The sequence below is a fragment of the Nitrospirota bacterium genome, from assembly GCA_016212215.1.
GTDB lineage: Bacteria > Nitrospirota > 9FT-COMBO-42-15 > HDB-SIOI813 > HDB-SIOI813 > JACRGV01.
Window position 1 is genome coordinate 1 of sequence record JACRGV010000036.1, and the last position, 52459, is coordinate 52459.

57 protein-coding genes and 1 pseudogene are annotated in these 52459 nt (G+C 42.6%); 27 read left to right on the forward strand and 31 right to left on the reverse strand.

Going from position 1 to position 52459, the window contains the following annotated elements; all coding sequences use genetic code 11:
• Positions 1-507, forward strand: a 507-nt coding sequence (locus tag HZA08_03360) for a glycosyltransferase family 2 protein (GenBank protein MBI5192466.1), incomplete at its 5' end; no start/stop codon positions are given.
• A gap of 188 nt (positions 508-695) precedes the next feature.
• On the opposite strand, the gene HZA08_03365 is transcribed toward HZA08_03360, so the two are convergent.
• The 4 genes from HZA08_03365 to HZA08_03380 all read right to left on the reverse strand — a co-directional run bounded on the left by HZA08_03365 (position 696) and on the right by HZA08_03380 (position 5966).
• On the reverse strand, positions 696-1520 hold the full coding sequence (locus HZA08_03365; GenBank protein MBI5192467.1) for a metal ABC transporter permease: 825 nt from the start codon (positions 1518-1520) through the stop codon (positions 696-698).
• A gap of 152 nt (positions 1521-1672) precedes the next feature.
• On the reverse strand, positions 1673-2467 hold the full coding sequence (locus HZA08_03370) for a metal ABC transporter ATP-binding protein (GenBank protein MBI5192468.1): 795 nt from the start codon (positions 2465-2467) through the stop codon (positions 1673-1675).
• A gap of 253 nt (positions 2468-2720) precedes the next feature.
• Positions 2721-3635 carry a zinc ABC transporter substrate-binding protein gene (locus HZA08_03375; GenBank protein ID MBI5192469.1) on the reverse strand — a complete coding sequence of 305 codons (915 nt, stop codon included), beginning with the start codon at positions 3633-3635 and terminating at the stop codon, positions 2721-2723.
• A gap of 12 nt (positions 3636-3647) precedes the next feature.
• Positions 3648-5966 (reverse strand): diguanylate cyclase, encoded by a 2319-nt coding sequence (locus HZA08_03380; GenBank protein MBI5192470.1) that lies wholly within the window; start codon positions 5964-5966, stop codon positions 3648-3650.
• 157 nt (positions 5967-6123) lie between these two features.
• Between HZA08_03380 and thrS the strand changes: the two genes are divergently transcribed.
• From thrS to rplT, 4 genes are all read left to right on the forward strand, one after another.
• On the forward strand, positions 6124-7974 hold the full coding sequence (thrS, locus tag HZA08_03385; protein MBI5192471.1) for a threonine--tRNA ligase: 1851 nt from the start codon (positions 6124-6126) through the stop codon (positions 7972-7974).
• 92 nt (positions 7975-8066) lie between these two features.
• A complete protein-coding gene (locus tag HZA08_03390; protein ID MBI5192472.1) occupies positions 8067-8702 on the forward strand; it encodes a translation initiation factor IF-3 in 636 nt (211 codons plus the stop codon).
• Entirely contained in the window at positions 8683-8886 is a 204-nt protein-coding gene (gene rpmI / locus HZA08_03395; protein ID MBI5192473.1) for a 50S ribosomal protein L35, read from the forward strand. The genes HZA08_03390 and rpmI overlap by 20 nt, the downstream gene beginning before the upstream one ends.
• 174 nt (positions 8887-9060) lie before the next feature.
• A complete protein-coding gene (gene rplT / locus HZA08_03400) occupies positions 9061-9417 on the forward strand; it encodes a 50S ribosomal protein L20 (protein ID MBI5192474.1) in 357 nt (118 codons plus the stop codon).
• A 151-nt stretch (positions 9418-9568) separates the two neighbouring features.
• Here the strand turns inward: rplT and HZA08_03405 are convergent, their stop codons facing one another.
• From HZA08_03405 to HZA08_03420, 4 genes are all read right to left on the reverse strand, one after another.
• A complete protein-coding gene (locus HZA08_03405; protein ID MBI5192475.1) occupies positions 9569-10777 on the reverse strand; it encodes an ABC transporter permease in 1209 nt (402 codons plus the stop codon).
• Positions 10778-10949: 172 nt separating this feature from the next.
• Complete coding sequence (locus HZA08_03410) at positions 10950-11627, reverse strand: ABC transporter ATP-binding protein (GenBank protein ID MBI5192476.1); 678 nt, start codon at positions 11625-11627, stop codon at positions 10950-10952.
• 40 nt (positions 11628-11667) lie between these two features.
• The gene (locus tag HZA08_03415; GenBank protein MBI5192477.1) at positions 11668-12858 is read right to left on the reverse strand and encodes an efflux RND transporter periplasmic adaptor subunit; all 1191 of its coding nucleotides are present in this window, start codon (positions 12856-12858) and stop codon (positions 11668-11670) included.
• Complete coding sequence (locus HZA08_03420) at positions 12855-13010, reverse strand: hypothetical protein (GenBank protein ID MBI5192478.1); 156 nt, start codon at positions 13008-13010, stop codon at positions 12855-12857. Before HZA08_03420 ends, HZA08_03415 begins: the two co-directional genes overlap by 4 nt.
• A gap of 85 nt (positions 13011-13095) precedes the next feature.
• Between HZA08_03420 and HZA08_03425 the strand changes: the two genes are divergently transcribed.
• Positions 13096-13731 (forward strand): hypothetical protein, encoded by a 636-nt coding sequence (locus tag HZA08_03425; protein MBI5192479.1) that lies wholly within the window; start codon positions 13096-13098, stop codon positions 13729-13731.
• Between the two features lie 3 nt (positions 13732-13734).
• Here the strand turns inward: HZA08_03425 and amrB are convergent, their stop codons facing one another.
• The 3 genes from amrB to HZA08_03440 form a co-directional block, all read right to left on the reverse strand.
• Positions 13735-14538, reverse strand: a complete 804-nt coding sequence (gene amrB / locus HZA08_03430) for an AmmeMemoRadiSam system protein B (GenBank protein ID MBI5192480.1) — start codon at positions 14536-14538, stop codon at positions 13735-13737.
• A gap of 153 nt (positions 14539-14691) precedes the next feature.
• Positions 14692-16422, reverse strand: a complete 1731-nt coding sequence (locus HZA08_03435; GenBank protein MBI5192481.1) for an adenosylcobalamin-dependent ribonucleoside-diphosphate reductase — start codon at positions 16420-16422, stop codon at positions 14692-14694.
• Positions 16423-16584: 162 nt separating this feature from the next.
• Entirely contained in the window at positions 16585-16851 is a 267-nt protein-coding gene (locus tag HZA08_03440) for a hypothetical protein (protein ID MBI5192482.1), read from the reverse strand.
• A gap of 245 nt (positions 16852-17096) precedes the next feature.
• Here HZA08_03440 and HZA08_03445 point away from each other — a divergent pair, with 245 nt between their 5' ends.
• The 3 genes from HZA08_03445 to ribA all read left to right on the forward strand — a co-directional run bounded on the left by HZA08_03445 (position 17097) and on the right by ribA (position 19563).
• Positions 17097-17873 carry a tRNA (adenine-N1)-methyltransferase gene (locus HZA08_03445; protein ID MBI5192483.1) on the forward strand — a complete coding sequence of 259 codons (777 nt, stop codon included), beginning with the start codon at positions 17097-17099 and terminating at the stop codon, positions 17871-17873.
• Between the two features lie 21 nt (positions 17874-17894).
• A complete protein-coding gene (locus HZA08_03450) occupies positions 17895-18737 on the forward strand; it encodes an MBL fold metallo-hydrolase (protein MBI5192484.1) in 843 nt (280 codons plus the stop codon).
• A 139-nt stretch (positions 18738-18876) separates the two neighbouring features.
• Positions 18877-19563: a GTP cyclohydrolase II gene (gene ribA / locus HZA08_03455; protein ID MBI5192485.1), complete on the forward strand. Its 687-nt coding sequence runs from the start codon at positions 18877-18879 to the stop codon at positions 19561-19563.
• A gap of 65 nt (positions 19564-19628) precedes the next feature.
• Here the strand turns inward: ribA and HZA08_03460 are convergent, their stop codons facing one another.
• The 8 genes from HZA08_03460 to HZA08_03495 all read right to left on the reverse strand — a co-directional run bounded on the left by HZA08_03460 (position 19629) and on the right by HZA08_03495 (position 24427).
• Positions 19629-20636, reverse strand: a complete 1008-nt coding sequence (locus HZA08_03460; protein ID MBI5192486.1) for a ribonuclease Z — start codon at positions 20634-20636, stop codon at positions 19629-19631.
• 91 nt (positions 20637-20727) lie between these two features.
• A complete protein-coding gene (locus HZA08_03465; GenBank protein MBI5192487.1) occupies positions 20728-21084 on the reverse strand; it encodes a zinc ribbon domain-containing protein in 357 nt (118 codons plus the stop codon).
• Between the two features lie 49 nt (positions 21085-21133).
• Positions 21134-21829 (reverse strand): dethiobiotin synthase, encoded by a 696-nt coding sequence (gene bioD / locus HZA08_03470; GenBank protein ID MBI5192488.1) that lies wholly within the window; start codon positions 21827-21829, stop codon positions 21134-21136.
• Positions 21830-21947: 118 nt separating this feature from the next.
• Positions 21948-22094, reverse strand: coding sequence for a hypothetical protein (locus HZA08_03475; GenBank protein MBI5192489.1), 147 nt, complete (start codon positions 22092-22094; stop codon positions 21948-21950).
• 235 nt (positions 22095-22329) lie between these two features.
• Positions 22330-23055 (reverse strand): SDR family NAD(P)-dependent oxidoreductase, encoded by a 726-nt coding sequence (locus tag HZA08_03480; protein MBI5192490.1) that lies wholly within the window; start codon positions 23053-23055, stop codon positions 22330-22332.
• Complete coding sequence (locus HZA08_03485) at positions 23055-23204, reverse strand: hypothetical protein (protein MBI5192491.1); 150 nt, start codon at positions 23202-23204, stop codon at positions 23055-23057. The genes HZA08_03480 and HZA08_03485 overlap by 1 nt, the downstream gene beginning before the upstream one ends.
• 93 nt (positions 23205-23297) lie before the next feature.
• Positions 23298-23753 carry a hypothetical protein gene (locus HZA08_03490; GenBank protein MBI5192492.1) on the reverse strand — a complete coding sequence of 152 codons (456 nt, stop codon included), beginning with the start codon at positions 23751-23753 and terminating at the stop codon, positions 23298-23300.
• Positions 23754-24157: 404 nt separating this feature from the next.
• The gene (locus HZA08_03495) at positions 24158-24427 is read right to left on the reverse strand and encodes a DUF2442 domain-containing protein (protein MBI5192493.1); all 270 of its coding nucleotides are present in this window, start codon (positions 24425-24427) and stop codon (positions 24158-24160) included.
• Positions 24428-24549: 122 nt separating this feature from the next.
• Here HZA08_03495 and HZA08_03500 point away from each other — a divergent pair, with 122 nt between their 5' ends.
• Both HZA08_03500 and HZA08_03505 read left to right on the forward strand, forming a co-directional pair.
• Positions 24550-24810: a hypothetical protein gene (locus HZA08_03500; protein MBI5192494.1), complete on the forward strand. Its 261-nt coding sequence runs from the start codon at positions 24550-24552 to the stop codon at positions 24808-24810.
• A 194-nt stretch (positions 24811-25004) separates the two neighbouring features.
• Positions 25005-25379: an ArsR family transcriptional regulator gene (locus tag HZA08_03505; GenBank protein MBI5192495.1), complete on the forward strand. Its 375-nt coding sequence runs from the start codon at positions 25005-25007 to the stop codon at positions 25377-25379.
• A 27-nt stretch (positions 25380-25406) separates the two neighbouring features.
• Here HZA08_03505 and HZA08_03510 read toward each other — a convergent pair whose 3' ends face one another.
• Genes HZA08_03510 through bioB form a run of 3 tightly spaced genes read right to left on the reverse strand, consistent with a single transcriptional unit; the run spans position 25407 to position 28504 of the window.
• Positions 25407-26669: an 8-amino-7-oxononanoate synthase gene (locus HZA08_03510; protein MBI5192496.1), complete on the reverse strand. Its 1263-nt coding sequence runs from the start codon at positions 26667-26669 to the stop codon at positions 25407-25409.
• Entirely contained in the window at positions 26659-27414 is a 756-nt protein-coding gene (locus HZA08_03515) for a 6-carboxyhexanoate--CoA ligase (protein MBI5192497.1), read from the reverse strand. The genes HZA08_03510 and HZA08_03515 overlap by 11 nt, the downstream gene beginning before the upstream one ends.
• 7 nt (positions 27415-27421) lie before the next feature.
• Positions 27422-28504 (reverse strand): biotin synthase BioB, encoded by a 1083-nt coding sequence (gene bioB, locus HZA08_03520; GenBank protein ID MBI5192498.1) that lies wholly within the window; start codon positions 28502-28504, stop codon positions 27422-27424.
• Positions 28505-28911: 407 nt separating this feature from the next.
• Here bioB and HZA08_03525 point away from each other — a divergent pair, with 407 nt between their 5' ends.
• From HZA08_03525 to HZA08_03545, 5 genes are all read left to right on the forward strand, one after another.
• Positions 28912-31341 carry an ATP-dependent Clp protease ATP-binding subunit gene (locus HZA08_03525; GenBank protein MBI5192499.1) on the forward strand — a complete coding sequence of 810 codons (2430 nt, stop codon included), beginning with the start codon at positions 28912-28914 and terminating at the stop codon, positions 31339-31341.
• Positions 31342-31671: 330 nt separating this feature from the next.
• Positions 31672-32499 (forward strand): divergent polysaccharide deacetylase family protein, encoded by an 828-nt coding sequence (locus tag HZA08_03530; GenBank protein ID MBI5192500.1) that lies wholly within the window; start codon positions 31672-31674, stop codon positions 32497-32499.
• A gap of 182 nt (positions 32500-32681) precedes the next feature.
• Positions 32682-33746 (forward strand): tRNA (adenosine(37)-N6)-threonylcarbamoyltransferase complex transferase subunit TsaD, encoded by a 1065-nt coding sequence (gene tsaD, locus HZA08_03535; GenBank protein ID MBI5192501.1) that lies wholly within the window; start codon positions 32682-32684, stop codon positions 33744-33746.
• Positions 33747-33822: 76 nt separating this feature from the next.
• Positions 33823-35565 carry an Ig-like domain-containing protein gene (locus tag HZA08_03540; protein ID MBI5192502.1) on the forward strand — a complete coding sequence of 581 codons (1743 nt, stop codon included), beginning with the start codon at positions 33823-33825 and terminating at the stop codon, positions 35563-35565.
• A 225-nt stretch (positions 35566-35790) separates the two neighbouring features.
• On the forward strand, positions 35791-36351 hold the full coding sequence (locus HZA08_03545; protein MBI5192503.1) for a lytic transglycosylase domain-containing protein: 561 nt from the start codon (positions 35791-35793) through the stop codon (positions 36349-36351).
• Positions 36352-36397: 46 nt separating this feature from the next.
• Here HZA08_03545 and nadB read toward each other — a convergent pair whose 3' ends face one another.
• The 4 genes from nadB to HZA08_03565 all read right to left on the reverse strand — a co-directional run bounded on the left by nadB (position 36398) and on the right by HZA08_03565 (position 40697).
• Entirely contained in the window at positions 36398-38071 is a 1674-nt protein-coding gene (nadB, locus tag HZA08_03550) for an L-aspartate oxidase (GenBank protein ID MBI5192504.1), read from the reverse strand.
• 167 nt (positions 38072-38238) lie between these two features.
• A complete protein-coding gene (locus tag HZA08_03555) occupies positions 38239-38751 on the reverse strand; it encodes a hypothetical protein (GenBank protein MBI5192505.1) in 513 nt (170 codons plus the stop codon).
• 618 nt (positions 38752-39369) lie between these two features.
• Positions 39370-40269 (reverse strand): ImmA/IrrE family metallo-endopeptidase, encoded by a 900-nt coding sequence (locus HZA08_03560; protein ID MBI5192506.1) that lies wholly within the window; start codon positions 40267-40269, stop codon positions 39370-39372.
• Between the two features lie 11 nt (positions 40270-40280).
• Positions 40281-40697, reverse strand: a complete 417-nt coding sequence (locus HZA08_03565) for a helix-turn-helix transcriptional regulator (protein MBI5192507.1) — start codon at positions 40695-40697, stop codon at positions 40281-40283.
• Between the two features lie 143 nt (positions 40698-40840).
• Between HZA08_03565 and HZA08_03570 the strand changes: the two genes are divergently transcribed.
• Both HZA08_03570 and HZA08_03575 read left to right on the forward strand, forming a co-directional pair.
• Complete coding sequence (locus tag HZA08_03570) at positions 40841-41167, forward strand: hypothetical protein (protein MBI5192508.1); 327 nt, start codon at positions 40841-40843, stop codon at positions 41165-41167.
• A gap of 49 nt (positions 41168-41216) precedes the next feature.
• Positions 41217-41876: a hypothetical protein gene (locus HZA08_03575; protein MBI5192509.1), complete on the forward strand. Its 660-nt coding sequence runs from the start codon at positions 41217-41219 to the stop codon at positions 41874-41876.
• A gap of 442 nt (positions 41877-42318) precedes the next feature.
• Here the strand turns inward: HZA08_03575 and HZA08_03580 are convergent, their stop codons facing one another.
• The 4 genes from HZA08_03580 to dcm are packed head-to-tail and all read right to left on the reverse strand — an operon-like array spanning position 42319 to position 45420.
• The gene (locus tag HZA08_03580) at positions 42319-42723 is read right to left on the reverse strand and encodes a very short patch repair endonuclease (GenBank protein ID MBI5192510.1); all 405 of its coding nucleotides are present in this window, start codon (positions 42721-42723) and stop codon (positions 42319-42321) included.
• Complete coding sequence (locus HZA08_03585; GenBank protein ID MBI5192511.1) at positions 42692-43438, reverse strand: hypothetical protein; 747 nt, start codon at positions 43436-43438, stop codon at positions 42692-42694. Before HZA08_03585 ends, HZA08_03580 begins: the two co-directional genes overlap by 32 nt.
• Positions 43365-44321: a hypothetical protein gene (locus tag HZA08_03590; protein MBI5192512.1), complete on the reverse strand. Its 957-nt coding sequence runs from the start codon at positions 44319-44321 to the stop codon at positions 43365-43367. The genes HZA08_03585 and HZA08_03590 overlap by 74 nt, the downstream gene beginning before the upstream one ends.
• A gap of 19 nt (positions 44322-44340) precedes the next feature.
• Positions 44341-45420, reverse strand: coding sequence for a DNA (cytosine-5-)-methyltransferase (gene dcm / locus HZA08_03595; GenBank protein ID MBI5192513.1), 1080 nt, complete (start codon positions 45418-45420; stop codon positions 44341-44343).
• Positions 45421-45696: 276 nt separating this feature from the next.
• Between dcm and HZA08_03600 the strand changes: the two are divergent.
• From HZA08_03600 to HZA08_03630, 7 genes and pseudogenes are all read left to right on the forward strand, one after another.
• A pseudogene (locus HZA08_03600) lies at positions 45697-45852 on the forward strand (DUF1232 domain-containing protein).
• Positions 45839-46765 carry an ADP-ribosylglycohydrolase family protein gene (locus HZA08_03605; protein ID MBI5192514.1) on the forward strand — a complete coding sequence of 309 codons (927 nt, stop codon included), beginning with the start codon at positions 45839-45841 and terminating at the stop codon, positions 46763-46765. Before HZA08_03600 ends, HZA08_03605 begins: the two are co-directional and overlap by 14 nt.
• 70 nt (positions 46766-46835) lie before the next feature.
• On the forward strand, positions 46836-47048 hold the full coding sequence (locus HZA08_03610; GenBank protein MBI5192515.1) for a hypothetical protein: 213 nt from the start codon (positions 46836-46838) through the stop codon (positions 47046-47048).
• A gap of 64 nt (positions 47049-47112) precedes the next feature.
• Positions 47113-47343 (forward strand): addiction module protein, encoded by a 231-nt coding sequence (locus HZA08_03615; protein ID MBI5192516.1) that lies wholly within the window; start codon positions 47113-47115, stop codon positions 47341-47343.
• The gene (locus HZA08_03620) at positions 47340-47657 is read left to right on the forward strand and encodes a type II toxin-antitoxin system RelE/ParE family toxin (protein ID MBI5192517.1); all 318 of its coding nucleotides are present in this window, start codon (positions 47340-47342) and stop codon (positions 47655-47657) included. The genes HZA08_03615 and HZA08_03620 overlap by 4 nt, the downstream gene beginning before the upstream one ends.
• Positions 47658-47762: 105 nt before the next feature.
• Positions 47763-48125 (forward strand): cupin domain-containing protein, encoded by a 363-nt coding sequence (locus HZA08_03625; protein MBI5192518.1) that lies wholly within the window; start codon positions 47763-47765, stop codon positions 48123-48125.
• 21 nt (positions 48126-48146) lie between these two features.
• Positions 48147-48881, forward strand: a complete 735-nt coding sequence (locus HZA08_03630) for a DUF5131 family protein (protein ID MBI5192519.1) — start codon at positions 48147-48149, stop codon at positions 48879-48881.
• Positions 48882-49099: 218 nt separating this feature from the next.
• Here HZA08_03630 and HZA08_03635 read toward each other — a convergent pair whose 3' ends face one another.
• On the reverse strand, positions 49100-49246 hold the full coding sequence (locus tag HZA08_03635; protein MBI5192520.1) for a hypothetical protein: 147 nt from the start codon (positions 49244-49246) through the stop codon (positions 49100-49102).
• Between the two features lie 130 nt (positions 49247-49376).
• Here HZA08_03635 and HZA08_03640 point away from each other — a divergent pair, with 130 nt between their 5' ends.
• Entirely contained in the window at positions 49377-51857 is a 2481-nt protein-coding gene (locus tag HZA08_03640; protein ID MBI5192521.1) for a glycogen/starch/alpha-glucan phosphorylase, read from the forward strand.
• Between the two features lie 78 nt (positions 51858-51935).
• On the forward strand, positions 51936-52217 hold the full coding sequence (locus tag HZA08_03645; protein ID MBI5192522.1) for a hypothetical protein: 282 nt from the start codon (positions 51936-51938) through the stop codon (positions 52215-52217).
• Positions 52218-52459 lie beyond the last annotated feature (242 nt).

Consider the following 52459-nt stretch of genomic DNA (forward strand, 5'->3'; position numbering starts at 1 on the left):
GTATACAATAGGTTTGCGTCATATCTTACAAAAAGAGAGATACCTGATCTGACATCCGGTTTCAGGGCTATAAGGGCGGATATTGCAAAGAGGTTTGTCTATCTACTTCCAAACACATTCTCTTATCCGACAACATTAACGCTTTCATTGCTAAGGTCCGGTCACAGTGTGGAGTTTATTCCTATTGTAGCTAAGAAGAGGGTGGGTAAGAGCAAGATCAAACTATTAAAAGACGGGACAAGGTTTCTCCTGATAATGTTAAGGATAGCTACCCTGTTTTCACCATCAAGGGTTTTCCTGCCGGTTAGTGCGGCATTCTTTACTGTTGGTGTAGGTTACTATTTATATACTTTTATAACTACCCATCGTTTTACAAATATGTCTGCCCTTTTGATAAGTAATGGTGTGATTATTTTTATGCTGGCATTGATTGCTGAACAGATTGCTCAATTGCGGTTGGACAAGACGGAAGAGGCCCCGCATGTACATAAAGAGGAGAAAGAGTAGTCATTGCTCACCCGAAAATGACCCCATCTCCACCCTACCCCTCCCCTTGAAGGGGAGGGAATAAACTAAGCACCCTCTCACTAACCCCCTCCCGTCATTCCAATTTGGGGAGGGGGGATTTTGGGAAATCTTTCATATCTCCCCTCCCCTTGCGGGAGGGGATTAAGGGGAGGGGGCCTCATTGTTCATCATCCATTTTCAAGTTCTTTGATCCGTCTTTTCGGAGAAAAGACGACTGACAGGACAAATACCCCCGAAACAAACAGTACAGTAGTCGCCCCTGATGGAAGGTCAAACCAGTAGGATAGAAGCACCCCTGCCACTGAAGAAACCACCCCGATTATACCTGAATAAATAAACATCCTGACCATGCTGTAAGTTAATTGATAAGCGGCTGCTGCAGGCGTTACAATCAGTGCAAATACAAGGATTGCCCCAACTGATTTTAATGATACTACAATGGTAAGGGCAATCATATTTAATAGCAGGAAGGAGAGCCATCCGGTAGGGATACCGCTTGCCTTTGCCATCTCTTCATCAAATGTAATGAAATGGAATTCTTTAAAGAAGAGATAAACAATGCTCAGGACAATCGTCCCAAGTATCAATATGACCTTCAAATCCATTTTTGTTACTGATAATATACTGCCGAACAGGTAGCCGTATACCTCCGCATTGTAGACCTTCATAAGTCCGATAAACAACACTGCCAGAGCCATTGTCAGAGAGTAGAATATCCCTACGGATGTATCGAGCATAAGTGCGCCCTTTTTATTGAGATAACCTACTATCCATACTGTTATCAGACTGAATATTATTGCAACTGAAAGGGGGTTATACCCTGTAAGGTATCCGAGGGTAACACCCGCGAATGCCGCATGAGATGTGCCTGCGCCGATAAATGTGAGATTTTTAAGGATTACAAAGACACCTATTATTGAACAGACAAGCCCGATAATTATAGAAGCAAGGATAGCCCTCTGCATGAATTCATAAGAAAGCATCTCAAGCATGGCAACCTCTGATTAAACCTCGACATCGGACGGCTTCGTAAAATGCTTCATATGCAAGGCGCGCAAATCCTGAGGAATGAGGCGTACTTGTAGTTACGCCGCAATGACGAAGGATGCAGCGCAACGCCGCAGATGGACATTTTACGAAGCCGTCAAGCATGGTGGTGGTAGTCTCCGGCTATGACATACGTGCCACTGTCTTTTGTAGTTACAATAACCTGCTTCCCGTATATCTCAGTAAGTATCTTTTCATTTAAGACCTCAGCAGGCGTCCCATACACATAGAGCTTAGTTTTGAGAAGTGCCATACGGTCTACATAAGGGCTGATCATGTTTATGTCATGTGTAACAAGGAGTATGGTAAGTTTCAGATTCTTGTGAATGTTTGAGATAAACTTGATCATACTGTACTGTGTAGGTGTATCAATCCCTGTAGTCGGTTCGTCCATTAGTAAGACCTCCGGCTGTTGTACAAGTGCCCGTGCTATGAATACCCTTTGCTGCTGCCCTCCTGATAAGTGTCCAAGAGGTGACTCTATATAGGTATCCATTTCTACCTCTCTTAGTGCCTCTAACACAAGCTCTTTATCCTTACGGGATGTCCGCTTAATAAGGCCGATAGAGCTGTATCTGCCCATCATTACGGTTTCTCCTACTGTAACAGGGAAGTTATAATCTATCTGCCCTTTTTGAGGTATATATCCAATCTTTGATTTGTGGCTGCACCGTAGCTTGTGACATGCACAATCAAATATCTGCACAGATCCGGAAGTAGGGCGCACAAGCCCAAGTACTGATTTAAGCAGGGTAGTCTTTCCTGAACCGTTTGGACCTATAATGCCTACAAATTCTCCCTGATGAATTTGTAGACTGACATCTCTGATGGCGGTCCTGTTCTGATAGGAAATTGTGGCATTTGAGAATTTGATTATAACGTTATCGTTCATTCAAAAATCAACCCCATCCCCACCCTACCCCTCCCCTTGAAGGGGAGGGAATCAACAACATAGCCCCCTCTCCCTCAGGGAGAGGGTTAGGGTGGGGTTTTCATTGCCCTTTGTGAGCGCCCCGCTCATGTAAGTTCATCCGAAAATAACCCCTAACGGTACGTTAGGGGTCGACAGGCTCACATTGACACCATGGATGTCATGGTGAGCCTGTCGAACCATGATTCCATTTTCATCTCTTGCTTCTAACCTCTTACTTCTGCTCCCCGCTCAATCCCTTGACAAGCTGTTCCCCGTTATACTCCATCATCTCAATGTAAGTCCCTGTCCCCGGCAGTCCTCCTGGAACAGGTGTGAGGGTTATCAGTTTTGCACCTGTTTCATCAGCTATGGCCTTTGGGGTCTTTGGATTCAACTGAGGTTCAGATACTATAGCCCTTATTTTTTCCTGTCTTATCTTGTTTATAATGGCTGCGACGTGTTTTGCCGAAGGTTCTGAGCCGACCTGTATCTGGATATTGTCGGCAATTATTAATTTGAATCTCTGTGCAAAGTAAGGCCATGCAGGGTGATGAGTAATAATCTTTCTGTCCGGTATATTACTTAGTTTATTTTCAATATGTTTACGCATTATATCTATCTTTTTAAAATACTCCGACTGATTTGACAGATAAATCTTCCTTCCTTCAGGGTCTATCTTTATCAATGCATCAGTAATGTGTCTTATCATGACCTTTGCCCTTTCAGGGTCAAGCCAGATATGTGGGTTCCCTGCATGGGCGTCATGTCCGTGAGTATCCCATTCTTCATTTCTTAATAAAGGTATACCGCTTGATGTTGTAATGACCATTAGATTATTGTTTGAGGCATTTTTAATCAAAGAGTCAACCCATATCTCAAGACCGAGTCCGATCTTTACAAGCACCTTAGCATCCCTAACCGAGGCAATATCGCTGGGTTTCGGTGTATATGTATGCTCGCTCTCCAGCCCGGTCAGAAGGCTTTTTACCTCAACCCTGCTTCCTCCCACGTTTTTAACAAAGTCTTCGAGAAAGGTAAGGGTTGTCACAACCTTTATCTTCTGGCCGGCAAGTGCATTTGTTGAAGAACTGATAAAGAGTAGAACGGCTGTTGTAATAAGTAAAAAATTATATGACAGTTTCTGCAAAGTCTATCCCTCCTATAAAAAAGTTTTCTCTGAAATGTCTGCTTCCTTTATATCTTTTTTTAATATTTTAATAAAAGCAGAGACGATATTAGGGTCAAACTGTGTTCCGGAATTACGCATCAGCTCTTCAATCGCCTCATCCTGAGATAATCTCCGTTTATAAGGCGAGATTGAAGTCATTGCAAAGTAAGAGTCAACCACAGTAATTATTCTTGCAAGCAATGGTATCTCTTCTCCTTTAAGGCCGGATGGATAACCGGTACCGTCAAACCTCTCGTGATGATGGAGGATAGCAGGCAATACATTACTTATTTTCAGTATCTGGTTCAGAAGATTTACACCTATCTCAGGGTGGCTCTTAACCAATTTCCATTCATCTCCTGTCAATGACCCGGGTTTTTGTAAAACCTGAAAAGGGATGTTAAAGATACCGACATCATGTAACATTGTTGCAATCTTCAAATCCCTCGTATCTTCCTCATTCAGGTACATATACTCTGCCAACTGTGCAGTTACATTTGACATAGAGTTCAACTGACCTCTGTGAAATGGAATCTTGGCCTCAACAGCGGAGTAAATGCCTTTAAATATCCATTCTTCTGCCTGCTCCAGCAGTGTTTGTGGTTTAGACGACCTCTGTTCCATCGCCGCTTTTAATGTATCTTTGTAAAGAACAGCATTATTCTTTCCTGAGTCTTTTGCAAAGTAAAGGGTCTGGTCAGCCGCATCAATTAATCCTTTTCTGTCCGTTGCATCCTGGGGAAAGGATGCGATACCTATGCTTACGGATACATGTACAATCCTGTCTCCCATAACCTGAATTGGTATCTGGTTAATGTGCTTTCTGAGACGATCAGAAAAGATGAATGCCTCTTCAGAATCAGAAGACGGCAGGATTATTGCTATCTCCTCTCCGCCATATCTGGCAGCAAAATCCGACATCCTGACATCTTTTAGTATTGTACTGCTTAATGATTGAAGAACTAAGTCGCCTGTCTGGTGGCCGTAAGTGTCATTAAATTTTTTAAAGTTATCAATATCTATCATCAGGAGTGAAAGGTTATAACTGTATCTATATGCACGTTCTATCTCCACCTCAAGCCGTTTCTGAAATTCCCGGTGGTTATAAAGTCCGGTTAGTCCGTCTGTGGAGGATAATTTAACCAGGTCTTCATGTGATGTCTGGATGGCTATTGCCATTTCATTAAAGGCATTGGCAAGCTGGCCTATCTCATCCTTCCTATCAATAGTGACGCGGCTCGTAAGGTCGCCTTTGCTCATTGCGATGCTGGTCAAGGTAAGTTCCTGTATCGGGTGGGCAATCCTGTAACCAATGATACCTGCAGTCCCAAAAAGCAAAACACAGATTGAGAGAACGAAAAAGATGTATTTTTTTGCAGAAATTCCTGCGAAAATATTCTCTTCAGAGGTAATAACCCCAATGCTCCACCTGTTTTGGTTTTCCATGGTTACAGGAACAGTTTTGTAAGAAATATATGAAGGTTTTCCATTGTAGATTATATTCATGTTGTTGCTTCCGCCGGAAAGCATGTATTTTATGGCTGATTTGAAGGATTGGTCATCTTCAGTTACGAATGAAGGGCGGAGTGTCTCACCGGCTTCCATTTCACTATGTGCTATAAGGCGGCCCTCCTGATCTATAACAAAAACAGTATTATCAGGGTGGACTATATTCCTGATAAAACGGTTAATCCTGTCCAGATAGATCTGCATGAATAATATACCCAGAGGTTTTCCTTTACTGCTGAATACAGGTGTGGCAAATGGGACTATCCATTTGCGGGAGGACTCTGATAATTCAGGCATGCCGTTATATACTTTTCCTTGATTAAACGCTTTTACCTGACTGAAAAAGGGGCGGCCCGATATATTTGATATATTCATAGAGTCCGGAGGGGTTAAATTACCTTCATAAACATAATTTATTACCCTTCCGCTCATGTCTGCAAATCCTGCTGATTCTATCAGCCCTGGAGAAAGCAATGCAAGACGGAGGAGTGAATTTTCCTGGTCCTTTTTATAAAGGCCTGCCTCTTCCGGTTCTTCAAAATAACGGCTGAATGAGGCATTGTGAGAGGTTAACAACAGATTGTCATTGGACTCAACAAAGAGTATGACGATATTTCTCATGCCATTGTTTACGTCTAATTCCTGCTCTTTCAGGGAAACGTTTATCAATGCATCGCGGCTGTTTGAATACATATATAAACTGCCGATTACAAGCGGGATCACCCCGATTATTGAAAATAGAAAGAAAAGTTTTGTATAAATGCTTCTTATAGGGAAGAGATTTTTAAATAGTTGAATCATAACGGCCCTTTTGTGACGAACATATTATACTAACACACTTGAAATAAAAATATAAGCCGGCCTTGACACTTACACTATATAGATGTTAATATTTCCCCACTTTGGAATTGACTATGATTAAAAATATTAAGCGATATGGAATTCATGAATGCAGGGAATGAAGGGATTGCAGGATAACAGTAAAGAAATATTAGCAGCAAGGGTAAACGGCCGCCTTGTGGATTTGAAAAGCCGCCAGTGTGAAGAACCAGATGTAGAAGAAGGCATAGAATGGGTTAATGTCTCATCTCCGGAAGGTCTTGAAATTCTCAGGCACAGCACAAGTCACCTTATGGCACAGGCAGTGAAAGAACTCTATCCTGACGTTAAAATAACGATTGGGCCTGCTATTGAAGAAGGTTTCTATTATGATTTTGACAAAGAAAGGCCTTTCACCAATGAAGAACTGCTTAAAATAGAAGAGAGAATGACTGCTATTGTAAAAAGGGATACCCCTGTTGAACGCATGGAACTGTCACGTGAAGATGCAGTAAAAATGTTTGACGGTATGAAGGAAAACTATAAGGTGGAGATTATAAAAGACCTGCCGGAAGGAACAGTTTCTCTCTATCGCCAGGGGGATTTTATAGACCTTTGCAGAGGTCCGCATATTCCTTCAACCGGATATGTAAGGTCATTTAAACTGCTTAATACCGCAGGTGCATACTGGCGCGGGGATGAAAAGAACAGGATGCTTCAGAGGATATATGGGACTGCATTTCCGACACAGGAGGCACTTGATAATTATCTGAATAAGCTGGAAGAGATAAAAAAGAGGGACCATAGGAAACTCGGCAGGGAATTAGATCTGTTCAGTATACAGGATGAGATTGGTGCAGGGTTAATACTATGGCATCCAAAGGGTGCTTTAATTAGGAAGACGATTGAAGACTTCTGGAAGGATGAACATCTCAGCAATGGGTATCAATTGCTGTACACACCGCATGTTGCTAAACTTGACCTCTGGAACACAAGCGGTCACACGGATTTCTACCGTGCAAATATGTATGCACCTATTGATATAGAAGGGCAGGAGTTTCAGTTGAAACCGATGAATTGCCCTTTTCATATAACGATATATAAGACTAAGATGCGCAGTTACCGTGACCTCCCTATAAGATGGGCTGAGCTTGGGACTGTTTACAGATATGAGAGGTCAGGTGTTCTGCATGGCCTGCTGAGGGTCAGGGGCTTTACGCAGGATGATGCACACATTTTTTGCCGTCCTGATCAATTAGAGAAGGAGATTGCATCAATACTTGATTTCACGGTCTATATCCTTGGTGCTTACGGTTTTACCAATTACGATATATATCTTTCAACAAGGCCGGAGAAATATGTAGGCTCACTTGAAAACTGGGACAAGGCAACAACGGCTTTGAGCAATGCCTTAAAGGCAAAAGGGCTTGAGTTTCAGGTTGATCCGGGGGAAGGTGTTTTTTACGGGCCTAAGATAGACATTAAGATAAAGGATGTGCTGGATCGTGCATGGCAGTGTTCTACTATCCAGGTTGACTTTAATCTGCCTGAGAGGTTTGCCCTTTCCTACACAGGAGAGGATGGATTGCAGTATCAGCCTATTATGCTCCACAGGGCGCTGATGGGTTCTTTGGAGAGATTCTTCGGTATCTTAGTAGAACACTATGCAGGTGCATTTCCGGTATGGATAGCCCCGGTGCAGGTAAAGATACTACCGATAACGGATAAACAAAATGTATATGCAGAAGAGCTGATAAGCCTTCTAAAGAAGGAGAATATAAGGGCTGAGATTGATTCAAGGAATGAAAAGATCGGTTTCAAGATTCGTGAGGCACAGATGGAAAAGATACCATACATGCTTATAGCCGGAAACAGGGAGGCAGAGGCAGGGACGGTTTCCCTAAGACACAGACGGGATGGGGACAAAGGGGCACTGACCATTACAACAGCAATAGAAATGATAAAGAAAGATATAGCCGATAGGGTTTAACAAACAGTAGCCATGCGTGGCACAGCAAGAATGTCAGAAATGGTTTTAGAACATAAAAACATTTATGGCATTCGTAGAGGGGGTGATAGGTCATCGCTGAACCAAAAGTAAGAGTAAACAGAGAGATTAGGGTTAAAGAGGTTCGGGTAATAGGTCCTGAGGGTGAACAGATAGGTATACTTCCTACATATCAGGCCATAAAAAAGGCAGAGGAGTATGGACTTGACCTTGTGGAGGTCTCACCAACAGCAAAACCGCCTGTTTGCCGTGTAATGGACTTTGGAAAATATAAATATGAGCAGGCCAAGAAACAACATTCTGCGAGGGTGCATCAACGCAGTATGCAGTTAAAAGAGGTTAAACTAAGGCCTTATACAGATAAGCATGATTTAGAGATTAAAATCCGGAATGTAAGGAGATTTTTAGAAGATAAAAACAAGGCAAAGGTAACTCTTTCATTCAGGGGCAGGGAGAAGGCGCACACAGAGATTGGGAGACCAATCATGGAGGCATTCTGGGAAGGTGTGAAAGATATCGGGATGATTGATTCCCCTGTTAAGATGGAAGGGGATAACATGATTATGATAGTATCCCCCAAGGCTGAAATAGTGAAGGCTAAAAAGCCTCAGAGTGCGGCAGGGTCATCTGATGTAAAGACTGAAGCAAAGGCATCTGGAGCAGAAAATATAAATTTAGAAGGGAGAGAGAATGAGCAAGACAAAACTTAAAACTCACAGGGGCGCTGCAAAACGTTTTAAAGTTACAGGAACTGGTAAGATAGTAAGACGCAAGGCTTCAGGAAGCCATCTGCTGACACATAAAAGCTCGGCCAGGAAAAGGGTCTTAAAACAGGCAGTGATTGTTGATAAGGCGAATGAAGATAATATGAAAAAGCTGTTACCTTATGGATAAAATAGTAAGCAGGTAGCAGGTAGCAGTAAGCAGGAGAAAGAAGTAACCCCACCCTCACCTTAATCCTCTCCCTGAGGGAGAGGAAATTCCCTCCCCTTCAAGGGGAGGGTTAGGGTGGGGATGGGGTTATTTTCGGATAAACAAGATTCATTTTTAAATAAAGGAGGATTTTTCATGCCACGCGCTAAAGGTGGACCAAAAACAAGAAGACGCAGAAAGAAGGTATTAAAACTTGCAAAAGGATTCTGGGGCGGGAAACACAGACTTTACAGAACTGCCACAGAGACTGTAGACAAAGGGCTTTGTTATGCTTACCGGGACAGGAGACAGAAAAAGAGGAGTTTCAGGGCCCTCTGGATCGTCAGGATAAATGCAGCAATAAGAGAGCATGGGCTGTCCTACAGCAAGTTTATAGCAGGGCTTAAAAAGGCCGGTATTACATTGGACAGAAAGGTGCTTGCAGACCTCGCGGTAAATGACCCTGCCGGATTTGCAAAGGTCGTTCATACAGTTGTAGGGGTTGCTGCCTGAGGTTCATAGAGAAATCCTCTCCGGCGGGGTAAGAAAACCCCGCCTATCCATTTCTATGAGGATAGATGGGACATTCTTGTCCCACTCTTTTTCGAGCTATGTGAACCTTGGTTCATGTGCGTTCGTCTGTGCGGAAATGCTGTATTCAGGTTTACTCATGACGCAGTGCCTCAATAATCTCCTGGTTTGCTGCCCTGTATGCAGGGTAAACACCGAAAAATATACCAACACAGGCAGAAAATAGCGTGGCAAGTGCTATATTCCAAAACTCCATAACAGGGGTCATCTGGGGTACAAATTTTGAAAGAATGAAACCGCCTGCATAGGCTAATAAGATTCCAATAGTGCCTCCAATCAGGCTGAGCACCATAGATTCAATCAGAAATTGCAGTAAGATGTCCTTCTTCGTTGCCCCAACAGCCTTTCTTATTCCAACCTCATGGGTCCTCTCCCTTACAGAGACAAGCATAATATTCATAATGCCTATACCGCCGACCACCAAAGAAATTGCCGCTATTCCTGCAAGTACTGCCGAGAGTGTCTTTAGGATTGAGGTCAGGCTTGAAAGAAGGGAACTCTGGGTAAGGATAGTAAAATCTTCTTTATTGTTATGCCGTTTCTTTAAGATTGATGCTATCTGATTCTTTGCCTCGTCTACCATTACGGCACTTCTGGCTTTAGCCCTTAATCCGAACAGTCTGTCTGTATTAAATACCCTTTCTGCTGAAGTGACCGGTATGTAAACGATGTCATCCATATCATCGGTTCCCATGAATGCACCTTTCCTCTCCATGATACCTATAACCCTGAATCCTGACCCCCCGATTTTTACAATCTCTCCGAGAGGATTCTTACTCCCGAAAAGCTCGCTTTTTATAGTGTGTCCAATGGTACAGACCCTTCTGGATGCATCTACATCATCTTTCGTAATAAATCCGCCGGAATCCACATTTAAATTGATTACTTTTATGAATGCCTCATCTGTCCCGATGACCATTACACTTCTTTCCCTTTCAATATAACGAACATCGGCTGTACCGACAATTACTGCGGATGTTTCCTCTAAAGCATAAGCATTTTTCCTGACAGCAGCGGCATCATCCATGCTCATCTTTTGTACCCCTTCCATGCCGGGATGCCCTATACCCTTAGTCTCTGTTTTACCCGGGCTGACGATGATGAGATTAGTGCCTATTCCCATAAATTGCCCTACAAGGTATTCTCTGAAACCTGCTGTCATGGAGACAAGGAGGATAACTGACCCGACCCCGATTATAATGCCGAGCATAGTCAGAAATGAACGGAGGCTGTTTTCAAGTATTGACGCAAAGGCTACTCTAAGGAATTCTATAAATTTCATGTGAAAATCAACCCCATTCCCACCCCTCCCCTTGAAGGGGAGGGAATATACTCAGTCCCCTCTCCCTCAGGGAGAGGGTTAGGGTGAGGGTGGGGTTTTCATTGCCCCTTTGTGAGCGCTCAGCTCATGCACGTTTCTTGCTTCTGACTTCTTACCTCTTGCTTCTGCTTCCTCAAAAGGATACATCTTCTTCAATCATGCCGTCACGAATAAAAATCCTGCGTCTTGCCTCATTGGCAATCTCAGGATTGTGGGTGACCATTATAAGGGTAACACCTTCATCACTGTTAAGCCTCTTAAAGAGGTTTAGTATTTCCATCCCGTTCTTTGTGTCGAGATTACCTGTAGGTTCATCAGCTAGGACTATTGAGGGGTTATTTATTAATGCCCTTGCTATGGCTACACGCTGACATTCCCCGCCTGACAACTCGTTTGGATGGTGATGCCAGCGTCCTTCAAGGCCCATCTTCTGCAGCATGGATAATCCCCTTTCCCTTCGATCTTTTTTGTTTATGCCGGAATAAAGTAAGGGGAGTTGTACGTTTTCGAGTGCAGTCTGACTGGGGAGAAGGTTAAACATCTGGAATACAAAACCTATCTTCTTATTCCTTATGTGGGCAAGCTCTTCATCTGAAAAATTTGAGACATCAATATCATCTAACAGGTATGTGCCCTCTGTCGGACGGTCAATACATCCTATTATATTCATTAGCGTGGACTTACCTGAGCCGGATGGTCCTATAATAGCCATAAATTCTTTGCCGGATACATTAAGGTTTATTTTGCTTAATGCCTCTACCTTAACAGGGCCTGATCCATAAACCTTTTTTACATCCTTAATCTGTATCATTGAGTTTCTTTCTATCATTTACTATTCTCTATTCACTAATTCACTTCCCTTCCTCTATCATGACCTTCTTCCCATCCTCAATACCTTCCATATCTAAGGAAGTAATCACAGGCTCTCCTTCTTTCAGGCCTTCAAGTATCTGGGTTGAGTCCCAATTTGATATGCCTGCCTTAATATCAATCTTCCGTACTATGTTCTTTCCTATACTGTAAACAAACTTCTTTGTCTCTTTTTCAACAATAGTATTTGTGGGAATTAATAATACGTCTGTTTGTGTATGAAGGATTATCTCTCCATCTACTGAGGCGCCGACCGGTAGATGGGCCTTATCATCTTTGTTTACTGCTATTTCCACGTCAACAGTGCGGTTTTGTTCAAGGGTCTTTGATACTACAGGAGATATGAAGATTACCTTTCCCCTGAATATCTTATCCGGTGCTGTATCACTAACTATCCGTGTCGTCTGCCCCAGCCTTATCTTTGTTGCATCAACCTCATCAAACGGGACTTTTACTTTTATGACTGAGTCATCAATAACCTCACAGAAAGGCTTTAATCCCTGTGCTGCGGATATATTCTGCTGAGAAGAGATAAGCCCCCCCTCCGTTCCTGCGTAAGATGGCAGCTCTCCAATGGTGGCATCTAAAAAGGAAATCCGGCCGTTAAATGGGGCGCGGATATTTGTCTTCTCAAGCTCTTCTTCAGTGAGTCTGATACTGAGTTTTGCCTCAGTGATAGCGTTCTTTGCTATGGCAAACGCCTTTTCAGCCGCAGAGAATTGACTTTTGACCTCATCAAATCTGGAGTCAGGGACAGCGCCCCCTTCATAAAGCTTCCGGGTTCTTTCATGGTTCTGTCGGGAAAGGTTAAACTGATCTTCCAATTCATGTAACCTTAATTCAGCAGTAGTGAGTGCAGCCTTCTGTAGTTCAAGTTTTATAGTAAGTTCAGCATCATCTAATTTAATGATTACGTCACCCTCTTTTACGCGGTCTCCTTCCTTAAAATTTACCTTTTTGATCTTTAGAGGTAGCAGGGCCTGCAGTTTTACCCTCCTGAGGGGTTCTACAGTGCCGCTTGAAACACCTGTAATCGTCTTTTCAATTGCCCCCTTCTTTACCCTCGTTATCTTTACTTTGATAATGCCTTGCTTAGAATAATAGAAGACTACAGCCGCTATTATTACTAAAAGGATAATTACGTATATACCCCGTCTTATATAAGTCTTCATCCGAAAATCCCTTCCGGCGGGGTAAGAAAACCCCGCCTATCCCTATCTACGAGGATAGGCGGGACATTCTTGTCCCACTGATTTTCATGTCCCTTTGTGAGTGCCTCGCTCATGACCGGTTCATAAGGTTCCCTGTAAATTCCTCCGGACATATATTACCTGTATGATATTACACCGTCAATTATATATTTGCTTGATAGATTTGATTGTACTTTCTATAATGCCATTATGTATTACATGCAAAGATACCTGGTGCTTGTGATAGCCCCTATAAGTATAATGATAAGTATACTGATTGCTTTATCAACTGCACATGCAGGTCAGGCAGTCATTGTAGACCGGATTGTAGCAACTGTTGACAGTGATGTTATAACTTACAGCGATTTAAAGATAGAGAGGACATTCAATATGACAAATGCACCGGAGAGGGAGGTACTGCAGGAGCTGATTGACAGAAGGCTGTTATTAATCGAAGCAAAGAAATTTAAGATTACAGAAACAGAAGAGGAATCGCAAAAGACACAACAAAGGTTTAATGAGATTAAAGATATATTGGGGAAAGAAAAGTTTTCAGAAAATTTAAAGGAATACAATCTTACAGAACCGGATATTATCAAAATGTTGAAGGAAAAGTATTTAGCAGAAAAGTTTGTGAGCTTCAGGATAAATTTCTTTGTTATTATTCCTGATAATTCCATAAAGGCATATTACACTGAGCATAAAAACGATTTTATGGATACGAAATTAGAATCTGTTTATGAAGAAATCAAGTCAAGGTTATTTCAGAGCGAATCCCGCAAAAGACTTCAGGAATACATGGTTCAGATCAGGAAAAAGGCAAAGATAACCATCAATAACTCAGTGAAACAATAATCATCAACTTATTATGATTCCGGCATATCCGACTACAGAATCATAATCGCCGGTTACATCCCCTGAGTTCATGTATTTCACGAGGTTCGCCTTTTTTGCCCCAAGATTCAGGGAGGCATAGAGCATAGAAACAGCAGGTGCAAATCCACACATGGTTATGTAGCGTTCTGTTATAACTTCATGAAGACCAAGCGGGTCAAGGGACAGGATTTCCTTAATTGCCATGCTGTCCTTTTCTTTTGCTGATGCGGCTGATTCGTAGTGTGTCATGTCAGAGCTTGCAATAATAAGGACATCTTTTCCGGCCTCCTTTATGGCCTCACTTATTGCGTTACCTATGTCTTTGCAAACTTCAAGGGTTGTACTCATCATCGTTATGGGTACAATCTTAAACTGGTGAATAAAATGCTGGAGAAAAGGAATCTGAACCTCAAGGCTATGTTCTCCAATATGTGCGCTATAATCTTCTGAGGCATATTTTGATTTAGATATAATGTTTTCTGCGAGTTTCTCGTCTATATCCACAACACCATTGGGCATCTCCCAGCTTCCTTCCGTAAATACGGATACAGACTTCCCCATACCGGTATGGTTTGGGCCGATTAATATAAATGTTTCAGGAAGGATAAGTCTTGAATAAACTGCACCGGCGGCTGAACCTGAGTAGATTAATCCTGCGTGAGGCGACAGAATGCCGATGGCCCTGGTCTTCTCAATATTATCGTCTACATACTTGTTTACCTGTTCTTTCAGTTTTTCAGGTGTCCCCTGATAAAAATAACCGGCAACAGCAGGCTTTCTTAACATGGTTATCACACTCCTTTCATTAGAAAAAAATACCGCTTCTCACCTCCCCCTTGAGGGGGGAGGCATGGTGGGGGTGAGCAAGGGGGTGGCTGCATTTCCCATAGCCCACCCTCCCCCTAACCCCCTCCCATCAAGGGAGGGGGGATAAAAGTTCTAACAATACAACGAACTTACACAACTTAGTACCTGTTTCCTTCTGCTTCCTGTCCTGAATACTGTGACCCCCTTACAGCCAAGGCGGTAGGCAGACAAGTATGCATCCTCGATGTCATTAACTGTAGCAGTATTCGGCAGGTTAATGGTCTTTGAGACTGCATTATCTGTAAATCTCTGAAAAATCGCCTGTATCTTAATATGCCGTGCAGGAGGTATGTCGAAGGCAGTTACAAAGAGGTCTCTAATATCCTGCGGGATGGAGGAGATGTGCTGTATAGACTCTGACTTAGAGATCTCTGATAATAATTCTTTATTATAAAATCCCTTACTCTTAGCCATCTTTTTAAAAACAGGGTTAATCTCAAAAAGTTTTACCTTATCCAGTACCTCTCTTACAAAACTTACTGCATATAACGGCTCTATACCGCTTGAACAGCCTGCAATTATGCTGATGGTTCCGGTTGGGGCTATGGTTGTTGTTGTTGCGTTTCTTTGAAGAGGGCCTCCGGCTTTATAATATATACTTTTATCAAAATTGGTAAAAGTCCCTCTTTCTTCAGCCAATCTTTTTGATTTTTCTTTTGAAACAGACTGCATAAAACTCATAATGTCCCCTGCAATCTTTAGTGCATCTTCAGAGTTGTATGGGATACCCATCATAATTAGCATATCTGCAAATCCCATTATCCCAAGCCCTATTCGCCTGTTGGCCTTTGTGGCAGTTTCAATCAAAGGTATTGGATAATGGTTTATGTCTATTACGTTATCTAAAAAGTGTACGGCATTAGTTATTGTCTTTTCGAGCTTGTCAAAGTCTATCTTGTTCTGCCTTCTTTCTCTAATCAGCATCTTTGTGAGGTTAATGGATCCAAGGTTACACGCCTCGTAAGGATGAAGGGGTTGTTCACCGCATGGATTAGTGGCTTCAATATCTCCAAACTGTTTTGTAGGATTCAGGCGATTGATGCGATCAATAAACAGGACACCGGGGTCACCGGTATTCCATGCCCCCATTGCAATGTGTCTTAAAATATCTCTTGCCATGAGGCGTGTTACTGTCTTACCGGTCCTCGGATTAATCAAAGAGAATTGCTTATCCATCTCAACTGCCTTCATAAATTTATCAGTAATGGCCACAGAGATATTGAAATTTGTAAGCTCTGAAGGGGTTTCTTTTGAGTGTATAAAATCCAATATATCCGGATGGTCAATCCTGAGTACACCCATGTTAGCCCCGCGGCGGGTGCCGCCTTGCTTTATAACCTCAGTGCCGGTATTAAAAACCTTCATGAAAGAGACAGGCCCGCTTGCAACTCCACCGGTAGAAGAGACAACATCATCCTTTGGGCGGAGTCTGCTGAAAGAAAAACCTGTCCCGCCTCCTGTCTGGTGAATGATCGCAGTAATCTTCACAGCTTCAAAGATGGATTCGAGCGAATCCTCTACAGGGATTACAAAACATGCGGCAAGTTGACCTGACCTCTTACCTGCATTCATAAGGGTAGGAGAATTCGGCAGGAATTCAAGGTTTGCCATCATATTATAAAATACCTTTTCAGTTTTATGAACCGGGTATTTCGGATTGTATATTTTATCAGCCGCAGCAATATGTCCGGCCACGCGGCGGAACATTCCATCCGGGGTTTCTACTATTTTACATTGAAGATTTTTCCTTAGATAACGCCTTTTCAGGATGGTTAAAGCATTTTTGGAAAGCTTTGAGACCATAAACCTCATACTAACACATTAATATGTATGAAGGAAATATTTAGTCATGTAATAAGCAAAATAATTCTGAATATCGGAAATATTCAAGTTGAAGAGTTAAATGTTTATAGAAGGTGCTACTATATATATTAAGAAGAATTACAATAGGTGTAAAGACTATAACTATATTAGATGGTTTTTTCCGGCTCCGTTCGATTCCAATATGTGGTTAAGGCTGTGGTTCAATCTGTGGTTTCTTGATGATAGAAGATACTCAGTTCGATCACGTTCAAGGGTTATCTTATTTTCCCGTACGAGTTTATCAATGGCAAGGAAAATTAAATTATAGGAGTCATCAAGACTGCCTTCCAACTCTGTAAAACTTATAATCCCTTTCTGTTTTACAATCGTTAGAATCTTGTCTGATGTGTTAATTACCTTAGACTCCATTAGACACCTCCTTTTAGAGATCTAATTCATATAGATCGCATAAGTTAATTATTGTTTAATCGAATAGTCCCGAACCACCCCCTTAATCAGAAATTTTTATACCTAAAAGTAGCACTGCGTTAAAGTGATGTCAATTTTTTATTTTTTTTATTTTTTATAATCGCATGGATATATTTTGCCTCCATATTTTTGCATATTCTTGATTAATTTGAATTCTAAGGTTCAATAGGCTATTATAGCCTATTATGAAATTTAATGATGGTGACAGGGTTCATTTTATAGACAAGAAAGGGAGACAATATCCGCTTACATTATGTAAGGGTAAGGTCTTCCAGTTCAGCGGGGATAAGATACTGCATGATGATATTATTGGAAAGGAAGATGGCTCTGTTGTTACTTTTATACGGGGGACAAAATTTATAGCGATTAAACCGACCCTTTCTGAATATATATTAAAAATGCCGAGAGGGGCACAGGTTATCTATCCGAAGGATATTGGGATGATCCTTATGCTTGGGGATATTTTTCCGGGTGCTAAGGTTGTTGAGGCTGGTCTTGGGTCCGGTGCTCTTACAACAGCACTACTCAGGGCAGTGGGGGAGCGGGGAAATGTAATTTCTTATGACATCCGGGAGGATTTTATAAACCGGGCAACAGAGAATATCAGGATGTTTATGGGCAAAACAGACAATCATCTCGTTAAACACAAGGATATATCTGAAGGAATAGAGGAACAGGGTGTAGACAGGGTTATCTTAGACCTCCCTGAACCCTGGAGGGTTGTAAGTACTGCATGTAATGCATTGAGTTTAGGCGGGATATTTCTTTGTTATCTACCTACAACCATTCAGGTTTCACAGGTGACAGCAGAGCTTAAAAGGGCTGAGACCTTCATGCAGATAGAAACATCAGAAACCCTTGTGAGAACCTGGCATGTTGAAGAAAACAGTGTAAGGCCAGACCACCGCATGGTTGCACATACCGGATTTATTACAACAGCAAGGAAGGTAGAAATCAAGTAAAGTGCTATGTACGGGAGTAAAATGACTCAATTAGAAGACGAGTTCGGCGACATCATAAAAAAGGCAAGAAACGGATTGGGGCTATCACTCAATCAGTTATCAGCCAGTACAGGCATCTCCGCAGACTTATTAGAAGAGATTGAGGCTTACAGGTTTACACCTTCAGAGCGGGAAGTGGAATTGATGGCAGGGGAGCTTGGTCTCAATGCCGATAAATTGAACGATATTGCCAAAGGAAGATGGTATCCTGAGGAATTTTCCCGTTTAGGAGATGAGTTATCCGATGTTGCAGTAATTGAGGGGCAGGCAGGTTCATATAAGGTAAATGGTTATTTGTTAATGGATAAGGTAAATGGTCTTGCAGTAGGGTTTGACACAGGAAATAACAGTAAAAAGGTTTTAGAAACTTTAAAGAACAATAGTATGAAGTTGACGTATGTCTTCCTCACTCATGGACATTTTGACCATACCGGCGGGGTGAGCGATATTTGCAGGGTAACAGGTGCAGGCATTGGAATACCTGAAGGAGAAGATGATATAGGGATGGATGATGACATTAATAAAAATGTATTTGCTGTGAAATCAGGCTCAGGATTTAAGGCAGGATTGCTTGAGGTTAGTGCTGTGGTTACACCGGGACATACTCCCGGCAGTACATGTTATATTGCAGGGAATTACTGTTTCTCAGGGGATACAATATTTGCGGGTTCAGTAGGGAGGGCATATAATATGGCTGGATATAATAGCTTACTTGAATCCGTTAGAAGAGAGATTTTATCACTGGATAGGGCAGTACATATTTTCCCCGGCCACGGGCCTGCTTCTACAGTTGGGGAAGAGATAATGCACAATCCGTTTTCTTAACCCTAATCGCATTGACAAGAACCTTACCCCTCCCCTTAACCCCCTCCCGCAAGCGGAGGGGAGATGTCCCCGTTAATCCCCCCTCCCTTGACGGGAGGGGGTGAGGGTGAGGGGGAGGGTGAACTATGGAGATTATTGAGTGAAAGAAACTGTGAAAGGTTTATCAAAAAAAGTTATATTGGAATTGCTGGCTGAAAACCGTGACCATGAGTGTGAAGGGATTGGCCGGGATAAGATATGCGGGCGAATAACAGCGGTTGCAGACCTACCTTCACGCTATGGCCGGTTTCAGGCAATTGCATTCTTTAATAACCGTGACAATAAAGACCATGCGGCACTTGTGCATGGGAATGTCATTAACCAGGAGGACGTGGTTGTCAGGCTGCACTCCGAGTGTCTTACCGGCGATGTGTTTGGTTCGCTTCGCTGCGACTGCCATGACCAGCTTATCACTGCATTACATACCATAGAGAAGGTCAAGGCAGGTGTACTTATTTATCTGAGACAGGAAGGGAGGGGCATAGGTTTTAGTAATAAGATTAAGGCGTATGCACTTCAGGAAGAGGGGCTTGATACAAAAGAGGCCAACATAGCGCTCGGCTTTCGTGATGATGAAAGAGAGTACAGCGTTGCAGCCCATCTTATAAGGTCATTAAAGATTAAGTCTGTAAGGCTTATGACCAACAATCCCCACAAGATAGCTGACCTTGAACAATACGGAGTGAAAATAACTGAGCGCATCCCTTTAATTATCCAGCCTAATAAATACAACCGTTTTTACCTTGAGACTAAAGAGAAGAAATTCGGACACTTATTAAGCGGATAATTTATGCGGCAGGTCCCCTGAGCTTACGGATTCCACAAAGGAAAATAATAATTCCCCCCCTTTGTTTAAGGGGGGGTGAGGGGGGGTATCTTCTGATTTAATTCCTCCATTGCCTCCTTATACAATAGAGAGGGGTTATCCTTATATCTTGGAGAAAAGTGGAGTATTACGAGTCTCTTTGCCTTTGCAGCCCTGGCAAGACTGCCGGTCTGTTTTGCTGTCAGGTGAAACCGTTCTGACGCCAGGTCAACATCTTCGTGCAGATAGGCTGATTCACAATACATAACATCAGAGCCTTCAGCCAACCGGACTATCTTGTCCACATTTTCAGCAGTGTATTTGGAATCAACGATATAAGATATTTTTTGCCCTTCAGTGATTACGGCAATCCTGTTCTTCAGCTCTCCTAATGGGAAATTTACAGGATGGTTGTCTAATAAAATACTAAAATCATCCTCTTCACGTTGACCCTGCCATAGAGCCTCTTTAAATTCCTTCAGCCATGGCCCAATAGGCAGGCCAATAGCATCCAATTTGTCTTTATTGATGTTGATGTGAAACCGTTCTCTTATGCTGAATCCAAGCGATGGGACTTTGTGGTCTAAATGGCAGGCAGAGATTGTAAGCATATCTTCTTCAAGTAGAGTCCCGGAAAAAGGTAGAGAGCCTAAGTTATGCCGCTTGAAGCCTTCATTTGCACGGAACTCTGCCATATTGATTTTATCAGGATAAACCTCTGTCACATGCAATATGAAGGCATAACCATCTACCAAATTCCATGTGTATCCCTTTAACTTGCCCTCAACATTATCAATAATACCAGGGGGGCCGAACATCCTCAGCCCCTTTTCCCGTTTTAAAAGGAGTCTTAAAAGATGGTCAAACCCTGCAAAATGGTCCATGTGTGTATGAGAGATAAAGACATCCGAGACTTTAAGCAGTTTTGACGGCTCCAGAGAAGTGTTATCTCCAAGGTCAAAAAGGATAGCCCGTTTCTCCCACATTATTTCGATATAAAGTCCGGGGTCACCGAAGGGGCTGTTTATGAGGTAGGAATGGATAAGTGGTTTCATGTTTAAAAGTATAGGGTTCAAGGGGGCGAGGGTTCAAGGGTTCGAGCGGATTTCTTTACTTGATCTTTTGAATCCTTGAATCCTTCATTTTTTATACTTCTGACGGCATCGTTTCTCCGCCAGGGGCTTCTCCATGAGCGGCCTCTTCCACTGCTGCGTCCAACTCCTGTTCAAAATCATCCCCAAGTTCATCTCCGAATTCCTTTCCCATCTTCTTCATAACCTTCGCCATGCTTGCCGGGTCATTTTCATCGAGGTCACCCCATTTTCCGGGGTCAGCCATAGACTCAAGCCTTGCCTCTTCAGATTTTGGTGCGGCAAATCTGGACAAAAGTCTTGAAAGGTTGCCCCCGCCGCAAATACTGCACAGCGGCTGCTCAGAACGGTTCATGATCAGCAGTGTTATCTTTTTCTTACAGTCATTACATTTGTATTCGTATATCGGCATTGCTACCTCCTTCTTTTGACGAGCTTATTTTAATAGAAAGTAACGATAGTTACAAGAGCGGTCTCAATAGGGTATCGGAGAGTCTTTGAAAAGATTTGTGATTAAGCGGGTTATTGCCTGATATAAATGGGATTATTCCTATTACAGGTATCTCTGAATACTTCTCTATAGTTTCGACGCAGGTTTTTTCTGCAAGTGTCTTTCCCCCTTTTCCCGCATGATTTATGACTATCCCTTTGATTTGAATATTTTTATTTTTCATGTAGTTAATTGTAAGCAGCGTGTGATTTATAGTTCCGAGGTCAGGCCTTGTTATGATGAGTGCAGGCAGGCCAAGTTTTTTTATAAGGTCCGCCACATAAAAATACCTTATTATGGGGACCATGATGCCGCCTATTCCTTCAACAATCATATATTCATGTTGCCTGCATAATACCTTATATGCTTTTATTATCTTTCTAATGTCTATAGGGGTGCCTGATATCTCAGCGGCTACAGAGGGTGCGACAGGTTCTCTGAACATATACGGTGTGACAAGTTCTATCGGGTCATCAACAGATGCGGCCTTCATAAGGTAAAGAGTATCTTCAGGGATAAGCCTCCCTTTTTTTATTATGCAGCCCGTATGAACGGGTTTCATGATACCTGTATTTATCCCGCTATTCTTTAATGCGGATGCAATGCCTGCACTTACAAATGTCTTGCCGACTCCGGTGTCTGTAGCTGTGATAAAGATGCCGTTCATCCGAAAATCACCTCCGGCGGGGTTGGAAAACCCCGCCTATTCATTTCTACGAGGATAGGCGGGACATTCCTGTCCCGCTGATTTTCATGGTCCTTTGGAACCCTATGTTCATAGGAGTTCATCCAAAAATCCCTTCCGGCGGGGTAAGAAAACCCCGCCTATTCATTTCTACTAGGATAGGCGGGACTTTCTTGTCCCGCTGATTTTCATGGCCCTTTGTGAACCCTCGCTCATGAGGGTTCATCCGAAAATCACCATAGCTCACCCTCCTCCTAACCCCCTCCCGTCAAGGGAGGGGGAAAAGCTTAGCATCCCCCTCCCCTGGCGGGAGAGCTGCAATTAAATTCCTACCAAACTCCTCCCCCCTCCCTTGCGGGGGGAGGCAGGAGGGGGGCACCGGGTAAGGGGGCCTTATTTTCATCATCCTTTGTGAGCCGAAGGCTCATGCCCTTTTTCTTGCTTCTATCTTCTTGCTTCTTACTTCTGCTCATTGCTCACTGCTATACTATCCTGCTGTCCAGATTGAACACCTGTCCGGATACGTTTTTCATCGTAGAAAGGTTATATATGAAATCAGCAACTTCTTCCATGTCCTGCTCTCTTTGTAATATATTAGAGGAGATAATATTTCCTCTAATGGGTTCAGTCAAATCTGCTGTCATGTCTGTATTCAAAAAGCCAGGTATAACTGCATTCACCTGTATACCGTAGCTACCTAGTTCCAGAGCTGCTGATTTTGTTAGGCCAATCAGTCCTGCCTTGGATGCTGCATAAGCAGATTGACCTGCCCTGCCTTTAATACCGCTGTATGAAGAGATATTGATTATATGACCCGTCCCATTTTTTATCATTACATCCGCCGCTGCCCTCATTGTATTGAATGTACCGGTAAGGTTTGTTCTCAATACATCCTCCCATTCATCTGTCTTAACATTCATCAGGAGATTATCCCGCGACTTACCTGCATTATTAATAAGAATACCAATAGCCCCCCACCTTTGTACTATTGATTCAATCATTGAGTTTACATCATCTGCACATCCAACGTCAGCATAACAAACAACAGCCTCCCCACCTTTATTTATAATTTCATCCGCAGTCTCCACAGCGGCTTCTTTGCTTTTCAGATAGTTTATAACCACACGGCATCCTGCCTCAGCAAATCGTAAGGCCAGCAGCCGTCCAAGCCCGCGTGATGCACCAGTAATGAGAACCACCTTATTCATTATTTTGTTTTTTTATGTTCAAGTAACGCGACTATTATCATATCCAATCCGTCAATGCTCTGGAAGGCTATCAGCAGTTCCCGCTGTTTCTCTTTCTCCGGCAGCTTCATTGCCGCTTCAACTGAGTCTGGTATGGATATGTTTATCATTACTCAGTCCTCCTTTTATTGTTCATTCAGTATAACAGTTTGTCGCATAAAGATAACGTTTCCCTATTTCTTCATTTAATCTAACGCCTGCCTTCAGCGGTGGGCTGCATCTGGTGCGTCTGCTTGATGATGTTGTGGGGTATCTGTGACTGGGATATACCACTTCGGTTTCATGCGCCCAAAGTCTTTTCTGATATTTGTACACAGGCTCTTCTTTGAGTCCAGTACGTAGGCATGCCCGTTTTCGCGAACGAACACTACCCAATGCCAATATGGCTGGCCCTTCTCAATATGCCACTTGATTGACAAGAGAGCTATATCTGGTAGGGCTTCCCATGAATGAAACGGAATTTCACGAGAACCAGTTTTAATTTTGAAGTAGGTCAGTAGTTTTCGTACATGCGAAGTTTCTGACCATAAGCTCTGGTTGTGGGCGAAGATGCCCAGAGAATTTGCGATCGATTTTGTCTTTGGGTACGAAAGACCGGCAATAGCGGCAACGCTCGCGATACCGCAACCTGTACGTTCTATTTGAACCACTGGTTTCATAATTAAGGCCCAAGCATAGTATGATGCATGGCAAATCTGCCCCGATATTATTAATGATACTGTAAAGGTTTTACACATGTAGAGTCAAGACCAAAAACCAAAAAATCTTGACCAAGTCAGGAGCATGATGTGCCTGCACCATTACTCCATCCATACCGAACGAACTTACATTGACTGGATCAAATGATACATTGCTTTTCATCGGATGAGCCGTCATGAACTGGGGCCTATAAAGGGCATGGAAATAAGGCTCCATAATCTTGTCATTCCCGAAGTTTTTAATCGGGCATCTATTTTTAGACAAACTATATCCCCGATAGAGGCATTCGGGGATGACAGAAGGGTATTTTCGGAAAAGTCACGTCAAGACTTGGCGAACGGAGAATGCAAGGTCGAGGCGTTTCTCAGGGTGTTTTAGATTCCCATAGCGATTTACCGGTGGCTCTGAAATAAAGTGACTCAGGATCAACATCAAAACCGCAATCCCACACAAGAGTAGGCCATGAATCAAGATGAAAACGCGCAAAAACTTCAGGATTACGCAATGGTTCCGCTGTTTGATATTTATATACAATATCCTGGAGATCTACTTCTCCTGTTTCACCTGTGTTAAATCTTAGAAATATCCGATAGTCTCTAACATACCTTGCTTCTAAAATTGAAATACATTCCATAATTTATTTTCCCTTTGTCGATAATGTAAAGGATTTACCCACGTAGAGTCAAGACCAAAAAACAACAGCACTTTTTTTGGGTGTTGACATATTTGCTTTATATATGGTATAGAATAACCAATATGAAGGCAGATTTGATTTATCATGAAAAAAGAATAGAGGGGAATGAGGTTGTCGAGATTAAAATATGGTCAGTTTCAAAAAGCCAGGATAAGCCTCACGGATATAAATATTCGTTGGTACATATCAGGGAAGGTAAACGCATAGTCGGATATGATAATGCCGAAGGTAAAGGAGATCACCGGCATTATGGAGACATCGAAGAATCATACAGGTTTGAGGGTCTGGATAAGGGTCTGTTCAGGAGTAAACTGTGCTTTTAAACGCTCAGATTTCGGTCAGGTTTGGGTGCGACTGATTGAGTAAGCCCGAAGGCGTAGTGGAGACTACGTCAAGGGGTTGCGATTGAGGAGCACCCAAAGATGGCCGGAAGATGAGATGTATAAAAGTATAGGTTATTTCTGAACAGACCCTAAGCTATTTTCAGATTTTTATTATGATATTAGGGGGGACAAAAATGAAGATTAAGAATATTACTATAAGGATAAAATCCCTTGAAGAGATACTTGAAGAGGCAAAAGGGGTAATGGAGGCTATCGAAAAGGGAGATAAGGTAAAGAAACACAAGGGTATTTCTTTTGCAGATATTGATACCATGCAAAAAATACTCACAAAGGAACGGCTCAGGATTTTAAAGACAATTAAACATAAAAATCCAAATTCAATTTATGAACTTGCCAAAATCTTAGGACGTGACATCAAGAATACTTATGATGATGTTGTGTATCTTTCTGACATGGGGTTCATTGAGCTTAAAAGGGTAAAAGAAGGCAGGGAAAAGATTGTACCCTCCATCCCCTACAATGAGATTCTGGTAAAAATAGCAGTCTGATTTTGACAGCAGACATCAAACCTCACTTCATATAGCCCGCAATTCTTTCCCCACCTTTTCAAACACTCCAATACAATATTCAATATCTTCTATACTATGACCGGCTGTGATGGTTGTCCTGATTCTGCAACTGCCATCCGGCACTGTGGGGGGGCGTATGGCTGAGGCGAAGATTCCTTCCTGAAATAGGCGTTCTGAAAATTTTATAGTATATTCGGCACTGCCTATCAGTATTGGGATGATGGGGGTTTCGCTGTTCATGGTGTTAAAGCCGAGGCGTTTAATCTTTTCCCTGAAGAGCATTGTATTTTTCCATAAATTATTCAGCATGGAGTTATCTTTCTGGATCAGATTTATTGCGGCGATGGATGCTGCTAAGACTGAGGGTGGTAATGCAGTTGTATAAATGAAGGGCCGTGCCTTGTTGATCAGGTATTTTTTGATGATTGCAGGGCCGGCAATATAGGCTCCGAAGGAGCCTAATGCCTTGCTGTAGGTGCCCATTGTGATGAATTGGCTTTCACTTGAAAACAACCCCATCCCCACCCTAACCCTCCCCTTGAAGGGGAGGGAATTTTCCTCTCCCTCAGGGAGAGGATTAAGGTGAGGGTAATGTTCTGATGAGCCTCTCCCGTTTTTCCCAATGACCCCTGTGGCATGGGCATCATCTACTATCAGTACCGCATCATAGTTCATTGCGATACTATTAATTTCAGTCAAAGGGGCAATGTCCCCATCCATACTGAACACACTTTCAGTTATAATAATCCTCCTTCTGTAGCCAGAGGCGTCTAATAATAATGAACGGAGGTGTTCTGTATTTCTATGTTTATATATAAAGACTTTTGCCCTGCTCAGCCTGCATCCGTCAATTATGCTTGCATGGTTTAACTCATCGCTGAATATTGCATCCGTGTCTGAGGCTAGTGCCTGGATTATTCCTGTATTTGCCATATAGCCGGTGTTGAAAACAAGTACATCTTCTGTTTGTTTGAATGCGGCCGTGACTCTTTCCAATTGTTCATGTAATCCCATATTTCCTGACATGAGCCTTGATGCAGAGGCGCTGGTTCCATAAGTTTCTATGGCAGTAACAGACGCATCTTTTAATACCTTGTGATTTGCAAGTCCGAGGTAGTTGTTTGAGCAGAGAGAAATGTATTGCCTGCCGTCAACAGTGACTTTGTCAGATTGAGGAGAATCTATCCGCCTGAGGTTTCTGAATAAGGACTGACCCTTCATGGATTGCAAGTCATCGTCTAATTCATCAAGTAACTCTTTAAGACCCATACACCGTTCCAATCTTATTTATGATAACTGGCTGTCTTTCCAGATAGTTTATATAATCGTTAAGTGATAAGCCTTCAGGATTTACAAAGAAGACCCGTCCGCCTCTTGATGAACCTTTTTCCTTCATGTTTGTGATGCGTACATAGCCGCTTTTTTCGGAGGCAACATACCCTGTTGTATAATCCGGATTATCAGACCAGCAGAGTTCTGCAATAGTCTCTTCCCTCCTGCAAACCTTTGTTGCAATGGCAACCGCATCAATAACCCGATGATGAAAGATGTCATGCATCAACAAAGCCTTTTCGATGCTTTTCCTCGCCGCATCAGTGTAATCAATCCTTGAGACCCTTACCCCTCTTTTTGTATCAGGCTCGATTCTCTTTCCAGTGTCAATGTCCATAATGATTGCACCGCGCATGTTGCTTCCCCCGGCAGCCGGGCCGATCCTGAGGAGATTAAATGCTTGATTGATTATCTCTGTTTTTATGCCATTAGCCTCCAGAAGCTTTTTCGCATCTTTTTCTGCAGATTCAGTGGTGGGAGATTTCACAGTCTTAATATCAAGGGATTCTGCATAACAGATTGCATCATGCTCAATCTTTTCAACATTTATAGATATACTATCCGGCTTAATGTGAGATGATAATGCCCGGCAGACTAATTCGTTAAATACATTTGCAAGATTGGCCTCATCCAATATCCGTTCTGAGCCGGTTACATGAATATTATTTGAGGATGCCCGCATCCGGACACTATATAACTGATGTGAGTGTCTCAATCTTAAGACCTAAATCACTGAGCATTTGAAGGTCTTTGCCCGGTTCCCTTCCGCCATTTGTAAGGTAATTACCGATCATCATCCCATTTGCGCCGCATGAAAATATAAATGGATGGAGTTCACGCAGGGCAGTAGTCCTTCCTCCGCATATCCTGATTTCCTTATCAGGCATTACGAATCTGAAGAGTGCGATTATTCTGAGTGCGTCCCAAGGAGTGATGTTCTTGCCATTCGAAAATGACCCCCCCATGCCCCCCCTTGAAAAAAGAGGGGGATTTTTATCATCCTTTGGGAGCACCCCGCTCATGGATTTTTCATTAGATATAGGATTTCCTTGAATTGGCATAAGGAAATTTATCGGCACTGAGTCAACATCCAGTTCCCTGATTGCAAGGGCAAGGTCAACCCTGTGTTCAATCGTCTCCCCGATGCCAAATATCCCTCCGCTGCATATTGAAAGCCCGAGGTTCTTTGCAAGCCGGACCTGTTCTATCCTGTCCTTATAAGTATGGGTTGTGCATACCTCCGGGAAGAATGCCTCTGCTGTCTCAAGGTTATGATGAAATCTTGCTAATCCGGCTGATTTCAGTGCAGTCATCTCATCCTTAGTCATACTGCCGAGGGTAGCACAGACATTGATGCCGACTTCATTAGTTATCCGTGATATAAATTCACATATCTTATCAAGTTCTTTTTTACTGCCTATACCGTTTCCGCTTGTTGCCAGACAGAATTTTGTTGCACCATTTGCCTTAGCCGTCCGTGCCCCTTCTATAACCGTGTCAATTGGAAGGAGGGGATATGAAGTTATATCAGCAGAGGAATATACAGACTGTGAACAAAAGGAACAGTCTTCTGGACATCCTCCTGATCGGGCATTGATTACAGAGCAGATGTTTACCGTATTTCCGTTAAAAGTTTGACGGACTCGGTCAGTCCATGACATGAGGTGCGGCAGATATTTATATTCAAGGTTGAGGATGCTTAAAGCCTCATCACGTGTGATCCCCTTATTTAATAAGACATTCTCTCCAATATGGGCGATAATGTTTGTCATAAAGTCCGTATGAAAAAATCAATAAATGTTGGGCATTAAACTTGCAACTTATCAGGGAAAGATGTTATTACAATTGAATTTGATTGTCAACATGGTTACATACTTAGTGGTTGACAATGAGGTCAAAAATCTACAGAAAGGTAAGGGTCTGTCATAAAATAACTTGTGCATTTAGGCGCTAAGATTTCGGTCAGGTTTGAGTGCGACCGATTGAGCAAACCCGAAAGCGTAGTTGAGTCTACGATGAGGGGTTGCGATTGAGGAGCACACAAAGATGGCCGGAAGATGAGATGCATAAATGTATAGGTTATTTTATGACAGACCCTTAGCTTGACTTTGAGATTTAAACTACGATAATATTAAAATAAATCCAGTAGTTATAATAACTTTAAACTGGGGAGGTTCAAATGTTTGAACGGTTTACGGATAGGGGAAGAAAGATAATTATTTTGGCAAGGGAAGAGGCTGAAAGGCATCAGAACGACTATCTCGGCACAGAACACGTTCTCCTTGCAATCCTGAGAGATGGTGAAGGGGCTCCTCTTATAGTCCTGAAAAAGATGGGACTTTCCCCTGAGCAGATTCGTATGGAGGTAGAAAGGAATCTCCCGTCCGGCGGCGTTACCATGACTTATGGTGAGATCCCGTTTACCCCCCGTGTTAAAAAGGTAATAGAGTATGCAATTGAAGAGGCGAAACTATTAGGGCATAACTTTGTAAGCAGTGAACACCTGCTCCTCGGTCTTATCAGGGAAGAAGATGGTATCGGTGGAAAGATACTTAGAAGCCTTGGTGCTAATCTGCTTACCGCAAGACAGCTTACCCTCAGCTTCCTCAAGCGGGTTCAGACAAGGGAGCGTGAGAAAAAGAGCAACACACCGGCGATTGACGAATTCGGCAGAGACCTTACAGCACTTGCTGTTGAAGGCCAGCTTGACCCTGTTATCGGCCGCGATAATGAGATTGAACGTGTACTACAGATATTAAGCAGGCGTACTAAGAATAATCCGGTTTTGATAGGCGAGGCCGGTGTCGGCAAGACTGCAATTGTTGAGGGGCTTGCCCAGAAGATTGTAAACCTTGAGGTACCTGATAACCTTCTGAATAAGAGGGTGGTTGCACTTGACCTTGGGGCACTCGTTGCCGGAACAAAGTACAGAGGACAGTTTGAAGAGCGGTTAAAGGTAATAATGAAAGAGATTACTACAGCCGGCAATATTATTATATTTATTGACGAACTCCATACCCTTGTAGGCGCCGGTGCTGCTGAAGGTTCAATAGATGCATCCAATATGCTGAAGCCTGCATTTGCAAGAGGGGAGATACAGTGCATAGGTGCAACAACCCTCGATGAGTACAGAAAATACATTGAGAAAGACGGTGCCCTAAAACGGAGATTCCAGCCTATCTATGTTAGTCCAACCACTTCAGATGAAACTGTAGAGATTATAAAGGGGCTTCGTAAGAGATATGAAGACCACCACAATGTTTATATAGTTGATGAGGCTATTGAAGAGGCTGTCCGCTTGTCTGACAGGTATATTACAGACAGGTTCCTTCCGGATAAGGCGATTGATGTGATTGATGAGGCCGGTTCACGTGCTAAATTAGTCTCCCATTTTGTACCGGAAAAGATCCGTGCAGTTGAACAGGAATTAAAGAATGTCCTGCGTGAGAAAGAGGTAGTAAGCAGGATGCAGAGGTATGAGGCTGTTGCAAGGTTCAGGGAAGAAGAGGAAAAGCTCAGGGATATGATTGATGATGCAAAGCGTGACTGGCGTAATCAGCTTGATAAGTCAAGGCCTGTTGTCGGCAAGGAAGAGATAGCATTTATTGTTTCAAAAATGACTGGAATTCCTCTGATAAAGCTTGAAGAGGGTGAGACACAAAGACTGCTTATGATTGAAGAAGAACTTCATAAGAGGATTGTAGGACAGGATGAGGCAATATCCGTTATTGCAAGGGCAATCAGACGTTCACGTGCCGGATTAAAGGGTGTGAAGAGGCCGATTGGCTCGTTTATCTTCCTCGGTCCGACAGGTGTTGGAAAGACAGAGCTTGCCAAGGCCCTTGCTGAATATCTCTTTGATAATGAGGATGCCCTTATAAAGATAGATATGTCGGAGTATATGGAGAAGTTCAGCTCGTCAAGGCTGATGGGAGCGCCTCCGGGATATGTAGGACATGAGGAGGGCGGTCAGTTAACAGAGAAAGTCAGAAGGAGACCTTACTCTGTAATACTTTTTGATGAGATAGAAAAGGCCCATCCTGATATGTTTAATATGCTCTTACAGGTATTTGAGGATGGATGCCTTACAGACAGTCTGGGACGCAAGGTAGACTTCAGAAATACGATAATAATAATGACATCAAATATTGGTGCAAGGGTTATTGAAAAAGGTGCGGCATTAGGTTTCCAGACACCGTCTGAAGAGACCCAGATAAAAAAGATGAAAGGCTCAATTACTACAGAGCTGAAGAATGTTTTCAATCCTGAGTTCCTGAACCGTATTGATGAGATTGTGGTATTCCATCCGCTTAACAAGGAACATCTTATAAAGATCGTTGACATTCTTTTAGATGAGGTAAACGAGCGTCTTACAATCAGCGATATGCACCTTGAGGTAACAACAGAGGTTAAGGAATGGATTATAAATGAGGGCTATCAGCACATGTACGGGGCACGTCCTATGAGGCGTGCAATCCAGAAGTATATTGAAGACCCGCTCTCAGAGGAAATAATTAAGGGACGGTTTAAGGAGTCAAAAAGGATAAAAAGCGTGCTTCGAGACGGCAGACCGGATTTTATAGAGGAAGAGGTGCTGGCAGAGGTCTGAATAGGCAGAGGTTAGAAGTAAGAAGTAAGAAGGAAAAAGATAGAAGTTAGAGGCAAGAGGCAAGATTAGAGGTTGTCAAGGCTTGTGGCAGGATTGTAAATCTGTTAAGCTTTGACAGCCTTTTTTTTGTTTTTAGGTATTAGTTAATAGGTAATGTGAGGAAACTCCAACATTTCCTTTCCTTCAAGGGGAGGGTGCTAAGCTATTCCCCCTCCCTTGACGGGAGGGGGGTAGGGGGAGGGTGAGAAATCAGCGGGACAGGAATCTCCCGCCTATCCTCATAGAAATGGATAGGTGGGGTTTTCTTACCCCGCCGGTGGGGATTTTCGAGTGAAAAAATTCATTTTAATAATAGCCTTGATTATCATTACGGCTGCTGTATTATTTCTGATTTATAGAAACAGGCCGGTCAGCAAGCCGGTACTTGTGCAGAAACAGGAGCGAATAGAGACGCCGCAGCCGGAGAGTGTTCCCGAAGCTCTGCCGCCTCATCATAATAATGCAAGGATTGCGATTGTGATTGATGACCTAGGTTATGATAAAAAAATTTACAGAGAGTTTGTTGAACTTGGGATACCGCTAACATTTTCTGTTCTTCCGGGGGAAAGGTATTCTGCAAATATTGCACGGGGTGCAAGCCATCTGAAATATGAGGTAATGCTTCATCTGCCGATGGAACCACAAAGCAGATTAGTAAATCCAGGCAAATGGGTAATCCTGCACAATATGTCCAGAGATGAAATGCTTAGTCAGCTTTCAAAGGATATACGTGCAGTCCCCAATATTGCAGGTGTTAATAACCACATGGGTTCGCTTCTCACAGAAGACAGCCATGCAATGAATATTGTACTTGGAGGCCTGCGTAATAAAGGTTTGTATTTCCTTGACAGTAAAACTACTCCTAACTCAAAGGCGTTTGAGATTGCAAAGGGCATGGGGATCAAGAGCGGGAGGCGTGATGTTTTTCTTGATAATAATGCTGATGTAGACTACATTAAGGGACAGATAGATATAGCAATCAAATTGGCTAAAAAGAAGGGTGAGGCTACTGTTATAGGTCATCCACGGATAGAGACATTGAAGGCACTCAGGGCAAGGCTTTCTGCTTTTGAAAAAGAAGGGATTGATTTGGTCCCGGTGTCTGAAGTGGTGAATTAAGTGGGATGATAATAAGACCCCCTCACCCGGAGCCCCCCTCCTGCCTCCCCCCACAAAGGAGGTGGGAGGAATTTGGTAGGAATTTAATTGCAGCTCTCCCGCCAGGGGAGAGGGTGCTTAGATTATTCCCCCTCCCTTGACGGGAGTGGGTTAGGGGGAGGGTGAGCTATGGGGATTTTAGAATGAGTTACATCCTTGGCATAGAATCTTCATGTGATGAGACCGCCGCTTCAGTACTGAAAGATGGCCGGCAGATTTTATCGAGTATAATTGGTTATCAATATGAAATACACAATAAATACGGGGGCATTGTCCCTGAGCTTGCCTGCCGCAGGCACATAGAAGTTATTTATCCTATTGTTAATGAGGCAATAGAAAAGGCCGGCATTAAATTAAGCGACCTGGATGCAGTTGCGGTAACATCAGGGCCTGGTTTGATTGGTGCGCTTCTTGTTGGTATTTCCTTTGCAAAGTCCCTTTCATACTCCTTAAACATCCCGCTAATAAGTGTTAACCATCTGGAAGGCCACTTATGGGCAATATGCCTTAAACACAGGGTTCAGCGTCCATTTATCGCACTTGTTGTCTCTGGTGGACACACAAATCTTTATATCGTCGAGGATATCGGCACATACAAGTTGCTTGGAAGCACACTTGATGATGCAGCAGGAGAGGCATTTGATAAGGTCTCAAAGATATTAGGTCTAGGCTATCCCGGAGGGCCTGCGATTGAGAAGCGTGCTGAATCAGGGGATGCAGGGTCAATACAATTTCCAAGGCCATTGTTAAAAAAAGACGGTTTTGATTTTAGTTTCAGTGGCATGAAAACTGCAGTGTTAAGTTATGTAAAGAGCAGGTATAAGTATGCCCATGTTGATGATATACCTGAAATCTTAAACAGTGAGGAGCAGCTAAGGTCTGATATTGCCGCAAGTTTCCAGAATGCAGTAGTGGATGTCCTGGTGCACAAGAGTCTTGCCGCAGTTCAGAAGACAGGCATTAAGAGGCTCGTGTTATCAGGCGGTGTGGCTTGCAATAAGCTATTGAGAGAAAAGATGAAGGAGGCAGGCGTTCGGGAGGGTATAAAGGTTTATATACCTGAACCTGAGTTTTGTACTGATAATGCGGCAATGATAGCATGGATTGGTAACCGGTATTTTAAGAAAGGGAAATTCGCAGACATGAAGTTGAATCCTGATGCGGACAGCAAGATAGGGCGTGGAGAAGAGGTTAGAGGTAGGAAGTAAGAAGTTAGAAGCAAGAAGTAAGATATAAGAGCTAAGCGAAAGTTTATTCCCTCCCCCTTGAGGGGGTAGGGTGGGGGTGAGCAATGGAGATTATTGGTTGAACCCAAGATTTCTAAAATATCATATACTTTACAGCCTTTTTTTTGCGCTGCTCTTTACCGGATGCGGGAGTAAAGTAAACAGTTCCGGTGAGTCACAGGGATTCTATCCTGATTATGGGGTTCATGTTAATGATGTTGTGATGATTGAGATAAATTCACCTTCGGCCGGTACATTGTGGTCAGGGAACTCTACAGGAGGAAGTTCGGCATCAGACACTTCTAATTCAGTGAGTGATGCATTGCCCGTAAAAAAGAGTATGGCACTTGATATTGGGACAACTACCCAATTTTCAGTTAAGGCTCAGGATATATCAGGAAATAGTTATGAAAATGTAAGAGTTGCATGGACTTCTGAAAATACAAATGTAGTTGCAGTGGATAATAATGGGAATATTGCAGGTGTGTCTCCAGGGAGTGCAATAGTAACTGCTAATTTAACCATGCCCGATGGAACCATTATTACTGATAGTGTTTTGATCACAGTATTTCCATCTCCGGTTCAGGACAAAGTCTGGGTTAAGAATGCTTCAACTATTACACGTACCATGTGGGACCACGCCTCAGTTTTATGGAATGGTTATTTATATGTTTCCGGTGGAAATTCAGCATGCGGCGGTGATACAGATTATCAGGATTGTGGGTTTACTAATAAGGTTTATTTTGCAAAAGTAAATACAGACGGGTCAGTAGGCGGCTTTAGTGTGGCCGGCAAGATGCCGGTCTACCTGAGGGGGCACTCACTTCTTGCGTATAACGGTTTCATGTACATTATAGGCGGGATTGTTCAATTCCCGCCCCCATGTAATTTTACAGACCCCTCTTGCGTTCTCCCCAATCCCCTTTGTAATCCATTATTGGACCCTGCTTGCGTGAATCCGGACCCGAATACATATACACATGGCCCGGATGACACTGTTCTGAACGAGAAAGTATATTTTGCAAGCATAAATCCTGACGGGACAATCGGCACATGGCAAGAGACAGCTCCACTTCAGTTACCTGAGTTGACACCGGACTTGCAGGCTAAGGCCGGCCTTTTTGCCCATTCTGCAACTGTTGTAAACGGGTATATTTATGTAACAGGAGGGTGGAATGCAACCCTCAAAAAGAATGTGAATACTATATTGATTGGGAAAATAAATATTGATGGGAGTATAACAGGATGGATAAATCAGACCGGCTTTGATCTTCCATATAATCTCAGCAAACATGCCACGGTTGCAGTTAATGTAAATGGAGAGTATTATCTCTATGTTATTGGAGGTAATAGCGGCGACCTTGGTGCACAGTTATTTCATAATGAGATTCTTTTTTCAAAGATAGCCGTTGACGGCATCCCGGGGCCATGGAGCTATGCATCAAATAATCTTCCTGTTCCCTTAATAGACCACGCGGCTGTAAGTTTAGGCAGATATGTTTTTGTGTTAGGTGGAAGGGATGGAGTTGAAGTATGCCAACAAGGGACACCGGGTAAAGATCAGGTATGTACTCATCCTTACAATAAGTTCCCGGATGTTTACCAGTATTTTGTTAATGACGCTGGAGACCTCGAACTTGTGAACTATGGACAACCACTCCCCTCATTACCTGTACCACTATTCCACCATGCGGCTGTTGCCGATATTGTTTCCGGAAATATTTATGTAACCGGCGGTGCAAGCGGGGATACAGAAAACCCGGTAAACAGGCATAATGAAGTTTATTACCTCTCACAGTAAGCACGGGTGAATAGAAGTAAGAAATTAGAAGTAAGAGGCAAGAAGCAAGATAAAAACAAAGCCCCCTCACCCGGACCCTCTCCCGCCAGGGGAGAGGGTCCATAGAATATTCCCCCTCCCTTGATGGGAGGGGGTTAGGGGGAGGGTGGCTACGAGGATTTTCGAGTGAAATTATCATTATTTTCTACATTGCTTTTCCTTTCATATCTCTGCATAGTAATAATCATGTTAAGCCCTCAATCTGTAAAGGCGGAGATATATACTTATGAAGATGAAAACGGGACCGTACATTTTTCCAATGTACCTACAGACCCTCAGTATAAGATGATTATTCCTCCAAAGATTGAAAAACGTGTCCCATCCTATCTTTCTCTAAAATCGGATAATGGTATAAAGAAATCTGAATTTAATAAATTAATAGAGACGAAGTCTTACAAGTACGGGCTTGACCCGGCCCTTGTAAAGGCAGTCATAGCCGTAGAGTCCGACTTCAATCCCAATGCCATATCAGAAAAAGGGGCGAGGGGGCTGATGCAATTGATGCCTATGACAGCCAATGAACTTGGGGTATTTGATTCTTTTAATCCTGATGCGAATGTTGACGGAGGGACGAAATACCTGAGATACCTGCTGGACTATTTTAGTTGGGATGTAGACCTTGCCCTTGCAGCATATCATGCCGGAATTATGCGGGTGATACAGAATACCGGTGTTCCGCCAATACCTGCCACACATCAATACATCGGCAAGGTAAAGACTACTTACAGGAAGTATATGGTGGAATAAGTTAGGTATATAGGCTGAAGGTGTTTAGGCTGAAGGAAGACAGCCTTCAGCCTGCCGCTTTACCTTCAGTCTTCAGCCTATCAACCTTCAGACTAAAGTGTTTTACCTTTCCGCTCCACTCCGGGAAATCTTCACGGAAATTTGTACCGACACTCTCTTTCCGCTTTAAGGCTGATAAAGTGATCGCCATTGCAGTATTCAGCATATTCACAGCCTCTAATTCCTTTCTTGTGAATCCATGAATTTCAAAAGAAGAGAGGAGGCAGATTATATCTTTTAATGCCTGCTTTAATGTTGATTCTGAACGGATTATTCCGACATTTTGCCACATTGTCTTTTTTAGTTCTTCTTTGACGGTTTCACTCGAAAATTTTTCCGGCGGGGTTAGAAAACCCCGCCTATCTGCAAATGGTGATGGCCCCCCATCCGTGAATAATAAATTGAGGATAGGTGGGACATTCTTGTCCCGCTGATTTTTATGCCCCTTACTGAGTCTAAAGTCGCTGTCTTTTATCCGTATCTCCCTGTTTATTCTGATACCCCCTGAATAACCTAACGCTGATATACCGGTTCTTTTGCCGAATACAAGTCCTTCCAGCAGAGAATTGGATGCAAGCCTGTTTGCCCCGTGAACGCCTGTACATGCAGCTTCACCTGCTGCAAAAAGGCCGGGAACAGATGTACGTCCCCATATATCTGTCTTGATTCCGCCTATAATAAAGTGAGCAGCAGGACTTACAGGTATCATATCCTTTGTAATATCAATCCCATATTGCTTACATGCATTCCACGCCGTTGGGAACCGTTCTCTAAGTAATGAAGATTTTATACGGGTTGCATCCAATAGTACAAAGTCTGAATTGGTTTTCTTCATCTCGTAAATTATGGATCGTGAGACTTCATCACGTGGTGCAAGTTCAGCAAGGGGGTGATATGCAGGCATAAAACGTTTCTTTTTGACATTTCTAAGAAGTGCACCTTCCCCACGTAATGCCTCTGTTATGAGGAAGGATGGGGCGCCTTTCAGAGCAAAGGATGTTGGGTGAAACTGTACGAACTCCATGTCTTCAAGCACAGCACCGCTCCTGTATGCAGCGGCAATACCATCACCTGTAGCTCCTGATGGATTTGACGTTCGTAAAAAAATCTGCCCGGCCCCGCCTGTTGCAATGATTACAGCCTTTGCAGCAACAGGGAATATCTCACCGCTATTTTCATTTAAGAGTATGGCCCCTTTGCATGTACCATCTCTTATTATCAGGTCTACGATAAAATGTTTTGAGAGTTTGGAGATATGATTACTCTCAAGGGCCTTTGACCTCAGTACCTTTACAATTTCTTCGCCGGTAGAATCTTTGAAGTGCAATATCCGTCGTCTACTATGAGCGCCTTCAAGTCCTGCGAGATATTTACCGTCACTCTTATCAAACCTTACTCCCCATTCGATTATCTGGCTTACTAACTCCGGCCCCTCCTCAACAAGCGCTTTTACCGCCTGCTTTTTACACAGACCGTATCCTGCCTTGAGGGTATCTTCGATATGAAAATGAGATGTGTCGTCTTCACCGGTGACAACAGCAATGCCGCCCTGTGCATAACTTGAACTGCTCTCAATTGACCTGTCTTTTGTAACTATGAGGACTTTCCCGTGAATGCTAAGCTCAATCGCAGTCCTCAGACCGGCTATACCACTGCCTATGATAAGGAAATCTGTTTTCATCTGAAAAACCCTTCCGGCGGGGTAAGAAAACCCCGCCTATCCATATCTACGAGGATAGGTGGGACTTTCTTGTCCCGCTGATTTTCATGGCCCTTTGTGAGCGCCCCGCTCATGACGGTTCATCCGAAAATCCTTTCGAGTAAGCAGTGAGCAGATAAAACCTGCCTTCACTGCTTACTGTTCGCTTTTTTAGATATGCCGAAAGGGCTGTTACCTTTAATTCCGGTTATTTTGATGGAGTCTTCGTATTGGATTAGGAGAACCATACTGCCGCCTTCAATCAATGTTTTCCCGTTATCTGTTTTATTATCTTTCCATGTGCCGTTCCAGTGTATGGTAACATCTGCATTGCCTTTGTTAAACTGTATCCTGTCAACAAATAGCGTCAGAGACATACTATTAAAGCTTGAAAAATCATTGAGGATTGCATCATTAAATTCTTTTGGAAAATATTCCCGGGAAAACATAGAGGTCAGACGTTCATCGTGTTCTTCATACAGCTTTTTTAGCTTAAAAACATAATCATGAATATTTCTCGTCTTCACAGCATCTTCTGATAATATTGTCTTTCCGCCGCACCCGGTCAGTGTGATTACGGGGAGTATAACAATCAGCATAAAGACAATTATAGCCGTTGGAACAGCTTGCAGATAAACATCAGATTTTTTCTTATGTGCCATATATATCACCATCCTTATTGTGGGTAACAAAACTAACATGGAAGTTATACTGTAGTCAAGAAGACCTTTGGGAAGGAGGGTAGATAAAGCAGGACAGAGAGCTTTACCGGCAGTTATTGCAGATTATGTCTTATAGATATTTTATTCTTCCGCAGGTTTATCAGCAAGACTGAATGGCAGAGGGATGTTGATCTCGTTATCTTTGATGAACTCCTTAAGATGAAAGGGTGGAAGTCATGGATTAAAGGGATATTTGATACCTAAGGGGCAGAGCCTAACCTGTTGATTACTGGTTCTGCAAGGCTTGAGACTATGAAACGAGGGGGAGATTCACTTCATGGAGGATACGACAGGGAGTAAAGTTGCACTCCACTATCTTAGGGACAAGGATAAGAATGAGGTGGATTTCCTGACACTCATTGATAATAGCCATCGCTAATAATCGAGGTAAAGGAAAGTGATGATGAATTTTCAAAATCACTTTATAAGTTTCATGCATTCCTGAAAGACGTAAAACCAATCCAGCTTGTATATTTGCTGAAGAGGAAAAAATCTACAAGGACAATGCAGATGCTGCCGGTTCATGAATTCCTTGCCGGCATTGATCTTATGCATTAGTTAACCTGCCGGGAATAACAAAGCCACAGCCCTTTTTTTCTTATCATCATTTCCCATTGGCGGCAGATTCATTGCCTCAACTAAATAAACAGGATTGGCTGGTATATCCCAGTCCTCAGTTCCGCTTGTAATCTCGTTTGTCTCAATCGTACGGTAAACAGACGAATTATCAGGTACAGATTTGTTGCGGTGAATGAAGTATCTGAACCCAGGTGAGGTGATGGTATAAAGAACCCTCATTTTCGGAACTGCTCCATCACGGAGTGGATTTTCAGATTTCCTGAAACCCTCCTCAAGAAATACTGCGGCACATACCTTCAACCCACTGCCGGTCATCTTAATAATTGTGGCGGTTTTGGATGCCCTGAACAATTCTGATAATTGCGGTACTGCCCTCATAGAAATGCCGTACTGCCTCAGATTATCAAGGAAATAGTCCCCGGGTAGCAGAAGTTCGGAGGCCGCAATATCACACAGCGTTTCCACCTCTCTATTCGGATCTATGTTGTCAGTTTTTTTTGACCTCATCTGAATAAATCCGGAATGGTCAGGGAAAAAGGTATGTGCAATCTCATGGCAGATAGAGAAGTTCCGGCGCTCAGGGAGTTGAACAGATGTATTTAACAGGATGTTCATAGAGCCGTCACCGGCAGGATAAATCATGGCATCTGCTTCAAGATGTATTTCTGCAGGGATAATCTTTATGCCCAGCAGTCCGGCAAGAATAGCAGGATCAAAAGGCGGGCCGCTCCATCCGCAATCTACTGCATACCGGAAAAGGCTTTTCGCCTTCTCCCGGATAATTGCCTCAGGATTATTGTCCAATCCGCCGGACGCCATAGATTCTTCTATAAGACTGATTACAGAAGGGTGTCTCCATCTGCGGTTGTTGAGTCGCAACTCCCCCCTCCTTACTTACCGCCGGTTACCCTGTAAATCGTCTCGCATAAATAAGCCCAGTCCTCCTTGCTCATCGCCCCCTTTTTTCTTGTCTTCACCTGAGTCAGGGCACGGATAATATCTTCAGGCACAGGATTGCCGCCCCTTCTCCGTTCCTCAAGAAACTCCTCCAGAGTCTTATCCTTAATCTCAGGAATGTTTATTGCGTTAACCTTCTGAAGTTCAAGAATGTCTGCAATAGTGACATCCATGGCATCAGCAAGTTTCTTCAGGGTATCAACGGACGGGCTTATGATGATTTCATTCTCAAGCTGTGAGATATACCCCTTGGACACCCCGGACTTTTCAGCCAGCTCAGGGAGAGTCAGGTTCTTTAATTTCCGAAGGTTGGCGACCCTCTTACCTACATGACCTTTTGGATACTTCATCAGTAAATCCTCCATAATCACAGTAGCATATATGGTTCAGTGTTGTAAACAAAAAATGAAAAATGTTAAGCTTGACAAAGCAGGTTTAGGAAGCTAAACTAAATAACCTTATTAGTTCATAATAAAAGAAAGGAGAGTTTACGATGAAAGATGTACAAGCCTATTTTAAAGGATTCAGGGTCAATGAACCTCAGACTTATGAGAATCTGACGATTTTCCCATTATTCAGAGAGGAGGCGCCGGGAACATATTACCTTATGCTGGACGAGGCCCTGAAGAAGGGCATAGTCACAGTGACCGAGGTCAATGACACCGGCAGGTTTGCAGAGCTATGGCTCAGAAACGATGCAGACATTCCAATACTCCTGCTTGACGGTGAAGAGCTTGCAGGGGCAAAACAGGACAGGATACTCAATGCGTCCATACTTGTGCCCGCGGAAACAGCCATGACAGACCCTAAGCTGTGTTGAGCAGGGGAGATGGCACTACAAGAGCAGGACATTCTGCTCAAAAGACCGGATGTATAAACCAACCGACAGAGGCAGAAAGGCAAAGAGGGTATACATGTCAGTTAAATCAGGCCGCGGCTTCAATGCCGGACAATCAGATGTTTGGGAAGAAGTCGCGTGTCTCCATACAAGATTTGGAACTCATTCAAAGACAAGTGCGATGGCCGATATTTACGATAACCAGAAGGGAAACCTCGAATCCTACATCAACGGCTTTTCAATAGCAGATGGCCAAACCGGCTTCGTTGCCCTGATTAACGGAAACATCATCGGCCTTGAAGCCCTGAGCCTCCCCGAAGCCTTCAAACAAACCTGGCCCAAATTGATCAAAAGCTACGCCCTTGATGCGATAGATATGAGATTGGATAGCAACGAAAAAGTATCCCCTGATCCAAACACCCTCCCCCCTTGCGGGGGAGGGCAGGGTGGGGGGAATATGGGTGCCTCTATCATCCCCCCTTTAGAAAAGGGGGACAAGGGGGGATTTGGCGTCACGAGAGATTTCATAACAAACTGGCTCTCCACCATCACCCCCCCCCAAAACATCTCATTCCACAAATCCCCCGGCCTCGGCAATGACATCAGATGGGATGAGACCGGCACAGCAGGATTTGTGTTGGAATATAATGACGAGGCGGTGCATACAGCGGTATTTGCGGTGGGGGAGTAAGAATTACTCTGGTATTGGGTAAAAGAACTGGTGACAAAGTTGGAATGCCTTTTTTATACACAATAACAAATTGGGCAACAGCCTGTTGCCTATTTTGCGAATAATACTGAGGCTCTTGCAAAAGTCTTGAAAAAGTGGAATTTGTCATTCCCACGAAAGTGGGAATCCATTCTTTTCAATATGTTGCAAAACCTCTGGATTCCCGTTTTCACGGGAATGACGACTTTTGCAAGAGCCTCTACTGTTATCCTAATTATCAGAAGAGAACTTTGAGCATAATATATTGAACGAATTACCCACATACTGCGGGGCACATCATTGCAATCAATACAAAATGCAAAATATTGAAAGGCAATTTATTGTTTTCAGTATGCATCTTCCTAAATTGATTGAACCTAATGCTTTCTTTTATAACAATGATAATGAGGGATTAAGTAAACGATTATCTGTCAATAGCTCTTAATATTTTTCTTATGCTTTTGTTTATGCTATTCTTAATCTCATATTCCCACAGCCGCACTACTTTCCAGCCTTCTTTTTTTAATAGCCTATTAACTTTGCGATCTCTTTTTCTATTGCTGTCTATTTTATTAGACCAATATAGAACATTGGTTTTTGGCATTATACATCTTGTCTTATGTCCATGCCAAAAGTCAGAATCAATAAAAACAGTAACTTTCTTTCTGCGAAAAACAAAATCAGGTTTACCCACTATATTAGATACATGGGATGTAAAATAAATCTTCCTGCGTTTAAGTTCCACAGCAATTAACTGTTCGGGCTTTGTTCCAACTGAACGGATATTCTGCATGTTTTTATGTCTTTGCTCTTTTGTTAAGTTGTCCATAATCGTTAATAAAGTCTTTCAGAATTTTTCTATTAATTAATTCCCAAAGATAAAGCGCTGCTAATGTTTCACAGTTACAAACGTATTTTTTAATTTTCTTAGTATTATTATGACCAAATAATACTTTACACGCATTTTTTATCCCTGTATCATTTTCAGGCCAGACATCCATTCGACCGAAATAAAAAATACCGATCATATCTGCGGACCATCTTCCAAAGCCCCATATACTGGAGATCTCTTTTCTATACTCTTCTATGGGTAATTGGCCCCACTTCATCCATGCGTTACTGTTTAATGATATATACTTCCTCCACTCGTATAGTGCGCGGCGCTTTCGTTGGGAAACACCATAAATAGGGCCGGATAGCATATAAGTATTAGAAGCCCAATTAATAATTTCATGAGAAGTTCCAACTTGTTTATGTAAAAAAGAAATAATAGATGCTGATGCTGAGTTTGATAGCATTTGGCCTATGACAGAATAAACAATTGCATCATCTATTGATGTCCAGTAAGGCAGGTTAATGTTCAGACTACCAATTTTATGAATTACTTGATTAAATTTTTTTCTTTTTGATAATATTTCAGTATAGACATCGAATTTATTCATCATTGAAACATCTTTATGAGGCGTAAGTCTACATCCTATCGATAAGTGTTTTCCACTCATCTTCCTTCCAAATAAGATTTCCAGTATTGAATAAATAACCACTATCGTGAGCAAACTCTCCTATGCCTTCAAACGTAACAGAACCCTCTACTCCTTCTCTATTTTTAATTATGTCCAGATCTCCTGGATTGATAGGACCATTCCACGATAGTATTTTATAATGCTTCTTGCCCTTCTTGCCAGTATATGACAATTCTTGATACTTTTTATTTTGAATTACAAAGCCACAAATGTAAGCAGGTATTGGTTTAAAACTTGGTAGACTATCAAAGAGTAATTCTGATTCTTTACCTGTTAAACAACCAATTTCTTCCCCCTTCTTTAAAACCTTATCTCTGAACACACTTATTTTTTTAAAGAATGCAAATAGGTGATCTCTCCCTGTTCCCACTTTGACCAAGACATGTATATCGGAGTGATTAAACTGGTCGCCTGGAATATCAAGCCAAATACCGTTCCACTTGGTGGTTTTTACACTAATTTTTAATTTGGGGGGTCTATATTCTCCTGCAACTTCCTTTATTTGATGAATATCCATTGGTAAATATTCTTCCAGTTGCCCAACTTCATGGCCCAACTTTGCGTCAATCTTCCACCTTTTTTCTAAATAAAGCAAGAAAGCAAGCTCGCCCAAATATCCTCTAGTCATATCAGCCCATAATTGTCCTAAATCCCTCTGGCGGCTCCCTCCATAGTCTGTTGCCGCAGTGGTACTTAAAATTTTGAGCGCGTCAATACACATTCTGGTATAACCGTCTTCATCAATAAAAACACAATTTGGGAAAAACCTCTGTTCGAACCATTCGCCTGATTCTTCCTCAGTTGTTTCTTGACCTATTATGGCCTTTTCTAATATCTTTTTTGCTTCCTCTTTAGAAACATTCAGCGCATTCTCAATAGATTCAAAAGCTCTAAGATTTGTCATTAATCCCCCACGGTTATTATTAGCCAACCAATTCCAACTGCTCAAAGTTGTTTGATATAATACTTGGATATTGTATATTTGCTAATGTTTTTAAAATAGATGTGAATATTATTTCAGATAATTTAGGAGGGACTGCCATCCCGATTTGTTTTCTTACACTTTCCTTGGATCCTTCAAACACAAAATCATCAGGAAACGATTGGAGTCTTGCACGCTCTCTATTTGTAAGCGCACGAGGTTCGTAGTAGTGATATCCATGAGTACCCCCCCCGCCGCTGCCGGTAATGGTGTATGATGGTTTGTCTGGATGTAAACGCCGATAAATTTGACTCAACTTCGCACCTTTAACATTGAGGCGTAAATGCGCCGGTAAATCTGCAGTCCATGCATTTTCCCATGGCTTTGTATTCTTTAATCTCTCAATAACTATTTTTGACTGTAACGTGAAATCATTATTAGGGGCGCCGCTGGGGATTGGAGGGTTTTCTAATGCTTCTCTTGCTGTCATTGGGTTTGATTGTGTAGTGGGTTTTGGTATTTTAAAAAATAAATTAAGATCCTTATCAAAGCCTACAATAATAAGTCTCCATCTGGTTTGAGGAATCCCGTATTCTTCTGCTTTATACAAATGCGGTGTAATATTATATCCGTTGCCAGCTTGTTTCAAGTCATTAAGAATTGTCTCAAAAGCTCTTCCTTCATTTGCTGATGTTATTCCGCCAACATTTTCTGCAACAAAAATTCTTGGCTTGAAATTGTTCAATATTTTAACACCATAAGTATATAGCGGGCCAAATATGCCATCGAAGCCTTTTTGTTCACCAACAATACTAAAATCATTACATGGAAATCCGTAAGCAAAAATATCTATTGGTGAAAGATGCAAAAAATTTATATGGCGTACATCCTCGCAGATCACAGAATAGGGTCTGTCTTGGCAGATGTTCCTTATATAGGTTTTACAAGAATCTGAATTATAATCATTTGCCCATTCATGTTGAATACTATATATAATATCAGCAGTTTCAACTTTAGAGTGTATTGCCCCTAATGCGAGGCCGCCAGGCCCAGAGAACAACTCCCCTAATTTTAAAACGATATGTTTTTTCTCTTGAATCATAATGTCAATCTCTATTTTGTTAATAACAGAATATAAATGTTATTAAAATCAGTAGTAGGAAATAAAGGAATCATATTTAATATTTATTTCTGCTTAAAATTACAATAAAAAATAAACACCTTTTATTGTCTCTACTATAAGTTATTTGTTTTGTTTGAATAAAATAGCAGTATCATAATACCATGTCAAATCCAAAATCCGGATAATATAGTTTCGACTGCTACAACAACATGGAGTAAGTTTCAATGAAATTCCATGGGGGGTAATAATGTCATGGTTGCCGCTTTGATGTAATTTGTAACCCCTATTGATGTTATCCCGGATGTAATCCCGGGGATTGGATTCTGTGATGATATTGCGGTTTTGCTGACTGTTAAGAGCCTGATTGGAGATGTGCATGGAGCCTGTTGAGCGTTTTGCCGGTGCATTGCTTGTGCTGGCGACCGGTGATGCTATTGGAACGTCACTGGAATTCAGCGAACCGGGGGAATTTATACCAATTGAGGACATGGTTGGGAGTGGCCCCTTTTTACTTGAACCGGGTCAATGGACGGATGATACTTCAATGGCCTTGTGCCTTGCTGACAGCCTGATTAAACGGCAGGGCTTTGATCCTCTTGATCAGATGGAAAGGTATTTTCGCTGGTATCGGGAAGGTTATATGAGCAGTACAGGATACTGTTTTGATATTGGTAATACTGTGAGGACTGCTCTTAAACGGTTTGAGAAGGAACATCAGCCGTATTGCGGTTCAAAAGACCCTCGTTCTGCCGGTAATGGATGTATCATGAGGCTGGCCCCTGTACCGCTTTTCTACTCTTTGAGGCCGGCGGAGGCTATAGAGAAATCAGGTTTAAGTTCCTTAACAACACATGGAGCACAGTCCTGTATTGATGCATGCAGATACCTTGGGGCCTTGCTGGCCGGTGCATTAAATGGGGTAACTAAAGATGATCTTCTATCAAATCGCTATACCCTTGTTTCTATGCTGTGGGATAAGGCTCCACTCGCAGATGAAATTGACAGGATCGCCGCAGGCTCATTTAAAATCAATGAGCCTCCTGTTATCAAAAGCACGGGCTATGTCATTGATACGCTGGAAGCGGCGCTCTGGGCCTTCTATCATACTGATTCTTTCAGAGAAGGCTGTTTACGTGTGGTAAATGTTGGGGGTGATGCGGATACCTCAGGGGCTGTCTATGGACAGTTGGCCGGTGCTTATTATGGTAAAGAGGGTATCCCTGAATCCTGGCTTAACAAACTTGCAAAAAGGGATTTGATTGAGGGTTTGGCAGGGAAGCTTTTTTCAATGTCCAGATTATAGAGGCTGAGGCAAAGGTGTTGATTAAATTGCAAAATAGATTACAATATTTGATGAATGAAGGAGGTGCTGAATGCAGATTATAGTTGATAAGACCCTTGAGATTTTATCAAAAGACTTTAATCTTTCGAAAGAGGATATGTTAAAAGAAGGAGTGAAATATTTTCTGGAGAAAAAGCTGAGGGAAATAAAATCAGAGAGTTACAGGATAACCGGCAAATACAAAATATCATTAGTGGAAGAATTTGAAACCTTATACAGAGAAGGGGTAATATATGGGGGATGAAGTAGTTACGTATTGGCTGATAAATAGAGTTCCTTGTACTATAATTAAAAGAAGGAGGATATAAATGACTTCATTGCTTAAAGATATCGTAAAAAAAACGTATCAATTATCTGCTGAGGAACGGGCTGAGTTAGCTCATGAGCTCATTCTGAGTTTGGATGATAATATAGACGAAGGGTATATTAGTGCATGGGACTCAGAGATTGAAAAACGTGTAAGAGAAATTAAAAGCGGCACAGCAAAAGGGAGGCCGGCAGAAGAGATTCTTGCAGAGATACGAGCAAGATATTCATGAAAAATATCATTATTCACCATGAAGCTGAGTTGGAATTGTGGCAGGCCATAGATTATTATGAATCCAGATGCACAGGATTAGGATTGGATCTTGAACGGGAGATAAGCCGAATATTTGTTAACATTCAGGAAGCACCAAATAGATGGCCCATAAAACAACATGACACCAGATACCGATTACTTAATAGATTCCCTTATGCTGTTTACTATTTGGAACTTCAGGATGTTATATGGATAGTTGCTGTGGCACACACCAGCCGCAGACCCTATTACTGGCGTAATCGCATAAAACTATTACCCTCATCAGGCGAATAGACACAGATGGCGGTATTTTTAGAACCCCCAATACTTAGCTTCCATGCCTATGAAAACCAAATCAGTTTAAGTTTATTAAAATAAATTTTCCATCCAAAGGAGGTTGTGGTTGTGGAGTCAGCGTCAAGGATATTTCCGGTTGCAGAATTTATTCGACCGTCTGAGGGTCAGCCGGTCAGATCAGTGGTATTGGAAACGGAGGAGTCGGTAATCATCGTCTGGCATGTTCTTCCGGGGCAGGAAATAGCGGCTCATGTTCACCCGAATGGTCAGGATACATGGATGGTTATCTCAGGTACAGCAGGGTATTATATGGGGGATGGCATAGTTATGCATCTAAAGGCCGGAGAAATTGCAGTAGCCAAACACGGACAGGTGCATGGGGCCATTAATACCGGCCCGGAGCCATTTGTATTTGTCTCTGTTGTTGCATCAGGCAACGCAGGTTATGTATTGGCTGATAAATAGAGTTCCTTAGACGGGGCTTGTATGAGAGTGCTTATCAGGGAAATAAAGGTTAAATCCATTCTGAGCAAATCCGGGATTCCCGGTTTTGATTACTGTATCAATCCTTATGCCGGTTGTTATCATGGCTGCAAATACTGTTATGCAACTTTTATGAAAAGGTTTACAGGACATACTGAAGAGTGGGGGAGTTTTGTAGATGTGAAGATGAATGCACCTGAGATACTGCAAAGAGAGCTTAGAAGAAAAGAGAAGGGCAGGGTCATCATAAGTTCGGTAACAGATGCCTATCAGCCTGTTGAAGGGAAATATAAGATTACAAGACAGTGCCTTGAGGTTTTATCAGAACATCAGTATGAAGTGGATATACTCACTAAATCACCGCTTGTCATAAGGGATATGGATGTATTAAAGAGATTCAGGGATATTGATGTGGGGATCACCATTACCACAGATGATGACAAGATTAGAAAAATTTTTGAACCGAATGCCCCGCCTATAAACTCCAGGATTAATGCACTTAAAAGACTGCATGATAATGGTATAAAGACTTATGTCTTCATAGGCCCTGTGCTCCCGATGAATCCCGATGCACTTTTAGAGAAGATAGTCCCTTTTGCCGGTAGTGTTCTGATTGATAGGATGAACTATACATCAAAGACGGTAAATATATACAGGAGTATGAATCTCAGCAGATGGCTGGACAGGGGTTTTACAGATAACATTATTCAGAGGCTGAAAAGCGGTTTTGCCGCCTGAGAAAAAAACAGTTTATGGTTAACCCGAGAGATGAAAAAGAGGCATGTCCTGTTTGTGAAAACCCTATTAAGGATTGCATTTGTTGTCCTGAGTGCGGTCATGTATGTCCTCTTGACCTGGGAGAGCCTTATTGTCCGTTCTGTAGCCCGGTGAAGCCTGAATAGCTTAACCCCATCATCTTTCCTATCCCTATAAAAAAAGGGGGCTGGCCCGATACATCAACCAGCCCCTGAAACCGGGATACTTACATTACTTACAATTACACTCTGATGACTTCTTGTTGCATCCGGAACAGACACCATTTTTGATGTCACGTCCGCAGACTTTACAGGGTGAACAACCACATGACTGACACATGCTCCCACCCCCCTTCTAAAAGATATTAATGTTGAACATTCTACCCTCTGACTATCGGGGCGTCAACAGTGTGCACCTTGACACTACCTGTTTGCTTTGTCAATATAAACCGACATAATTAAAAAAGGAGAATTTACTATGCGCTCAGGTAAAAAGGTTTCCAATCTGAAAAGCGAACCAATTGTGATTAGTGCTGATAATGTGAAGGAATCTATCTCAAGGCACCTCCATTATACACTCGGCAAGGATATATACTCAGCGACAAAAAGGGACTGGTTCTCAGCGGTGGTATACACTGTCAGGGATTATCTTATGGAGAAGTGGCTTGAGACACATAGGGCTTACCACTATGAGGATGCGAAACGTGTATATTATCTCTCAATGGAATTTTTAATCGGCAAGACGCTTGCCAACAGCCTGATTAATACCGGGATGGAAGAGGAGATAAGAAAAGTTCTGAAGGAACTTGGGATTGAACTCCATGAGGTATTTGATGTGGAGGAAGAGGCCGGGCTTGGTAACGGCGGCCTCGGCAGGCTCGCCGCGTGTTTTCTTGATTCAATGGCAACGATGGGTATACCGGGATATGGCTATGGGATCAGGTTTGAGTACGGCATGTTCAGCCAGAGGATAAAGGACTTCCAGCAGATAGAGCACCCGGATAACTGGCTCAGGTACGGTAACCCGTGGGAGTTTCCAAGACCGGAGTTTCTTTATACTGTAAAGTTCTATGGTAATGTTCGTGAGTTCATTGATGAGAGCGGAAATACCCACCATGATTGGGGGGATTGTGAAGAGGTGATGGCAATGGCGTATGACATCCCTGTTCCCGGCTTCCAGTGCAAGTCTGTAAACAACCTGAGGCTATGGACTGCCAAATCGAGCCGTGACTTTGATCTGGAGTATTTCAATCACGGGAATTACATCAAAGCAGTAGAGCAGAAGAACAATGCTGAGAATATCTCAAAGATACTGTATCCTGACGATACCTCGCTTGAGGGAAAGGAGCTTCGTCTGAGGCAGGAATACTTTCTGGTATCTGCAACCCTGCAGGACATATTCAGGAGATATAAGAATCACCATAGTTCGTTTGACGAATTCCCGGATAAGATTGCCATTCAACTGAATGATACACATCCCTCCCTTGCTGTGGCTGAACTGATGAGACTGCTTGTAGATATTGAAGGGGTTGCATGGGATAAGGCATGGGATATAACCCGAAGAACGGTAAATTACACGAATCACACGGTGCTTCCTGAGGCCCTTGAGACATGGTCAGCCTCTTTTATGGAGAAACTCCTGCCGCGGCATATCAGGATAATCTATGAGATAAATCACAGGTTCCTGAAAGATGTTTACCATAAATACCCCGGTGATATAGATCGCATGAAGAGAATGTCTGTCATAGATGAGGCTGGAGAGAAGAGGGTGAGGATGGCCAATCTTGCAATAATCGGAAGCAATAAGGTAAACGGAGTTGCCGCTATCCATACAGAGATCCTGAAAAATGATATATTCCGGGACTTCCATGAGTTCTATCCCGGTAAATTTACAAACAAGACCAATGGGATAAGCCAGCGGGTCTGGCTCAGGAAGATAAACAAGGAACTATCCGGACTGATAAGCGCAAGCATAGGCGATAAATGGATAACAGACCTGTTCGAGCTTAAAAAACTTCTCCCTTATGCAGATGATGCCGGGTTCAGGGAGGAGTGGAGGAGGATCAAGAGGAAGAACAAGGAGGCATTGGCCTCAGCAATCCTTGATATGGCAGGCGTTACGGTCAGTCCTGATTCTGTTTTTGATGTCCATGTAAAGAGGATTCATGAATACAAGAGACAGCTTTTAAATATCCTTCATGTCATCACATTATATAACAGGCTGAAGGCATCTTCAGACGGCAATATTGTCCCACGGACGTTTATCTACAGCGGCAAGGCAGCCCCGGGCTACAAGACTGCCAAGGATATAATCGCCCTTATTAATTCAGTAGCAGATATTATCAATAACGACCCTTCAATAGAAGGCCGTCTTAAAGTAGTCTTCCTCCCGAACTATAATGTCTCCCTTGCAGAGAAGATTATCCCTGCTGCTGATGTGTCAGAGCAGATATCCACTGCCGGGACAGAGGCATCCGGTACAGGGTGCATGAAGCTCGCCCTTAATGGTGCATTAACCGTATGTACACTTGATGGCGCCAACATAGAGATGAAAGAGGAGATAGGTGATGAAAACATATTCGTCTTCGGCCTTCATGCCGGAGAGGTAGAAAACCTGAAAAGAACCGGGTACAGTCCATATTCATATTATCAGTCTAATCCGGAACTGGCCCGTGCTATTGACATGATTACCAATGGCTTCTTCTCCCCCTGGTGCAGAGAAAGATTCCAAGGGTTATCAAGTATCCTCCGTGAGACGGATAACTACATGGTACTTGCTGATTATGCTGATTACGTCAATTGTCAGGAAAAGGTATCCTCTGTTTACCTTGACCCCGAAGACTGGACAAGGAAATCCATAATAAACGTAGCCAGCATGGGCAAATTCTCCAGTGACAGGACGATAAAGGAGTATGCGGGGGATATATGGGGGGTCAATGCAGGAGATTTACAGTGCTGAGATAGGTTTCGCAGTGTATTACGACACCGCAATTCTCTCCCTTGACATGTATACTTCGTATATAGTAAATATAACGTTATGAAAATGAAGAAGAGTACAAAGGTCATGACAAAAAGAAAGTTCATACAGGAAGTTACCAGTGGCAACCTGTCTGCTAATAAGGTTCTATCAAAGCTGAGTGAAGAGCTTTACTGCTATGAAAAAAAATATAATATGCGATCCGAGATTTTTTATAATCTAATTGTCGGAACCCCGGCAGAGGAGACTCCTGACTTCATCAATTGGGCTATTTGCTACAGGAGTTACTTCCGGACTCTTCAATCAAAATTTCCTCTGAGAGAGCTTTATAGTGTCGTATGAAAGACATCTGGAAGCACAGATTATTGAACGCTGCTGGTCAATCTACAATCTTTTAACAAGTACCTTTTCACCTTCAGACACATTTCATCTTGGCTTCCCATCCTTAGGGTCTGTCATAAAATAACCTATACATTTATGCATCTCATCTTCCGGCCATCTTTGTGTGCTCCTCAATCGCAACCCCTCAGCGTAGATTCAACTACGCCTTCGGGTTTGCTCAATCGGTCGCACTCAAACCTGAC

What these genes read in the sequence shown, in the direction of transcription:
- HZA08_03365 (MBI5192467.1), bottom strand. Translation starts at nt 1,520, where the DNA reads ATGCTTGAGATGCTTTCTTATGAATTCATGCAGAGGGCTATCCTTGCT.
- HZA08_03370 (MBI5192468.1), bottom strand. Translation starts at nt 2,467, where the DNA reads ATGAACGATAACGTTATAATCAAATTCTCAAATGCCACAATTTCCTAT.
- HZA08_03380 (MBI5192470.1), bottom strand. Translation starts at nt 5,966, where the DNA reads ATGATTCAACTATTTAAAAATCTCTTCCCTATAAGAAGCATTTATACA.
- thrS (MBI5192471.1), top strand. Translation starts at nt 6,124, where the DNA reads ATGAAGGGATTGCAGGATAACAGTAAAGAAATATTAGCAGCAAGGGTA.
- rpmI (MBI5192473.1), top strand. Translation starts at nt 8,683, where the DNA reads ATGAGCAAGACAAAACTTAAAACTCACAGGGGCGCTGCAAAACGTTTT.
- rplT (MBI5192474.1), top strand. Translation starts at nt 9,061, where the DNA reads ATGCCACGCGCTAAAGGTGGACCAAAAACAAGAAGACGCAGAAAGAAG.
- HZA08_03405 (MBI5192475.1), bottom strand. Translation starts at nt 10,777, where the DNA reads ATGAAATTTATAGAATTCCTTAGAGTAGCCTTTGCGTCAATACTTGAA.
- HZA08_03410 (MBI5192476.1), bottom strand. Translation starts at nt 11,627, where the DNA reads ATGATACAGATTAAGGATGTAAAAAAGGTTTATGGATCAGGCCCTGTT.
- HZA08_03415 (MBI5192477.1), bottom strand. Translation starts at nt 12,858, where the DNA reads ATGAAGACTTATATAAGACGGGGTATATACGTAATTATCCTTTTAGTA.
- HZA08_03420 (MBI5192478.1), bottom strand. Translation starts at nt 13,010, where the DNA reads ATGTCCGGAGGAATTTACAGGGAACCTTATGAACCGGTCATGAGCGAG.
- HZA08_03425 (MBI5192479.1), top strand. Translation starts at nt 13,096, where the DNA reads ATGCAAAGATACCTGGTGCTTGTGATAGCCCCTATAAGTATAATGATA.
- amrB (MBI5192480.1), bottom strand. Translation starts at nt 14,538, where the DNA reads ATGTTAAGAAAGCCTGCTGTTGCCGGTTATTTTTATCAGGGGACACCT.
- HZA08_03435 (MBI5192481.1), bottom strand. Translation starts at nt 16,422, where the DNA reads ATGGTCTCAAAGCTTTCCAAAAATGCTTTAACCATCCTGAAAAGGCGT.
- HZA08_03440 (MBI5192482.1), bottom strand. Translation starts at nt 16,851, where the DNA reads ATGGAGTCTAAGGTAATTAACACATCAGACAAGATTCTAACGATTGTA.
- HZA08_03445 (MBI5192483.1), top strand. Translation starts at nt 17,097, where the DNA reads ATGAAATTTAATGATGGTGACAGGGTTCATTTTATAGACAAGAAAGGG.
- HZA08_03450 (MBI5192484.1), top strand. Translation starts at nt 17,895, where the DNA reads ATGACTCAATTAGAAGACGAGTTCGGCGACATCATAAAAAAGGCAAGA.
- HZA08_03460 (MBI5192486.1), bottom strand. Translation starts at nt 20,636, where the DNA reads ATGAAACCACTTATCCATTCCTACCTCATAAACAGCCCCTTCGGTGAC.
- HZA08_03465 (MBI5192487.1), bottom strand. Translation starts at nt 21,084, where the DNA reads ATGCCGATATACGAATACAAATGTAATGACTGTAAGAAAAAGATAACA.
- bioD (MBI5192488.1), bottom strand. Translation starts at nt 21,829, where the DNA reads ATGAACGGCATCTTTATCACAGCTACAGACACCGGAGTCGGCAAGACA.
- HZA08_03480 (MBI5192490.1), bottom strand. Translation starts at nt 23,055, where the DNA reads ATGAATAAGGTGGTTCTCATTACTGGTGCATCACGCGGGCTTGGACGG.
- HZA08_03485 (MBI5192491.1), bottom strand. Translation starts at nt 23,204, where the DNA reads ATGATAAACATATCCATACCAGACTCAGTTGAAGCGGCAATGAAGCTG.
- HZA08_03490 (MBI5192492.1), bottom strand. Translation starts at nt 23,753, where the DNA reads ATGAAACCAGTGGTTCAAATAGAACGTACAGGTTGCGGTATCGCGAGC.
- HZA08_03495 (MBI5192493.1), bottom strand. Translation starts at nt 24,427, where the DNA reads ATGGAATGTATTTCAATTTTAGAAGCAAGGTATGTTAGAGACTATCGG.
- HZA08_03500 (MBI5192494.1), top strand. Translation starts at nt 24,550, where the DNA reads ATGAAGGCAGATTTGATTTATCATGAAAAAAGAATAGAGGGGAATGAG.
- HZA08_03505 (MBI5192495.1), top strand. Translation starts at nt 25,005, where the DNA reads ATGAAGATTAAGAATATTACTATAAGGATAAAATCCCTTGAAGAGATA.
- HZA08_03510 (MBI5192496.1), bottom strand. Translation starts at nt 26,669, where the DNA reads ATGGGTCTTAAAGAGTTACTTGATGAATTAGACGATGACTTGCAATCC.
- HZA08_03515 (MBI5192497.1), bottom strand. Translation starts at nt 27,414, where the DNA reads ATGCGGGCATCCTCAAATAATATTCATGTAACCGGCTCAGAACGGATA.
- bioB (MBI5192498.1), bottom strand. Translation starts at nt 28,504, where the DNA reads ATGACAAACATTATCGCCCATATTGGAGAGAATGTCTTATTAAATAAG.
- HZA08_03525 (MBI5192499.1), top strand. Translation starts at nt 28,912, where the DNA reads ATGTTTGAACGGTTTACGGATAGGGGAAGAAAGATAATTATTTTGGCA.
- tsaD (MBI5192501.1), top strand. Translation starts at nt 32,682, where the DNA reads ATGAGTTACATCCTTGGCATAGAATCTTCATGTGATGAGACCGCCGCT.
- HZA08_03545 (MBI5192503.1), top strand. Translation starts at nt 35,791, where the DNA reads ATGTTAAGCCCTCAATCTGTAAAGGCGGAGATATATACTTATGAAGAT.
- nadB (MBI5192504.1), bottom strand. Translation starts at nt 38,071, where the DNA reads ATGAAAACAGATTTCCTTATCATAGGCAGTGGTATAGCCGGTCTGAGG.
- HZA08_03555 (MBI5192505.1), bottom strand. Translation starts at nt 38,751, where the DNA reads ATGGCACATAAGAAAAAATCTGATGTTTATCTGCAAGCTGTTCCAACG.
- HZA08_03565 (MBI5192507.1), bottom strand. Translation starts at nt 40,697, where the DNA reads ATGAAGTATCCAAAAGGTCATGTAGGTAAGAGGGTCGCCAACCTTCGG.
- HZA08_03570 (MBI5192508.1), top strand. Translation starts at nt 40,841, where the DNA reads ATGAAAGATGTACAAGCCTATTTTAAAGGATTCAGGGTCAATGAACCT.
- HZA08_03575 (MBI5192509.1), top strand. Translation starts at nt 41,217, where the DNA reads ATGTATAAACCAACCGACAGAGGCAGAAAGGCAAAGAGGGTATACATG.
- HZA08_03580 (MBI5192510.1), bottom strand. Translation starts at nt 42,723, where the DNA reads ATGGACAACTTAACAAAAGAGCAAAGACATAAAAACATGCAGAATATC.
- HZA08_03590 (MBI5192512.1), bottom strand. Translation starts at nt 44,321, where the DNA reads ATGACAAATCTTAGAGCTTTTGAATCTATTGAGAATGCGCTGAATGTT.
- HZA08_03605 (MBI5192514.1), top strand. Translation starts at nt 45,839, where the DNA reads ATGGAGCCTGTTGAGCGTTTTGCCGGTGCATTGCTTGTGCTGGCGACC.
- HZA08_03610 (MBI5192515.1), top strand. Translation starts at nt 46,836, where the DNA reads ATGCAGATTATAGTTGATAAGACCCTTGAGATTTTATCAAAAGACTTT.
- HZA08_03615 (MBI5192516.1), top strand. Translation starts at nt 47,113, where the DNA reads ATGACTTCATTGCTTAAAGATATCGTAAAAAAAACGTATCAATTATCT.
- HZA08_03620 (MBI5192517.1), top strand. Translation starts at nt 47,340, where the DNA reads ATGAAAAATATCATTATTCACCATGAAGCTGAGTTGGAATTGTGGCAG.
- HZA08_03630 (MBI5192519.1), top strand. Translation starts at nt 48,147, where the DNA reads ATGAGAGTGCTTATCAGGGAAATAAAGGTTAAATCCATTCTGAGCAAA.
- HZA08_03640 (MBI5192521.1), top strand. Translation starts at nt 49,377, where the DNA reads ATGCGCTCAGGTAAAAAGGTTTCCAATCTGAAAAGCGAACCAATTGTG.
- HZA08_03645 (MBI5192522.1), top strand. Translation starts at nt 51,936, where the DNA reads ATGAAAATGAAGAAGAGTACAAAGGTCATGACAAAAAGAAAGTTCATA.